The 57,671-nt window shown below is 54.1% G+C and carries 52 protein-coding genes and 2 pseudogenes (1 of these 54 running past the window's edge); 17 read left to right on the top strand and 37 right to left on the bottom strand.

Annotation, left to right across the window (positions count from 1 at the left end; genetic code table 11):
• The 4 genes from BUA65_RS08995 to BUA65_RS08980 all read right to left on the bottom strand — a co-directional run.
• Positions 1-2,555: the 5' portion of an Ig-like domain-containing protein gene (locus tag BUA65_RS08995; RefSeq protein WP_242656283.1), read on the bottom strand. Its footprint begins 2,071 nt before the window's first position; the window shows 2,555 of its 4,626 coding nt (coding positions 1-2,555); its start codon is at positions 2,553-2,555; the stop codon falls past the left edge of the window.
• A gap of 389 nt (positions 2,556-2,944) precedes the next feature.
• Positions 2,945-6,901, bottom strand: coding sequence for an Ig-like domain-containing protein (locus tag BUA65_RS08990; RefSeq protein ID WP_084062212.1), 3,957 nt, complete (start codon positions 6,899-6,901; stop codon positions 2,945-2,947).
• Positions 6,902-6,938: 37 nt separating this feature from the next.
• The gene (locus tag BUA65_RS08985; protein ID WP_072869036.1) at positions 6,939-8,834 is read right to left on the bottom strand and encodes an S-layer homology domain-containing protein; all 1,896 of its coding nucleotides are present in this window, start codon (positions 8,832-8,834) and stop codon (positions 6,939-6,941) included.
• 105 nt (positions 8,835-8,939) lie between these two features.
• On the bottom strand, positions 8,940-9,182 hold the full coding sequence (locus BUA65_RS08980) for a helix-turn-helix domain-containing protein (RefSeq protein WP_242656280.1): 243 nt from the start codon (positions 9,180-9,182) through the stop codon (positions 8,940-8,942).
• Between the two features lie 302 nt (positions 9,183-9,484).
• Between BUA65_RS08980 and BUA65_RS08975 the strand changes: the two genes are divergently transcribed.
• The gene (locus BUA65_RS08975; protein WP_072869034.1) at positions 9,485-9,913 is read left to right on the top strand and encodes a helix-turn-helix domain-containing protein; all 429 of its coding nucleotides are present in this window, start codon (positions 9,485-9,487) and stop codon (positions 9,911-9,913) included.
• Positions 9,914-10,384: 471 nt separating this feature from the next.
• A complete protein-coding gene (locus BUA65_RS08970; RefSeq protein WP_072869033.1) occupies positions 10,385-10,915 on the top strand; it encodes a hypothetical protein in 531 nt (176 codons plus the stop codon).
• A 6-nt stretch (positions 10,916-10,921) separates the two neighbouring features.
• On the opposite strand, the gene hflX is transcribed toward BUA65_RS08970, so the two are convergent.
• The 7 genes from hflX to BUA65_RS08935 form a co-directional block, all read right to left on the bottom strand.
• Positions 10,922-12,205, bottom strand: coding sequence for a GTPase HflX (hflX, locus tag BUA65_RS08965; RefSeq protein WP_072869053.1), 1,284 nt, complete (start codon positions 12,203-12,205; stop codon positions 10,922-10,924).
• A 67-nt stretch (positions 12,206-12,272) separates the two neighbouring features.
• Positions 12,273-12,521, bottom strand: a complete 249-nt coding sequence (locus BUA65_RS08960; RefSeq protein WP_072869031.1) for a hypothetical protein — start codon at positions 12,519-12,521, stop codon at positions 12,273-12,275.
• Between the two features lie 22 nt (positions 12,522-12,543).
• Entirely contained in the window at positions 12,544-13,548 is a 1,005-nt protein-coding gene (gene amrS / locus BUA65_RS08955; RefSeq protein ID WP_072869029.1) for an AmmeMemoRadiSam system radical SAM enzyme, read from the bottom strand.
• A 24-nt stretch (positions 13,549-13,572) separates the two neighbouring features.
• Positions 13,573-14,976 (bottom strand): AmmeMemoRadiSam system protein A, encoded by a 1,404-nt coding sequence (gene amrA / locus BUA65_RS08950; protein ID WP_072869027.1) that lies wholly within the window; start codon positions 14,974-14,976, stop codon positions 13,573-13,575.
• Between the two features lies 1 nt (position 14,977).
• A complete protein-coding gene (locus BUA65_RS08945) occupies positions 14,978-15,454 on the bottom strand; it encodes a ribonuclease toxin HepT-like protein (protein ID WP_072869026.1) in 477 nt (158 codons plus the stop codon).
• On the bottom strand, positions 15,436-15,777 hold the full coding sequence (locus BUA65_RS08940) for a nucleotidyltransferase family protein (protein WP_131821481.1): 342 nt from the start codon (positions 15,775-15,777) through the stop codon (positions 15,436-15,438). Before BUA65_RS08940 ends, BUA65_RS08945 begins: the two co-directional genes overlap by 19 nt.
• Before the next feature lie 31 nt (positions 15,778-15,808).
• Positions 15,809-16,513 carry a LysE family transporter gene (locus BUA65_RS08935; protein WP_341349615.1) on the bottom strand — a complete coding sequence of 235 codons (705 nt, stop codon included), beginning with the start codon at positions 16,511-16,513 and terminating at the stop codon, positions 15,809-15,811.
• Between the two features lie 388 nt (positions 16,514-16,901).
• Here BUA65_RS08935 and BUA65_RS08930 point away from each other — a divergent pair, with 388 nt between their 5' ends.
• From BUA65_RS08930 to BUA65_RS08895, 8 genes are all read left to right on the top strand, one after another.
• Complete coding sequence (locus tag BUA65_RS08930) at positions 16,902-19,325, top strand: 3-hydroxyacyl-CoA dehydrogenase/enoyl-CoA hydratase family protein (RefSeq protein ID WP_072869020.1); 2,424 nt, start codon at positions 16,902-16,904, stop codon at positions 19,323-19,325.
• 59 nt (positions 19,326-19,384) lie between these two features.
• On the top strand, positions 19,385-20,560 hold the full coding sequence (locus BUA65_RS08925; protein ID WP_072869019.1) for an acetyl-CoA C-acyltransferase: 1,176 nt from the start codon (positions 19,385-19,387) through the stop codon (positions 20,558-20,560).
• Between the two features lie 28 nt (positions 20,561-20,588).
• The gene (locus tag BUA65_RS08920) at positions 20,589-22,343 is read left to right on the top strand and encodes an acyl-CoA dehydrogenase FadE (protein ID WP_072869017.1); all 1,755 of its coding nucleotides are present in this window, start codon (positions 20,589-20,591) and stop codon (positions 22,341-22,343) included.
• Positions 22,344-22,373: 30 nt separating this feature from the next.
• A complete protein-coding gene (gene fadR, locus BUA65_RS08915; protein ID WP_072869016.1) occupies positions 22,374-22,967 on the top strand; it encodes a fatty acid metabolism transcriptional regulator FadR in 594 nt (197 codons plus the stop codon).
• Positions 22,968-23,299: 332 nt separating this feature from the next.
• Positions 23,300-23,614 carry an autorepressor SdpR family transcription factor gene (locus BUA65_RS08910; protein WP_278246274.1) on the top strand — a complete coding sequence of 105 codons (315 nt, stop codon included), beginning with the start codon at positions 23,300-23,302 and terminating at the stop codon, positions 23,612-23,614.
• Positions 23,604-24,275 (top strand): SdpI family protein, encoded by a 672-nt coding sequence (locus BUA65_RS08905; protein ID WP_072869014.1) that lies wholly within the window; start codon positions 23,604-23,606, stop codon positions 24,273-24,275. Before BUA65_RS08910 ends, BUA65_RS08905 begins: the two co-directional genes overlap by 11 nt.
• A 153-nt stretch (positions 24,276-24,428) precedes the next feature.
• Positions 24,429-24,692: a hypothetical protein gene (locus BUA65_RS08900; protein ID WP_072869013.1), complete on the top strand. Its 264-nt coding sequence runs from the start codon at positions 24,429-24,431 to the stop codon at positions 24,690-24,692.
• A gap of 127 nt (positions 24,693-24,819) precedes the next feature.
• Positions 24,820-25,197, top strand: coding sequence for a hypothetical protein (locus BUA65_RS08895; RefSeq protein WP_072869011.1), 378 nt, complete (start codon positions 24,820-24,822; stop codon positions 25,195-25,197).
• A 379-nt stretch (positions 25,198-25,576) separates the two neighbouring features.
• Here BUA65_RS08895 and BUA65_RS08890 read toward each other — a convergent pair whose 3' ends face one another.
• From BUA65_RS08890 to BUA65_RS18240, 3 genes are all read right to left on the bottom strand, one after another.
• A complete protein-coding gene (locus BUA65_RS08890; protein ID WP_072869010.1) occupies positions 25,577-26,203 on the bottom strand; it encodes a flavodoxin family protein in 627 nt (208 codons plus the stop codon).
• 398 nt (positions 26,204-26,601) lie between these two features.
• The gene (locus BUA65_RS08885; protein WP_072869008.1) at positions 26,602-26,790 is read right to left on the bottom strand and encodes a hypothetical protein; all 189 of its coding nucleotides are present in this window, start codon (positions 26,788-26,790) and stop codon (positions 26,602-26,604) included.
• Positions 26,756-26,911, bottom strand: a complete 156-nt coding sequence (locus BUA65_RS18240; protein ID WP_165613222.1) for a hypothetical protein — start codon at positions 26,909-26,911, stop codon at positions 26,756-26,758. Before BUA65_RS18240 ends, BUA65_RS08885 begins: the two co-directional genes overlap by 35 nt.
• A 283-nt stretch (positions 26,912-27,194) precedes the next feature.
• On the opposite strand from BUA65_RS18240, the gene BUA65_RS08880 reads away from it, so the two are divergent.
• Entirely contained in the window at positions 27,195-28,940 is a 1,746-nt protein-coding gene (locus tag BUA65_RS08880) for a sigma 54-interacting transcriptional regulator (RefSeq protein WP_242656279.1), read from the top strand.
• A 105-nt stretch (positions 28,941-29,045) separates the two neighbouring features.
• Here BUA65_RS08880 and BUA65_RS08875 read toward each other — a convergent pair whose 3' ends face one another.
• The 8 genes from BUA65_RS08875 to BUA65_RS08840 all read right to left on the bottom strand — a co-directional run bounded on the left by BUA65_RS08875 (position 29,046) and on the right by BUA65_RS08840 (position 38,730).
• A complete protein-coding gene (locus tag BUA65_RS08875; protein WP_131821480.1) occupies positions 29,046-30,431 on the bottom strand; it encodes a permease family protein in 1,386 nt (461 codons plus the stop codon).
• A 158-nt stretch (positions 30,432-30,589) separates the two neighbouring features.
• Positions 30,590-30,874, bottom strand: a complete 285-nt coding sequence (locus BUA65_RS08870; protein ID WP_072869007.1) for a ferredoxin family protein — start codon at positions 30,872-30,874, stop codon at positions 30,590-30,592.
• Positions 30,871-32,166: an FAD-dependent oxidoreductase gene (locus BUA65_RS08865; protein WP_072869005.1), complete on the bottom strand. Its 1,296-nt coding sequence runs from the start codon at positions 32,164-32,166 to the stop codon at positions 30,871-30,873. Before BUA65_RS08865 ends, BUA65_RS08870 begins: the two co-directional genes overlap by 4 nt.
• 34 nt (positions 32,167-32,200) lie before the next feature.
• Positions 32,201-33,154, bottom strand: coding sequence for an electron transfer flavoprotein subunit alpha/FixB family protein (locus BUA65_RS08860; protein ID WP_072869004.1), 954 nt, complete (start codon positions 33,152-33,154; stop codon positions 32,201-32,203).
• A 28-nt stretch (positions 33,155-33,182) separates the two neighbouring features.
• Complete coding sequence (locus BUA65_RS08855) at positions 33,183-33,950, bottom strand: electron transfer flavoprotein subunit beta/FixA family protein (protein ID WP_072869002.1); 768 nt, start codon at positions 33,948-33,950, stop codon at positions 33,183-33,185.
• 243 nt (positions 33,951-34,193) lie between these two features.
• Entirely contained in the window at positions 34,194-35,333 is a 1,140-nt protein-coding gene (locus BUA65_RS08850) for an acyl-CoA dehydrogenase (protein WP_072869001.1), read from the bottom strand.
• A 26-nt stretch (positions 35,334-35,359) separates the two neighbouring features.
• Entirely contained in the window at positions 35,360-36,823 is a 1,464-nt protein-coding gene (locus BUA65_RS08845; RefSeq protein ID WP_072868999.1) for a 4-hydroxyphenylacetate 3-hydroxylase N-terminal domain-containing protein, read from the bottom strand.
• 419 nt (positions 36,824-37,242) lie between these two features.
• Positions 37,243-38,730 (bottom strand): phenylacetate--CoA ligase family protein, encoded by a 1,488-nt coding sequence (locus BUA65_RS08840; protein ID WP_341349614.1) that lies wholly within the window; start codon positions 38,728-38,730, stop codon positions 37,243-37,245.
• A gap of 766 nt (positions 38,731-39,496) precedes the next feature.
• Between BUA65_RS08840 and BUA65_RS08835 the strand changes: the two genes are divergently transcribed.
• The 3 genes from BUA65_RS08835 to BUA65_RS08825 are packed head-to-tail and all read left to right on the top strand — an operon-like array spanning position 39,497 to position 42,468.
• The gene (locus BUA65_RS08835) at positions 39,497-40,291 is read left to right on the top strand and encodes an electron transfer flavoprotein subunit beta/FixA family protein (protein ID WP_072868996.1); all 795 of its coding nucleotides are present in this window, start codon (positions 39,497-39,499) and stop codon (positions 40,289-40,291) included.
• Positions 40,292-40,295: 4 nt separating this feature from the next.
• Positions 40,296-41,306 carry an electron transfer flavoprotein subunit alpha/FixB family protein gene (locus BUA65_RS08830; RefSeq protein ID WP_072868994.1) on the top strand — a complete coding sequence of 337 codons (1,011 nt, stop codon included), beginning with the start codon at positions 40,296-40,298 and terminating at the stop codon, positions 41,304-41,306.
• 16 nt (positions 41,307-41,322) lie between these two features.
• A complete protein-coding gene (locus tag BUA65_RS08825) occupies positions 41,323-42,468 on the top strand; it encodes an acyl-CoA dehydrogenase family protein (RefSeq protein WP_072868993.1) in 1,146 nt (381 codons plus the stop codon).
• Between the two features lie 305 nt (positions 42,469-42,773).
• Here the strand turns inward: BUA65_RS08825 and BUA65_RS08820 are convergent, their stop codons facing one another.
• From BUA65_RS08820 to BUA65_RS08765, 13 genes and pseudogenes are all read right to left on the bottom strand, one after another.
• Positions 42,774-43,274, bottom strand: coding sequence for a gamma-glutamyl-gamma-aminobutyrate hydrolase family protein (locus BUA65_RS08820; RefSeq protein WP_242656281.1), 501 nt, complete (start codon positions 43,272-43,274; stop codon positions 42,774-42,776).
• 43 nt (positions 43,275-43,317) lie between these two features.
• Positions 43,318-43,716, bottom strand: a pseudogene (locus BUA65_RS19325) (ATP-binding cassette domain-containing protein); the annotation flags it as partial.
• Between the two features lie 94 nt (positions 43,717-43,810).
• The gene (locus tag BUA65_RS08810) at positions 43,811-44,530 is read right to left on the bottom strand and encodes an ABC transporter permease (protein ID WP_072868991.1); all 720 of its coding nucleotides are present in this window, start codon (positions 44,528-44,530) and stop codon (positions 43,811-43,813) included.
• 26 nt (positions 44,531-44,556) lie between these two features.
• Positions 44,557-45,456, bottom strand: a complete 900-nt coding sequence (locus BUA65_RS08805; RefSeq protein WP_072868990.1) for an ABC transporter permease — start codon at positions 45,454-45,456, stop codon at positions 44,557-44,559.
• A 148-nt stretch (positions 45,457-45,604) separates the two neighbouring features.
• Positions 45,605-46,162, bottom strand: a pseudogene (locus BUA65_RS08800) (ABC transporter substrate-binding protein); the annotation flags it as partial.
• On the bottom strand, positions 46,050-46,421 hold the full coding sequence (locus BUA65_RS08795; protein ID WP_072868987.1) for a DUF4387 domain-containing protein: 372 nt from the start codon (positions 46,419-46,421) through the stop codon (positions 46,050-46,052). The pseudogene BUA65_RS08800 and the gene BUA65_RS08795, both read right to left, overlap by 113 nt.
• A 130-nt stretch (positions 46,422-46,551) precedes the next feature.
• Entirely contained in the window at positions 46,552-47,298 is a 747-nt protein-coding gene (locus BUA65_RS08790) for an acyclic terpene utilization AtuA family protein (protein ID WP_242656278.1), read from the bottom strand.
• Between the two features lie 446 nt (positions 47,299-47,744).
• Positions 47,745-47,948, bottom strand: a complete 204-nt coding sequence (locus BUA65_RS18235; protein WP_165613221.1) for a hypothetical protein — start codon at positions 47,946-47,948, stop codon at positions 47,745-47,747.
• Positions 47,936-48,721: a thermonuclease family protein gene (locus tag BUA65_RS08785; protein ID WP_242656277.1), complete on the bottom strand. Its 786-nt coding sequence runs from the start codon at positions 48,719-48,721 to the stop codon at positions 47,936-47,938. Before BUA65_RS08785 ends, BUA65_RS18235 begins: the two co-directional genes overlap by 13 nt.
• Positions 48,722-48,824: 103 nt before the next feature.
• Complete coding sequence (locus BUA65_RS08780; RefSeq protein WP_072868984.1) at positions 48,825-49,109, bottom strand: CehA/McbA family metallohydrolase domain-containing protein; 285 nt, start codon at positions 49,107-49,109, stop codon at positions 48,825-48,827.
• Between the two features lie 36 nt (positions 49,110-49,145).
• On the bottom strand, positions 49,146-50,510 hold the full coding sequence (rlmD, locus tag BUA65_RS08775; RefSeq protein ID WP_084062206.1) for a 23S rRNA (uracil(1939)-C(5))-methyltransferase RlmD: 1,365 nt from the start codon (positions 50,508-50,510) through the stop codon (positions 49,146-49,148).
• A gap of 31 nt (positions 50,511-50,541) precedes the next feature.
• On the bottom strand, positions 50,542-51,033 hold the full coding sequence (locus BUA65_RS08770) for a 2-thiouracil desulfurase family protein (protein WP_072868980.1): 492 nt from the start codon (positions 51,031-51,033) through the stop codon (positions 50,542-50,544).
• 228 nt (positions 51,034-51,261) lie between these two features.
• The gene (locus tag BUA65_RS08765; protein WP_084062205.1) at positions 51,262-51,993 is read right to left on the bottom strand and encodes a polysaccharide deacetylase family protein; all 732 of its coding nucleotides are present in this window, start codon (positions 51,991-51,993) and stop codon (positions 51,262-51,264) included.
• 230 nt (positions 51,994-52,223) lie between these two features.
• Between BUA65_RS08765 and BUA65_RS08760 the strand changes: the two genes are divergently transcribed.
• Complete coding sequence (locus BUA65_RS08760; RefSeq protein WP_072868978.1) at positions 52,224-53,258, top strand: lysylphosphatidylglycerol synthase transmembrane domain-containing protein; 1,035 nt, start codon at positions 52,224-52,226, stop codon at positions 53,256-53,258.
• Positions 53,255-54,934: a phosphatidylglycerol lysyltransferase domain-containing protein gene (locus BUA65_RS08755; RefSeq protein ID WP_072868976.1), complete on the top strand. Its 1,680-nt coding sequence runs from the start codon at positions 53,255-53,257 to the stop codon at positions 54,932-54,934. The genes BUA65_RS08760 and BUA65_RS08755 overlap by 4 nt, the downstream gene beginning before the upstream one ends.
• Here BUA65_RS08755 and BUA65_RS08750 read toward each other — a convergent pair.
• The gene (locus tag BUA65_RS08750; RefSeq protein ID WP_072868975.1) at positions 54,895-55,209 is read right to left on the bottom strand and encodes a hypothetical protein; all 315 of its coding nucleotides are present in this window, start codon (positions 55,207-55,209) and stop codon (positions 54,895-54,897) included. The two genes, BUA65_RS08755 and BUA65_RS08750, sit on opposite strands and share 40 nt — an antisense overlap.
• Positions 55,210-55,368: 159 nt before the next feature.
• Complete coding sequence (locus BUA65_RS08745; RefSeq protein WP_072868973.1) at positions 55,369-55,935, bottom strand: DUF1638 domain-containing protein; 567 nt, start codon at positions 55,933-55,935, stop codon at positions 55,369-55,371.
• Between the two features lie 353 nt (positions 55,936-56,288).
• Here BUA65_RS08745 and BUA65_RS08740 point away from each other — a divergent pair, with 353 nt between their 5' ends.
• Positions 56,289-57,320, top strand: a complete 1,032-nt coding sequence (locus tag BUA65_RS08740; RefSeq protein WP_278246273.1) for an RNA-guided endonuclease InsQ/TnpB family protein — start codon at positions 56,289-56,291, stop codon at positions 57,318-57,320.
• The last annotated feature ends 351 nt before the right edge of the window (positions 57,321-57,671 follow it).

The raw sequence follows: 57,671 nt of genomic DNA, 5'->3' as shown, positions 1-57,671 counted from the left end.
TTGAGAACCGCGCCCAGGTCGGCCAGGGTCTTGTTAGTCGCACCCTTCAGGGTTACGTCGGCAAAGTTGGCGAAGGCGGAGACGTCAATGGCCCTGTCAAACACCAGGGTGAGCTGGTTGGCAAGCTCGTCGTAGGTAGCGGAAAGCAACCGGACGTATACCGCGGAGGTGGCTACGACAGAGCCTGCGGCGTTGTCATTGCCGGCCAGGTCCTTGAAGGCGCCGGCCTGGACGGTTACCGTCAGGTCTTCCAGTGCCGCAACCTGGGACTTCAGCTCTGCAGTCAGTTCCAGCACGATACTTTCGGAGTAAACACTGCTTGACACGGTCGCCGTAGCCAGGCTGATGCCGCCGATGCTGATCTTACTCTGATCCACGTAAGCGTCGACCGCCTGGACTGTCTCGTTAGCAGTAAGTATAAGCCGCCCGTTGGTGCCGGCATCCAGGTCGAGGGAAGCGCTGGCCAGGACCGGTGCCTGGGTGTCGGCGCCAATTCCGCCGGTGAAGTCTTTATAGCTATTGACCGCAACGTAGTTCCCTACGACATCCTTCACTCTGGTAGCAACGACAGACGTTACCGGGTTTACAAACAGCCGGTACTGGACGGCGTCCAGGGTGCCCATATTCTCAACGCCCAGTGTGTTGGTGGTTGCTGTACTTAAGGTGATCAGCACCGTCTTGCCGTCGGCCTGCAGGACGGCATAGTCAGCATTACCACTGTTACCCAAGGTCAATTGTTCACCGGTGGTAACGTTACGCAGCACGTAGTTACTGATGGTTTCGGCGTTATTCTCGTCGACCGCCTCGCTGAAGACCACGACAAGCTGGTTGCCGTTGACGTTCTCAACGGAGACGATCTCCGGGGCCTTCTTGTCCACCAGGGTCACGCTGACCTGCTCGGCTGCGTTGCCGGCCTTGTCAGTGACGTCAATGGTCAGGGTCTGATTGGCGCCCTGCACTTCGTTCAGCAACACGGAGTAAGTGTTGGCCGCTTCTTCGGCGGTGACAGCCAGGGTCTGGCCGGCCTGGGCCACGGTGATGTCCTCGGCTGAAACGTTGGCGTCTTCAACAGTGAAGGTGAGCTTCTGCTGGTCGGCAGTCACGTCCACGGTGGCCGCGGCGACGGTGATGACCGGAGCAGTCAAGTCAATGGTGAACCTCACGGTCTTGGTGGCTTCGTTGCCGACTGCGTCAGTGGCAGTGACTACCAGCTCGTGGGCGCCCTCAGCGGCGATCTCGGAGCCGTCGTACTCGGCGCCATCCAGGGTCATGGTCACGGTGGCATTCTCGTCGTCGGTGGTGACAACCGGGGTCACCCCAGCGTTGTAGAACGCGTTATTAGACACGCCTTCCACAGTGATAGCCGGAGCCGTGGTATCGAGTGTAACATTGATGCTGACCGGAGTTGCAGCGTTGCCAGCAGCGTCGGTTGCCTCAACGGTGATGATATTCGCGCCTTCAGTCAGAGTCACAACAGTGCTGAAGGTCAGGTCTTCGTTCACTGTCACTTCTTCGCCGTTCACCTTAACAGTAGCAGCCTCGCTCACGCGGCCGGATACGGTGAACTCTGCTTTGTTAACTGTAGCGTCAGTTTGATCCAAGGTGATTACCGGAACTTCGGTATCAGGAGCTTCAGCGACAATTACGTCCACAGAAGCTTTAAGGCCATTTGGGTTGGTTAAGTTTTCTGGCAATACCAGGGTCCCCTCAAAGGTGTATGTCCCAGCGGTATTCCCGTCGTAACTGGAGGTATCCCAGTTGACGTCAATCATCTGGGTAGAGTTGTCGCTCAGGGTTACTTCTACTTGAGCCGGCAGCTCAAGACTGTCAACGGGTGTACCGTACTCAACGTTTATAGCGTTAATAGCACTCACCGATACAACTTCCAGCTTCGGCGAAGCCCACTTGACCCTGTTGTTCACGCCCGCTTTGAGCTGGAAGCCGGCTCCGAACTCCAGGGTGATCTCCTGGTCGTAGGCGGCGTTCTGGATGGTCACGGTGTAGGTGTTCGGTATGCCTTCCTTGGCCACTACCGTGCTGCGCGGGTTGATGGCGGCCTGCAAAGCTTCGGCGGTGGTGCCTTCGGCCACGATTTCCACTACGCCAAGGGTATCAGTGGGCGTAATGGAGCTGATCTCCACCACTGCCGGCTGCTGAATGTCCCCGATTTCCGGCTGGCCGTTTTCATTCAACCGCAGCTCTTTGTTGACTGCGGGCTTTTCGGTCTGGTAGGCGGGGTCATTGACGATGTCGGCGAAGCGCTTGCCCGCACTGAAGCCTTTCTGATAGTCCAGAACTTTCTGGTCGTCGGTTTCCACAACAACGGCCGCGCCGGTTTCTATCGCATTGCCCACATGCTGCACGACACCATTGTACAGGGCTTTGTTACCCTGCATGGCATCCTTACGGGCTTGGGCATAGTCTACCTTTACCATATCGCTGCCGCTCCCGAAGTAGATGTACTGCGGAACGCCGGCGGCAAAAGCCACACTGGTGAACAGGAACACCAGCGCCATGGCAAGGGTGATTACCCGAAGATGTTTAACGCGTGGCATCAAGTTGCATAACCTCCTTAGATTTCCTTAATGTTTTTCCCAAGAACCATCATCATCGCTATTCACTTGAAGGTTGCAAAACACCATCAGCTCATTCCATCACCCCTTCGCAATGATTTGCCACGATTATTCAGTTATTCAGTTAATGTACAGAGATTACGGTGCTGTTCCGCACACCCGCGTACTACGGGTAACATACACACGGTTTGCTTGGAGCCGGCTCTGCCTCTCTGCGGTTTGCCAGCTGGTTCTTCCACCTTACTGCCGGCCGGTTTCGCTGGCGTCCTCAAGAGAAGAGCCGGCATCCACGCTTCACCGTGTGTTATTACTGGCGTTTCACTAAATCACACATACTGGTCAACGCAGTTCTTTAGTTGTTAGATGTAGGATTACAATTTCTGCACAAAAACCGTCTTTTCGTCGGTGCCGGCAGAGGTGGTGACCACAACTTTAACGCTATCTCCCTCTTTCAGACCGTTCAGAACGCCTTCCCATTTGTCACCTTTATTCTGCAGGGCCTGGCCGTTGGCGGTGACAGAAGTAGCGGTAACGCCATCATTCAGAAACACCCAGACGTAGGTCACGCCTAAGAAATCCACATTGGCGCGTATTTCCTTGATGGCATTCACAGTACCGGGAGGAGGGGTCTCCTGCATTTTGATCTCAATCTTGCCAACCAGGTCTTCCTTTTTGGTACCATTGGGCACTTCCGCACGCCACATGTTTGGTGCATTCTGCTGCTTGCTTGCGGCCCTGCCCAAAATGGTCACGGCAGTTACCTTATCCACGTACTCCGGCTTGATGGTGATGGTGGCGTAGGTCTTATCAATTATCTCGGCGTAGTTGACCACTGGCTCACCCTCCATCTGCTCCGGCCACGCTGTCACAGGTGCGGTCACAGTCACCTTGAACGTCGCAGTGCCATCAGAGTAACCATCTTTCTTAGCCGTCACGGTGATGGTAACTTCGCCGGCGGCCACGCCGGTCACGGTCAGCTTGTTGCCGTTCACAGCGACGGTAGCCTTAGAAGTGTCGCTGGAAGAGGCGATCACAACGGCGTCAGCCGGAGTTGTGGTGACAGTCACGTCAACGGTCTTGCCGGCTTCAACAGTTTGATCGGTAATGGAGCTGATCTCCACCACGGGCGGCTGCGGTGCAGCACCACTGATGTACGCTTCAACAGTCTGATACTTCGAGTTAGTGATTGCCGGTACCTTGCCTTTCTTGCTGCCGTCCAGGCCGATGCCGTTAACGCCGTAGCCCTTGTCGAATTTCAGTTCAAACTGGTTAACGCCATCGTTGTTATCAAAAAGCAGTTCTTCTGTAGTTGCAGGATTACCGTCGTCAATGGCCTTCAGCGTGGTGGGAACGGTAAGCACGTTCTTGAAGCCAACGCCTTTGCCGTCCTTGTCGCCGTCAATGTCGTCGCCGGCCACGATGAAGTCGGCAGGCAGCTGGATGGTTACCAATTGTCCTCTCCAGACGCCCATGTCCGCGTCCATGGATACGCTGTTGCCCTTGGCGTCTTTGCCGTCGCCGTAGAAGTTGTTATAGTTTTCATTGTTCGGGTCGTTGTTTTGCCTGTACAGTACTACCGGCTGAGAGGTAATGTTGGCATCCTGGGTTACCTGCTTGCCGTTGATGTCATAGGTTTCTGCCCTGATGGCTCTAATTTCCATCTGCCGGCTGTACAGGATGTAGATGTAGTCGTGTCCATCCCCCTTCTTGTCATCATCAGCGTAGGCCCAGATGATGTACGGGTCGACGGTGTTGTCACCAAGCGGTACTGGCGGCTGGTCAGCCTTGATGGTGAACGGGAATTCCCTGGTTTTCATAGTGTTACCAACGTCGTCGGAAATCTGGCGCACTACCAATTTCCAGTCGCCTGCTTCCAGCTGCATTTTGGGCCTGACGTTGAATTTCACGTCATGCTCATCCACCGGCGTGCCGTAAATTTCGCCTTCGACCTTGGTGCCTGCGGATACCGTACCTTCGGATACCTTGACGTATTCAAAGGTGGGCACTGGTACGCCGTCGCCAAGCTCTTGCTCAACGCTCGGAGTCCTGGCCGGAGCTATGAAGTCGCCCCGTACATTGTCGTACAGCTGTACCGGCTCGGTCATGGTGATGGTTGCAGCACCGGTCACGGGGTCAGCAAAGATGCATTCCTTAACGTCCGGCGACTCGGTGTCTTCCGGGATGGTTACGGAAGCGCTCAACGCTTTGCTATCACTTGACACCAGGTTACCGTACACGTCATACAGGTTACCCTTCAGGCTGACCTTAAACACCTTGTTGTGGTAGGCAACGTTGCCGCCGTTGTCTTTAAGGATCTGGGTCCAGTCACGGGTCAGTTCCAGTATGAACTGGTCATCCTGCAACGGTACAACACGGTAATCGGATTCGCGCAAGTTTTCAATTACTGTGCCGCCCTGTTCCAGCAACTGGACGTTCAGCTGGCCGGCTGCTGAGAGGTCTACTTTCCTGGTGGCGTTTTCATCTGTGTAGATGGGCTCGTTTACTGTGATGACGAATTGCTCCGGAGATTCCTTGGTTAAACCGATACCGGGTTGAACCTCCGGTTTTTTGTACTCGAATACGAAGTCCTGCGTAGTTATCTTGTTATTGTCGCTCAGGTCGGTCAGCCCTGCCCAGTCGGCGATGGACTTGGCCTGCAGCAGGTTCTGGCCGTCTACCAGGTACAGCTTAACTGCCGTGTTGGTCAGGGTGATAAATACGGTGTTTCTTTCTTTGCCCTTTTGCACGGCGGAGTAATCGTCGGCCAGGGGTTCTTCGGTCGGGATGTCCAGCACCCTGATTTCTTTAACGTCGTTGGCAGTCAGCTTGTGACCGTTGAGCACCCAGTTCTCGGGGTTCTCGGCAGTCAGTCTGTTGACCGGTTCGGAAAATACGGCCATCAGAGTGTTTGCCGGCAGGAACGATGCGTCGTTGTTGAATGCCTTGACTCCATAGGCTGTAGGTGCGAACTTGTCGATCAGCATGAATTTGTTGTTGGCAACGTCGGTGTCTTCAGCCAGGCGCACCGTGGCAGCAGATGGTTCGATTGCATAATAGTTGTATGCGTTGTCTTCCATGACTTGCCGCTGCAGAGCGTCAAGGGTATAACCGTTTGCGTTATACGCGGGCAGGTTCAGCAACGCTGTAAACACGTAGGATGCGCTGACGGAAGAGTCCCTTCTCAGCAGCACTACGTTGGCAATATCAACGATGTCAATCTTTTGATTCCTGGGGTTGTAAATTTTAACTTGGTTTTTGATGGCTTCTTTTACTGCGTCAACGTCGCTGTTGGCTACGCCGCCGATATAGATGTCGACGCGGTCAGCCATGTCAGCGGACTTAATGCTGTCTACGATGTAAGTCCTGATGGTGGTTTCACCGCCACCGCCAGTAGGATTATAAGCTTTATATGTTAACTGTATAGGGTCAGTTTCTAAACCTACAATGTCCTGTACTTCTGTAGACTTAATTCTTACTTTAATTTCGTCGGTGACATCAGTATTGCTGTTCCGCAAGGTTACCTGGAACCGGGCTTTACCTTTGTCAAACGCGCACTCGGCTTGGGCTGACGAAAGACCAAGCTTAGACACAAACACAGCAGTACCCGCAAAGTCGGTATCTACTTGGCCATCGGGACCGTATATGGTTGCTTCAACGTACATTTGTGTTCTGCCGTCGGCCAATAGCTTGCCTGCTTCAGAGTCTGCCAGCAGGTCGTCTTTGTTGGTTATGACCAGTGAGTAGACGCTTTTAAAGTTAACTGTCGCGGTGTATTCTTTGCCCTGATATGTGAAGGTTACCTGGTTCTCTCCGGGTACCAGCGGAGAGGGTGTAAAGTCAGTAATTTCAACGGTTTGGCCGTTGCTGAAGGTGACCTTAATTTTACTAGCGTTAATAGCACTCACCGAGACAACTTCCAGCGACTCCTGGCCGACCGGTTTCGGAACCGCCTGGCCATTCTCTTCAACTACATTGTGTGTGGGCTGAAGCGGCTGCCCCTGGGGTTCCTTACCACTCAGCACTGCCTGCACGGTATCGGCATATTTCCCGCCATACTTGAAAGTAGAATCGAAATCAACTTTTACACCCGAGCTGTCATCAATCACGATTTTATTTCCATTCGTAAAGGCCCAGCTGAAGCTATTCCTGAAGTGATTCGCCAGAGCCTGGGAAGTGCCGAGTTTCGTGTAGTCATAGTTATAGACCATGTTGTTCTGGGCCGTAACCTGAACAGCCAGTGGGGCTGCATAGGCAGCACTGGAAAGCACCAGCGAGAGCACCATCAGCACTGCCAGTACTGACCAGATTTTCCTCATCGATCTGGACATTAATTCTAACCTCCCAAACTGGAATTCACTTTAAAGATTACACCCCAAGGTCGACGACGGTGAACTGCCTGGTTTCGGATCCGTCCGGCCCGCTGGCCACCACATCAACCACGTCGCCAGCCTTCACGCCTTCCAGGGTGGCAGTCCATACGCCATTGCTCTGGATGTAGGTTGCCTCCACACTGCCAACCCTGACCGAGGTTACGTTTTTGCCCGGCAAAATATAAATGTAAGCGTTGGTACCGAAAGTAGCGCTGTAAGTAATGTTCGATTTTGCCGTATCAATCAGCTGAGCTTCACCGGGCTGAGGCGGAGGTGTCGCCTGCTTACGGGTGACGGTGATGTTCAGTTCAGACTCAGCCAATGTTCCGCCCAGAACGGTTCTCCACTCGGCGGGATTGGCCTGCTGCTGAACCGCCGGTTGCCCGTTGACGGCGACTCCGTCAATTGCGTTTACCAGGTCGGGCTTGATAAACACCTTCACCGCCGTATTGCCTGCCAGATAAGACACGACAACATCAGCGACTTCTTCCGGCAGGGAAGGTGCCGCAGCCGTATTAACTTCTACCGTCAGGTCATCCACCGTAAAGCTTCCGGACAGAACCACACGCCACTCCAGGGGGTTGGCCTGCTGTTTTTGCGCCGCCTGTCCGTTCACCGTTACAGATGAAACCGTTCCGGCAAAATCAGCCTTGATATACACCTTCACCGCCGTATTTCCGGCCAGGGAGGAACATACCACATTTTCGACTTCCTTCGGCCACTTGCTGACCGTCACCACACAGGTGGCCGTCTTGCCGCCGTCTTCGGTTTTAACGGTGATGGTGGCCGTACCTGCCGCCACAGCGGTAACCTTACCTGTGTTATCCACCGTGGCCACGGCGGGGTTGCTGCTGGTCCAGGTAACATTTTTGTTGGTAGCGTTGCCCGGTGACACGGTGGCCGTCAGCTGGACACTTTCACCGACGGTCATGGTCAGGCTGGTTTTATCCAGGCTCACGCCGGTAACGGGTATGGTGGTCGACCCACCGCCGCCACTGCCGCTGCTACCGCTGGTACGCACTACGGCCACTTCACAGGTATCCTTAAAATTGCCGTCCGCGGTGGTGACAGTGATGGTAGCCTTGCCTTCAGCCACGCCTTTAACGTTGCCCTGGTCATCCACGGTGGCGATCTTCTCGTCGCTGGTGGACCAGGTCACTTTCTTGTTGGTGGCGTTGTCCGGGATAACGGCGGCTCTCAGCTGCACCGTGGAGCCCACGCTGAGGCTCAGCGTATTCTTATCCAGCTTTACCCCGGTAACCTTCACTTCTTCCTCCGGCGGTTGCGGAGTTTCTCCGGTGATGGCCCGGTCAAGAACCACAACGGTTTCCGCCCGGGTGATGGACATGGCCGGCCCAAAGGTGCCGTCGGAGTAGCCGCCCATCAGGCCTCTGGCCACCACAGCGGCCACGCTGCCCCGGGCCCAACTGCCGATTCGACCGGCGTCTTTAAATTTGCCCAGTACGCTTGCCTCGCCGCTCTCCAGGTTCAAAAGACGGCTGATGATGGAAGCGGCCTCCTGGCGGGTGATGGGCTGGTTCGGCCGGAAGGTCCCGTCTTCATAGCCGCCCACATAGCCGGCGCTCACGGCCGCGGCAACCTCACGGTAAAACCAGTCACCGGGCCTGACATCTTTGAATTTGATTGTTGCGCCGGTATTCTGCTTGTTCATGGCCCTGTTTACCAGGGCAACGAATTCGGCTCTGGTCACGGCTTTATTCGGCCGGAAGGTGCCGTCCTGGTAGCCGCCCACCAGACCCTTATCCGCCCATTTTTCCACCTGTTTCTGCGCCCAGTGGCCGTTCAGATCGGAAAAACCGGCATAGGCCGCACCGGCCAGGGCCAGAAGCAGGCAGAACACCAGGGTTACTGCCAGCAATTTCGACTTCATCGCGCGCTATTACCACCTTTCCCTTAATGCAGCCCTTCGACAGCGCTTCCTGCTCGCGTCTTCCACCGGGACATCAGCCCTGATAAACAAAACTCCCCACCTTAATTACTGCTGTTCCCCCGGGTCAGGTTCCTCCAATCGCGATTCGTGATTATCCCGGCCAAAAAAAAGCTCGTCCACGGTCACGCCGAAGAAGTCGGCCAGCTTCTTCTCCACCTCCTTGCGGGGGTGGCGGTGGCCGCCTTCGATCATGGCGTAGGAGCTCTGGCTGATGCCCACGGCTTCGGCTACCTGCCGCTGGCTGAGGCCCATCTTGAGCCTCAACTGGTACATCTTTTCATTTCTCACCCCGCTCACCCTTCGGCTGGTCTTGGAAAGCTAAAAACCCCTCCCTTCCTGCCAGACTGCGGCGCCGGCCGGCCCGCTTCAGCCCCGCGGCGCCGGCCGGCTGCTGGCACCCTCTGACTATTAGTATAATCACAATTCGCGATTGATGTCAAGGGTCCACCGGTTAAAATTTGCGCCGAACGTAAATAATTAGTAGAAGGTTTTTGCTTCTTATCACATTATGCGCTTTAACGGAAAATCCGTTTTTTATTTTCTTTTCCTATTTCACAAAACGTGTTAAATTACGATCGGGGTGAACCAACATGCCTTCCCTCGGCGAAAGGCTGGCCTACTTGCGCAATCAGAGGGGATTGTCCCAAGCGGAACTGGCCCGCCTGTTACATATGGGGCAGAGCACCATTGCCATGTACGAGAAAAACAGGCGCTCGCCGGACAACCAGTCTCTCAAACGGCTGGCTGATTTCTTCGGCGTTTCGACGGATTACCTGCTGGGACGCACCGACCGGCCTTACGGAACCGGCGGGGAGGGTGCACCCGGGAATGCGCCCCATGACGCGGATCTATACGCAGTTGCGGCCGATCCCCTGTTTGCCGGCCTGCTCAGGCAGGTACCGGACCTGACGGAGGAAGAAAAACAGTCCCTGGTTGAGCACTGGGAGTGGGCCCTGCGCTTTATAAAGAAGGAGAGGGAGCGGCGCAGGAAAAGGGAGGAAGGGAACCGGAAGGGATGACAGGGCCTCTACCGGGCGGGACGGCAAAACCTCCCCGGACCAGGTTGAAGGCCGCACCGCCCGGTACAAAGGAAAGAGTAAATATTCAGTAGAACCGTTATGACAAGGATGAGGCGCTGTCCGGAGCGAACGACTTGCGAAGCGCCGGTAACAGCACCCGGCAACCCAGCACTCACCGGCAAAAATGCTCATTCCAAGGCAGATGCAAAAGGTAGTAGAAAATTTAACCTCCGCCGTAGAGCTTATTCAGTGAGTGCTGGGCGGCCCGAAGCAAGCCGCGGTGCGCATCTTACGCGAAGCACTGGAGTGAGCGAGGACAGCGCCTCATCCAACGAGGAGTAATGATTTTTTTATCTTCCCCAACCTTTCGACAAGACCCGACACAACCGGGGTTTATAATAAAATGAGAAATAGTTCAAAGGATACGCTGGTGTCTGCAAGAATCGTTTCTGCCGAGCGGAGGCGGTAGCCTTGAATTCAGCCGTCCAGCTGGCCCTGGCCCTGATCAAAAAGTACCGTCTCGAAGGGCCACCGGGTGTTTACCAGCTGTACAGGATAGCCAGGAGCGAAGGGATCATCCTGACCCGCTTCCCGTTTAAAGGCCGGGTCAGGGGAAGATACGTGCGCACGGGGGACGGCATCGCGCTGCTCACGGTGAAAAAGGGGCTTTCCAGGCCGGAACTGAAGCACATGCTGGCCTACGGGCTGGGCCAGCACTGCCTTAATGTCACCAGCGGCATATACGTGGACGGGTTGACCGGGAGAGGGGAAGAAGAAAACGCCGCCGAAGATTTTGCCGCCCTCCTCCTGCTGCCCCCGGGAACGGGCAGTGTAGGGACGGACTTCCAGAAAATTCATGAAGTGGCAGATGCCTTTCACATACCCGCACCCCTGGTGCGCCGCCGGTTTAACCTGGAAGAGCGGCTGGCAAAGCACGAGCATGTGGTTCAGGAGTACGCCCCCTTCCCGGCAGGCGCCCGGCCGGCCGCCGGGAGACTTTAGGCATGATTATCCGGAAATTCTGCCGGGATTATCTTTCCCCAGCCGGGCCGCCGCCCGGGAAGCCCATACCGCACCCAGTTCCACTTCCAGGCGCACGCCCTCCGGGGTATATTCCCGCGACAATACCTCCCCTTTTTCGTAGAGCAGGTTGAGCACGTCTCCCCGCTGGTAGGGCACCAGGAATTCCCGCCGCACCCTTTGATCCTTCAAGACGTCCATGATGAGCCGGCGCAGCTCATCCAGGCCCCGGCCGGTAAGGGCGGAAACCGCCACCGCCGGCCTACCTGGGGGAACCAGCCATGGTTCTTCAGCAGTCAAACGGTCAACTTTATTAAAAACCAGAATGGTGGGCTTCTCCCCCGCCCCCAGGGAGGCCAGCACATCTTCCACCGCTTTAACCTGGTCCGGGTAATCCGGGTTGCTCACGTCCACCACGTGCAGCAGCAGGTCGGCTTCCGTCACTTCCTCCAGGGTAGCCCGGAAGGCGGCCACCAGGTGGTGGGGCAGGCGGCGGATAAAACCGACCGTGTCAGTAAGCAGCACCACCTCATTGTTGGGCAGCACCAGGCGCCGGGTGGTGGGGTCCAGGGTGGCAAACAATTTGTCTTCGGCCGGGACGCCCGCCCCCGTGAGGGCATTGAGGAGGGTGGACTTGCCGGCGTTGGTATACCCCACCAGGCTGACCAGGGTTACGGGCACGTCCTGCCGCCTGGTGCGCAGCAGGGTCCGGTGCCGCCGCACTTCGTCGAGCTCCCGGCGCAACTCGGTGATGCGTCTTTTTATGCGCCGCCGGTCGGTTTCCAGTTTCGTTTCGCCGGGGCCCCGGGTGCCAATGCCGCCCCCCAGCCGGGAAAGCTCAATCCCTTTCCCCGCCAGCCGGGGGTAGAGGTATTCCAGCTGGGCCAGTTCCACCTGCAGCTTGCCCTCCCGGGTACGGGCCCGCCGGGCAAAGATGTCCAGGATGAGCTGGGTGCGGTCGATGACCCGCACCCCCAGTTCCTCCTCCAGGTTGCGCACCTGGGCGGGGGAAAGCTCATGGTCGCAGATTACCAGTTCAACCCCCAGCTCCCGGCAGGCGGGAGCTATTTCATCGCGCACCTTGCCCCGCCCCAAAAAGGTGGCCGGGTCCGGCCGGCGGGCGCGCTGCACCACCCTGCCCACCACCCGGGCCCCGGCCGTGTCCGCCAGCCGGGCCAGTTCCTCGAGGGATTCCTCAACTTCACGTTCATCTTCATGGGGCAGTTGAAGGGATACGAGCAGCACTTTTTCGTAACCAGGTAATTTTTGCATACGCACCAAACCTTCAAAGACTTTTTGGAACAAAGAGCAACCCGTCCCGGAACTTTATCCGCATAATTTAAATTGTCGCCCCCCTGAATCCGGGCCTGGCTCGTAATTCCAGCACGATTCTTTCATTCCCGGTATGGTATACCAGTGTATCACCTTTACTTCTGACAAGTAAATTTGTCGCCTCTCGCGGGTCTTTAATACATCTTTCAACAGCAACTTCGTCTACAACCTCTCTATTATCTTCAATGTGTGACTTTAATATTTTGATCAAGACGTACTGGTTTGGGTATATTTCCTTTACTTCTTCCCATTTCATAATCAATCACCCACTTCCGTGGTTATTTCATTACCACCAACTTCACTTCCCTACCGCAGTAACGGCACCGGTTCCCTGCCAGTCCACGCACCTGTACCCTGTAGCCGGTGCGGCGGATGAGGGTTTCGCCGCAGGCCGGGCAGAGGGTGTCGCTGCCGCCCAGCTCCGGGGCGTTGCCGATGTAGACGTAGCGGAGCTTTTCCAGGGCTATCTCCCGGGCTTTTTGCAAAGTCTCCAGGGGCGTGGGCGGCAGATCAAACTTGTAATTGGGGAAATAGCGGGAAAAGTGCAGGGGTATATCCGGGTCGAGCCCGGCCACCCAGTCCACCAGGCGGCGGATCTCCTCTTCCGAGTCGTTTAAGCCGGGGACCAGCAGGGTGGTAAGCTCCACGTGGCAGTGCTCGTGGGCGATCTCCACCGCACGCAGCACCGGTTCCAGGTGGCCGGCGCACGTCCCGCGGTAATATTCATCGGTAAAGCCCTTCACATCAATATTCATAGCGTCGATGCAGGGCAGGATCTGCCGCAGGGGTTCTTCATTGACGTATCCGTTGGTAACCAGCACGTTCTTCAAACCCTCTTCCCGGGCCAGGCGGGCTGTATCGTAAACATACTCGTACCACATGAAAGGCTCGTTATAGGTATAGGCCAGGCCCACGTTGGGGTAGCCCCGGGCGATTTGCTCTTTGGCCGCTGCCACGGCCTGGGCCGGGCTCAAATAGAGGGTATGGGGGTCGGCGTGGGCAATCTGCCAGTTCTGGCAGAAGCCGCAGCGCAGGTTGCAGCCCACGCTGCCCAGGGAAAGAATATCGCTGCCCGGGTAGAAGTGGTAAAGGGGCTTTTTTTCAATCGGGTCCAGGGCGTAAGAGGAAACCCGGCCGTAATTGAGGGTATACAGGATGCCCTGCTGGTTTTTGCGCACCCGGCAAAAGCCGGTATGGCCGTCCCTGATGTTGCAGAGCCTGGGGCAGAGGCGGCAAAAAGTGCGGCCGTCATCCCCTTTTTCGTAAAAAAGCGCCTCCTGCACGCGCAATCCTCCCTTACCCCACCTTTAGTGATACCTTTTCACTTCAAAACGCAAGAGCTTTACCGGCTCATGGGGGCCGATCCCCGCCTTTTGGCGGGCAATGGCCACCTGCTGCTCGGCCGTATCGATGCCTTCCAGGTCGGGCAGGAGCAGCCCCTGCCGGCCGCCCGACTGGACAATGACGCCGTATTTTTTGGGATCCAGGCCGGCCATGCTCTCCACCGGCTCGGGCTCCTGGAGCACATCCACGGAAATCTCCAGCTCTGGCAGTTCATCCTCCGTTACCGGGTAAAACCGGGGGTCCCGCACGGCGGCGCTGATGGCGTTCATGGCCACCTCTTCCACAATATGCTTGTACTGGGGTGTGACGGTGCCGATGCACCCCCGCAGCTGCCCGTGCTTGTGGAGGGACACAAAGGCACCCGCCCGGCGGGCAAACTCCGGCGGGATGTCCGTTTCATCGTAAAGCCGGGACCGGCCGGCAAAGTAGTTTTCCAGGGAGCGCCGGGCCACCCGCACGAGAAAACTTTCATTACGTAGACGTTCTTCCCGGGCTTTTTGTTCCGCCGCGTTTAATTTTTCCCATATCCGCCTTTGGGGATCCGGTTCTCCGGGGACAAGGGAGGCCACCATGTAGCCCACGCCGAAAGGCCCTTCGTAGGAAAGAACCTCTCCCTTTACGACCAGCCCGTCAAAGGCGCCGAAGGCCATGATAATGGGCCGCAAGCCGCATTCCCCGGCCCGCTCCACCAGTTTGGCATCAAGGTTTAAAATTCCCTCGATGTCGGCAGCCGCCACCAGGCGGGCCATCTCCCGGTCAAACTCCTGCCCCCGGGGGTCGTAACCGGCCGGTGCATCGGGGGTCAGGCGGTGGGACAGATCGCCGCTGGCCAGGACGGCCACCTTTTTCCCCAGCTTTTCCGCCGCCCCGGCCAGGGCCATGCCGAAGGCGTAGAGCTGGCGGTAAGGCAAAAGTCCCATGGCCACAGGCACCAGGGGCAGGTCTACACCCGCCTCGCGCAGGAAGTAAAGGGGCACCATGGTACCGTGGTCCAGTTCCAGGTCCAGGCCGTAGCGCCGGGCCGTTTTTTCATCCACCTGCAGGACGGTTATCCCCAGTTCCCCGGCCCGGGCCGCTATTTCCCGCACCAAAGCCAGGTCGTTTTCCACCTTAAAGCACACCCGGCGGGCGCCGAACCGGCCCAGGTTACCCCGCACCTCTTGAGCCGCCAGGATGGCGATGCCGTCCCGGAAAACCGGACCGTGGGGGGAAATGAGCACCACCGTTTCAGCCCCGCTCTCCTTCACCCGACGGCCCAGTTCCAGCATGGCCTGCCGGGAAGAAATGACCCTCTCCGCCTCCGCTCCGCCCACCTCGGGAACCATGATTGGGGGGTGGGGACAGATGCCGCCAACCATCACGGGCATTTCAACCACCTCGCTTAACCGCAGATTCCACCAGGTGCAAAAAGCGCTTCACTTCTTTTTTGTAGCGTTCCTCCAGCTTTAAGGCATCTTCCAGCACTACGGCGAGCTTCCTGGGATCCAGTTCATAAGCATAGGCGTGCCGGAAAAAGTGGCGGAAGGCGCGCAGGTTATCCAGGAGCGTGGCCGTTTCCTCCGTAAGGAGGGCGGGTCTCACGCCCTTTATCTCCAGGACCATCCGCCGCAGGAGTTCGGCGTGATAGCGAGCTTTATCGGCCACCTCATTTTCAAAAGTCCTGGCGACAATTTTAAAGAGATCCTCAAAGGCGCAGTATAAGTTGTGCAGCTGATACCCCAGGCTTTCCAGGTACGCAACATCCTTTGAATGGCAGCGTTCCCTGATCTTAGCATATATTTTGGCGATAACTTCCACCTGTTTTTCCACTTCCGCGCGCAAAACGGCTAGCCTTCCCGCGTCCATAAGATCCCTTCCTTTTTAACTGTGGCGGCCAGATAGCTACCCGCCAGGTCCTCCAACCTCACCGCGTCCACGTCCACACCCAGGCGGGAAGAGAGAAAAGCCAGGGCGGAAAAGAAATCCTCTTCCGCCAGGCCCTCAAAAGCCACGTCTACGTCGGAAACCCCTTCCACAAAGCTGCCGGGCCTGGCCAGCGAACCAAAGATGTACGTCCGGGAAAAAGGAACCCGCCGCGAAAGCGCAGCCAGCGCTTCCTTTACCCGCTCCAGGAGCTCCTGCCTGGCCCGCTCGTCCTTCTCCCTGCGGCGCTTTACGGCCTCAGCCACCAAAAACAATATCCTCACCCAATTACAAAAATTATATCGCCATGCGCCCCGCAGCACCCATGTAGATGAAGGAAGCACCTAAAAAAACCAGAAAGGCGCCGCAGGACACCAGGATGCCTCGGTAAATGGACGGGGTTAAAAAACGCCGGCCACCGGCCACCGCCGCCGCCACCAGGCCGTACCAGGCCAGGTCCGATAAAATATGGCCGCCAAAGAAACTCACCAGTCCGGCGGTTCCCTGCTTCAAGGAGAGGACTATGTAACCCAACCCCACCGTGGCCCACCACAGCGTCCAGTAGGGGTTGGACAGGCTGACCAGAATTCCCGCCAGCACGGGGTGCATCCTCCCGGCAGGCAGGGGGTCGACCTTTTGAGAGCCGGGATTGGGACCGCACCCCGGCGGCGCCGGACCTGCCTGAACCGGCCGCCCGCAGCCCACGTTCAGCACCACCCGGCCCAACCAGGCATCCCGGGCCATGCCCCAGCCCAGGTAGATTAAAAAAACCCCCCCCACCACGGCAATGCTCCTGCCCACCATGGGGGCGGTGAGCAGGGAAGCCAGGCCCAGGGACAGGGCTATAACCAGCGTCCCCTCCAGCAGGGCATGGCCCAGCACAATCATGGGACCGGCCGCAAACCCCCGCCGGGCGCTTTCCCCAATGGTCACCGTAAGAAGAGGCCCGGGCATCATGGCACCGGAAAGTCCCACCACAAAAGCCGTTGAAAAAATGGCCATCAGTTCCAATAAAATCCCTCCCCGGGCAACATTTTCTGTATATGTGGAGGAAAATCCTGCCCGGGTACAAAATTATTTGCCCGGCACCCGTGTTGTACCCGGCAGACAAAATGATTGTAAAACTGTTACCGGCGTGTGCTGCGTCGCTCGCTCCGGACCCAGCACTCACTAGCATATCAGGTCTTCAAAAAACCTCGGGTATCAATTAAGCCGAAATACCAGGAGCTGAGTCGTATTCTGGTGAGTGCTGGGCCGCATCCCTTTCGTAACGGTTCTACTGAAAGTGTTCCCCTTTTCCCCTTTTTGTAAAAACCCCTTGACCGGCAAGAAAAAATAGAATATTCTTTATATGACTGAATGCTCACTCATTTCAAAAGGAGGCGAGGTTATGCGGCGCAGGATTAAGAAAGCTGCCGTGCTGGGCGCCGGCGTGATGGGCGCGGCCATAGCCGGGCACCTGGCCAACACAGGCATCCCCACTTACCTGCTCGATATTGTACCCCGGGAACTCACCCCGGAGGAAGCCAAACAGGGCCTGACCCTGGAACACCCCCGGGTACGCAACCGCCTGGCGACAAAGGCCATTGAACAACTGGTGAAGGCCAAACCGGCCCCCCTCTACCTGCCGGAAAACGCGGAGCTCATCACCCCGGGCAACCTGGAGGACCACCTGGACAGACTGGCCGAAGTGGACTGGATCATCGAAGTGGTGGTGGAACAGCTGGACATCAAGCAAAACCTCCTGGCCCGGGTGGAAAAATACCGCCGGCCGGGCACCATCGTCAGTTCCAATACCTCGGGCCTTTCCATCAACAAGATGGTGGAGGGCAGCCAGCTGGAATTCAGGCAGCACTTCCTGGGCACCCACTTCTTCAACCCTCCCCGCTACATGCGCCTTTTAGAGATTATCCCGGGCCGGGACACCCTGCCGGAAATCGTGGACTTCATGAAGGATTTCGGTGAACGGGTACTGGGCAAGGGCGTGGTAATCTGCAAGGACACCCCCAACTTTATTGCCAACCGCATTGGTGTCTACGGCATGTGCGCCACCATCCGGGCCATGCTGGACATCGGCCTCACGGTGGAGGAGGTGGACGCCCTCACCGGCCGGGCCCTGCTGCGGCCGAAAAGCGCCTCCTTCCGCACCCTGGACATGGTCGGGCTGGACGTGCTGGCCCACGTGGCCCAGAACATGTATGAGGCCGTGGACGACCCGGCGGAAAAGAAAACCTTTACCGTTCCCGACTTCTTAAAGGAAATGGTGGCCAGGGGCTGGCTGGGGGATAAAACGGGCCAGGGCTTTTACAAAAAAGTGAAGGGTCCCGCTGGAAGCGAAATCCACGTCCTGGATTACAGGACCCTGGAGTATCGCCCCAGGCAAAAGGCCCAATTCCCCTCCCTGGAAATGGCCAAGACCGCCGGCAGCCCCGATAAACAGCTCCAGGCGCTGCTTATCGGCAAAGACAAGGGGGCGCAATTTGCCTGGCGCGTTACGAAGGAAGTGCTGGTGTACGCAGCCAACAAGCTGCCCGAAATTGCCGGCGACATCCAATCCGTGGACGAAGCCATGAAATGGGGCTTCAACTGGGATCTGGGCCCCTTTGAGCTATGGGACGCCATCGGCGTGCCGCGCATAGTGGAAAGGCTAAGGGCCGAAGGGGAACCCGTGCCGCCCGTGGTGGAGGAGCTTCTGGCAGCGGGCCGGACCTCTTTCTATGAAAAGAAGGAAGGCATCCGTTACATCTTCGACTGGCGCACCGGGGAAAGCAGGCAGGAGTACATCCCGGAAGGGGTCATTTTCCTCGCCCCCCTGAAGGAGCAAAACCGGGTAGTCAAGTCCAATTCCGGCGCCAGTTTAATCGATATCGGCGACGGTGTGCTCTGTTTGGAATTTCATTCCAAGTCCAATGCCATTGGCGGTGACATTCTCCAAATGATTAACTATGCCGTAAAAGAAGTGGAACAAAACTACGAGGGCCTGGTCATCGGCAATTACGGGCGCCACTTCTCCGTGGGCGCCAACCTGATGCTCATTTTAATGGAAGCGGAAGACGAGGAATGGGACGAACTGGACCTGATGATCCGGGAGTTTCAACGGGCCACCATGAATTTGAAGTTCTGTTCCAAACCGGTGGTGGCCGCACCCCACAACATGGCCCTGGGCGGGGGCTGCGAGGTCTGCCTGCACTGCCACCGGGTCAACGCCCACGCGGAAACCTACATGGGCCTGGTGGAAGTGGGCGTGGGCCTGCTGCCCGCGGGCGGTGGGTGCAAGGAAATGGTCCTGCGGGCCATGGAATGGCAGACCCCCGAAACCCAGATCAAGGTGGGAGGCATTAACATGGTCCAGCCTCTGATTAACCGGACCTTTGAAACCATTGCCATGGCCAAAGTATCCACCAGCGGCCCGGAGGCCGTCAAACTGGGTTACCTGCGCCCCACCGACCGCATTACCACCAACCGGGACCGGGTCATCGGCGATGCCAAAAACCTGGTGCTGGAAATGGCCCGCCAGGGCTTCCGCCCGCCCCGCCCGGCCACCATCCCGGCCGTGGGCACCGCCGGCTACGCCGCCCTGGAGCTGGCCATCGAGACCCTGTGCTGGGGCAACCAGATCAGTAAGCACGATGCTAAAATCGCCAAAAAAGTCGCTTACGTTCTTACCGGCGGCGGCGTGACCCCCGGCACCCCCATTACGGAACAGGATCTTTTAGACCTGGAAAGGGAGGCCTTCCTGAGCCTTTTAGGCGAACCCAAAACCATCGAACGGATCCGCCACATGCTGGCTACCAACAAGCCGCTGCGTAATTAAAGCATGCGAAAGACGGCCACCTTTAGCCAATCTGTACTAAGAACGGAGGGATCTCGGAAATGCAGGAAGCCGTAATTGTCAGCGCCGTGCGTACGGCGGTGGGCAAGGCCCCCCGGGGTAAATTGAGGAACACCCGCCCCGAGGACATGGCCGAAGCGGTGCTGAAAGAAGCCCTGGCCCGGGTACCCGGACTGGATCCGGCGGAGATAGACGACGTGATTTTCGGCTGTGCCTTTCCTGAGGCCGAGCAGGGCATGAACGTCACCCGCAACATAGTCCTGAAGGCAGGACTGCCGGACAGCGTTCCGGGAGTAACCGTAAACCGCTATTGCTCCTCCGGCCTGGAAGCCATAGCCATCGCCGCCACCCGGATCATGGCCGGTTTCGCCGAAGTTTACGTGGCCGGGGGCGTGGAGAGCATGAGCCTTGTGCCCATGGGCGGTAATAAAATCATGCCCGACCCGGACCTGATGGAACGGATGCCCGAAGTCTACATGGGCATGGGCTACACCGCCGAAAATGTGGCCGAACTCTACCGGATCAGCCGGGAAGACCAGGATGCCTTTGCCCTGGCCAGTCATCAGAAGGCTGCCGCCGCTATAGCCGCGGGTAAGTTCAAGGATGAAATTGTCCCCCTGACTGTTACCGAGAGGGTCCGGCAGAACGGCAAACTGGTGGAGCACAGCTTTGTCTTCGATACCGACGAGGGCGTCCGGCCCGACACCAGCATGGAGGCCCTGGCCCGGTTAAGGCCCGCCTTTAAGGTGGGGGGAACGGTCACTGCGGGCAATTCCTCCCAGACCAGCGACGGGGCGGCCTGCGTGGTGCTGATGAGCGGGCGCAAGGCGGCGTCCCTGGGGTTAAAGCCCCTGGCCGTGTTCCGGGCCTATGCCGTGGGGGGCTGCCCGCCGGAAATCATGGGCATCGGACCCACCGTAGCCATTCCCAAGGCGCTTAAACTGGCCGGTCTTACCAGGGAACAAATAGATCTCTTCGAACTGAACGAAGCCTTTGCCTCCCAGGCCCTGGCCTGCATAAGGGTGCTGGAGCTGGACCCGGCCAGAATCAACGTAAACGGCGGTGCCATCGCCCTGGGCCATCCCCTGGGCTGCACCGGGGCCAAGCTGACCACCACCCTGCTCTATGAGATGCAGCGCCGGCAGGCCCGCTACGGCGTGGTAAGCATGTGCATCGGCGGGGGCATGGGCGCGGCGGGAGTGTTTGAAAGGGTGTAGCTAAAAAATATTTAAGGAGGTCATCCTCATGTTACAAAAGGGCGGTGCCTTTTTACTGGAAACCACCAACCCCCGGAACGTATTCACCCCGGAGGACCTGTCCGATGAACACCGGATGATCCGGGACACGGTGGCCGACTTTGCCGCCAACGAGCTGGCCCCCCGGGTGGAAGAACTGGAACACCAACCGGAAGGATTGATGCGGGAACTACTGGCCAGGGCGGGGGAACTGGGCCTCCTGTCCGCCGACATACCCGAGGAGTACGGCGGCTCCGACCTGGGCAAGATTGCCTCCATCATCATCACCGAGAACATTGTGGCCGGCGGCTCCTTTGCCCTGGCCCACGGCGCCCACACCGGCATCGGCTCCCTGCCCATCGTTTTCTTCGGCAATGAGGAGCAAAAACAGCGCTACCTCCCCAAACTGGCCACCGGGGAAATGATTGCCGCCTACGCCCTCACGGAACCCAACGCCGGTTCCGACGCCCTTGCCGCCCGGACCAGGGCGGTACTGTCCCCCGACGGCAAATATTACCTTTTGAACGGGGAGAAAATGTTTATTACCAACGCCGGCATTGCCGACGTCTACGTAACCTACGCCAAGGTGGACGGGGAAAAATTCACCGCCTTCATCGTGGACCGCAACACCCCCGGGTTCAGCCTGGGAGCCGAAGAAAAGAAGATGGGTATCAAGGGTTCCTCCACCCGCAGCCTCATTTTTGAAGACGCCCGGGTGCCGGTGGAAAACCTGCTGGGCGAAATCGGCAGGGGCCACGTGATTGCCTTCAACATCCTCAACATCGGCCGGTTGAAGCTGGGCGCGGGGTGCACAGGTTCGGCCAAACTGGCCATAGAGCTGGCCGCAAAATACGCCCTGCAGCGGGAGCAGTTCAAACAGCCCATCGCCAAATTCGGCATGATCCAGCACAAGCTGGCCCAGATGGCCGCCCGGACTTATGCCTCCGAGAGCATGATTTACCGCATCACCGGCATGATTGAAGAATCCCTGGCCGGCAAGACCGCCGGTGCCGAAGTGGCCGCGGCCATTGAGGAGTACGCCATTGAATGCTCCATAGCCAAGGTGTTTGCCTCGGAAGTACTCGATTACGTGGTGGATGAGATGGTGCAGATCTACGGCGGCTACGGCTACATCCAGGACTACCCCGCCGAGCGCTTCTACCGGGATTCCCGGATTAACCGCATCTTTGAGGGTACCAACGAAATCAACCGGCTGATCATCCCGGCCACCCTGATCCGCCGGGCCATGAAGGGACAGCTGGCCCTCCTGCCGGCGGCCAAAGCCCTGGCCGGGGAAATTCTCAACCTGCGGGCCGCCGCCCCGGAGGATGACGGGAAGCCCCTGGCTGCTGAACGGGCCATGGTGGCCATGGCCAAAAAGCTCTTCCTGCTGGTGGGCGGCCAGGCGGTGGAAAAATACATGGATAAGCTGGCCAAAGAGCAGGAAATCATCGGCATCCTGGCCGACCTGGCCATCCAGATTTATGCCATGGAAAGCGCCATCCTGCGGGCGCTGAAAGCCTGGGAAGCAGATCCCCAGGGCGCCCAAACTAAACTCATCCTGGCCCAAACCTATGTCCAGGATTCCTTCCCTCTGCTGGAAAAGTGGGCCCGGGAGGCCATGTGCTTCCTGTTCGAAGGTGATATGCGGCAGACCCAACTCTCCATCGTCAAGCGGATGTGCAAACACCAGCCGGTGGACCTGATCGGCCTGCGCCGGCAGATTGCCGACCGGGTACTCACAGCGGAAAAATATGTGGTATAATATTCCCCAGCACGGGAAAGGAGTTTACACGTGGCCAGGAGAAGCGGCGACAAGTACAGGGCTATTATTGAAGCGGCGGTAAAGGTAATTGCCGAAAACGGCTACCACAACGCCCAGGTTTCCAAAATCGCCCGGGAGGCGGGGGTAGCCGACGGCACCATCTACCTTTACTTCCACAACAAGGAAGATGTGCTCATTTCCCTGTTCAAGGTGAAGATGGGCGAGTTTATTGCGGCGGCAAAGCAGGAACTGCAGGCCTGTACCGGAGCCGCGGAGCAACTGGCCCGCCTGATCCAGTTGCACTTCACCAGGCTGGAGGCCGACCGCCACCTGGCCACGGTAATGCAAATACAACTGCGGCAGTCGGACCCCACCATTCGCCAGGGCATAACCGAACCCCTGAGGGCTTATTCCCGGCTCATCGAGGGGATTGTTTCCCGCGGCATCGAAACCGGGGAGTTCCGGGCCGACCTGGACGTGCGCCTGGCCCGGCAGATGATCTTCGGAACCATGGACGAGGTGGCCACCTGCTGGGTGATGTCCCACCGGCACTACAGCCTGGTGGCCCTGGCGCCGGAGGTTTACCGGCTGCTTTTCCGGGCCCTGGCGGCAAAGGACGGCTGACCCTAAAAAAAAAACGGCTTTAAGGGCTTGTCCTTCTGGCAGGCCCTTTCGCATAGTTTGTCATTGGCCGCAATTATTCAAGAGTAAGCTTGTTTTAAGACATGGTCGTTCCAAAACCTTTCGAGCCTGCCATACCGCAGGCCTGTTTTATGGGCAAAAACTGGCTTGAAGCCCCGGCATCAACAAAAGTAAACCTGTAGTTTCCGGGCCTGCTACATCATAACTATTTAGACATGTATAGAATACCATTATCAACTTGACAGGGAAATAAACTAATTATATAATGAGCTTAATTTGATATCATTCGAAATGTCCGGAAGGACGTGACTACCATGGGACTGAGCATGGTCTTCAAGGCACTGGGAGACGACACGCGGCGGGAAATCCTCCGCCTCCTGGCCCGGGGAGACATGACCGCCGGCGAGATTGCCCGCGCCTTTTCCCTTTCCCGGCCCACCATCTCCCACCACCTGAATATCCTCAAAGAGGCCGGCCTGGTAGCAGATGAGAAGAGGGGACAATTTGTCGTCTATTCGCTAAACACTACCGTTTTCCAGGATGTTACCGGCTGGGTATTTGAGATGTTAAGTTCCCTTACCGGCCGGGACCGCCACAAAGGAAGGGAGGAGTTGGACAATGGAAAATAATTACCGTGTCGACCGTAAGATGGTGGTCGGTGATTGGCCGGCCCTGGCCGTGCTGCTGGTGATGTTTATTGCCGGCGCGGCAACCTACCCGTACCTCCCGGAGCTGGTACCGGCACACTGGAACCTGCGGGGGGAGGTAGACTCCTATTTCTCCCGATTCTGGGGGGCCTTCGCCCTGCCCCTGCTTACCGGGGGAATTTATCTGAGCATGCTCTTCGCCCCTTACATTGATCCCAAACGAAACAATTACCTCCGTTTCCCGGAAGCTTACCGGGCGGTGCGCCTGGGGCTGGTCTTCTTTTTTGCCACGCTCCACGCCATGATCCTGGCCGTAGCCCTGGGAGGGCCGGCGGATCTGGTCAGCCGGCTTACCCCCCTGGCCCTGGGTGTTTTTTTGGTCATCACCGGGAACTATCTAACCCGGGTACGGTTCAATTACTTTTTCGGCATCCGTACACCCTGGACCCTGGCCAGCGAAGAAGTCTGGCGGCGCACCCACCGTTTCGCGGGCCCGGTTTTTGTCCTGGCCGGGCTGGTGGCCGTGGTGGCGGCCTTCCTGCCTGCCCCCACCAACTTTGTGCTGGGTGTGGGGGCGATCATTGGCGCCGCGGCAATAAGCGCGATATATTCCTATGTAACTTACCGGCGGGTGCAGGGATAGGTATTATCCTACTTATTTCTACAATATAATATTTAAATCGTTTAAATTTGAGGCAGGAATAATCCCTGCTCATGGCCAATTTATGTTTTATAAGAACCAGGCGAAACAGGCGGTACTACCTATTTATTTTGTACATGTTTAAGGAGAATTCCCATGGCCGCAAACGTAGTTAAAACCCCATTTCTGGTCAACGACCTGGTCGTCTACTTTGTTTCCCCGCGGGTAGCCCATGTAGTTGAAGTGGATTGCCGGATTGAACTAACCACCACACCCGACAGCTGTACATGCTGCACTTTTCGTTTTCGCTCCCGCCTTGACCCGGACTATCGCTGCCGGCACATAGAAGCAGTACGGCAGGTACTAAAGCAGGCCCGCCGCGCCGACCCCGGCTCCGAACAGGTTATTTGCGGGCACTAAATTGGAAATAATAATCTGGTGAAGCAGGAATTCCGGGGAGCAAAAACTTTTTTAACCCAAATGTGGACAACCCGGCCTGTCCTGAAAACCGGAACATAAAGAAACATAAAGAGCAGGTGTGTGTAAGATGCCGGCCAAAATCTACCCCTTCCCCAGCACGGAAGACCAGCAAGTGATCCAAACCGCCATCCACGTTTTTCTCACCAGCCAGACCGGACGCGCCCGGGACACCATGCTGAAAACCATCCGGGCGGTGCTGGACCGCTACCGTATCACCAAGTTCTCTTTTCCCGACTACGTGGTGGAGGCCACCCGTACGCCGGGTTACTCGGTGGTGCGGGCGCGCAAATATGTCACGGGCACGGTCTGCCCCCAGTGCGGCGAAAAACTGTACGGCCTCTCCAGCAGGGTGCGCATATTAAGCGTCCAGGAGCGCCGGAACTGCCACCTGGTCACTTACGGCTGCCGCTGCGGGAAAGTTTTTGCCAAGCAGGAACAATGCTAGCGAGGTTCAAGAGGAAAGCATTCCCCGGTTTTACGGGGGATGCTTTTTTACTTTAAAAAGCCCTTGTTGGTAACATTTGTCTGCAAAAAAACATAATATAATAACAAAAAAAGGGGGGAACAATACATGCCGGATGTTGAAACCAAGCGTTTCAATCCCATCGTCGAGTTGATTCTTGGTATAATCATAGCCTTCCTGGGCGTGCTGGTATTCATTGCCGGGATACTGGTGATCATTTTCTAAAAGGACCCAACCGTCCTTCGTGCAAGTCATTCTTTTGACCGGTCAGCCGAAAGGATGACCGGTTTTTTCTTCTCTACCCGAAGGGCCTGGCGCACCACCGTCGCGCGCGACGTTCCAGGTTGTTTCCAAGCCTTTCTTAAGCCCGGCCAAGACGTTTAATCATCTCTACCATATTGCGCCCCAAACGGCGGCATTCCTCTAGGGCCAGCAAATCCTCGTGCACGCCCCGTTTCCAGGAAATCTTGCCTTCCTCCAAGTTGTTAAACATGGTTCCCATGGCCCCACCGTTGCAGATACCGCTTTCCTGGTCGCGGGTATCGACCAGAATAAGCCCCTGGGCAACCAGGAAGCGCTCTATAATGGCCAGGGCGTGTTCCTGCCCCCCGTTCCGCAGGCCGGCGTGGGTAACCGCTCCCCCCACCTTGCCGTGAAGCAGGTTCCTGGCCATGTGCATCCAGCGGGTACGGTCGATAAAATTTTTCATCAGGCCGGTCACATTAGACCAGTATACCGGGGAACCGAGTACAATCCCGTCGGCCGCCAGCATTTTCTCGGCCAGCACGCCCATGTCATCGTCTTTGATGGAACATTCCGTTTTGCCCAGGCAACGGTTGCAGGCCAGACAGGGCTTGATGTTGTAATCGGTAAGTTCCACCAGTTCCGTCTCCGCGCCGGCCCTGGCGGCTTCGTCCAGAACCGCTTGCAACATGACGGCAGTGTTCTTTCCCTTACGGTGGCTGCCATTAATCGCCAGGATATTCATATAAAATCCTCCCTTTTTCATGTTTGCAATATTTTGTATAATATTTTGTAACCACTTCAAAAAGCACAGTTTATTAGTCTTTTTGAAAAATTTATTTTGTGTTTTTTAATTGATACGTTCGCCCTTAATGCCTATAAATCCTGCCGCTACATAACAACCAGCTGGACAGGCTTTTACACATACGCAGTTCAACACCTATTTACGACTTGCAGGCATTGCAGGGCTCATCCGGCATCTAGGACTCTTACTGGATGGCAAACCTCACCCGGCTGTCCGGAGCTGTCTGCCGGCCATATTCGCAGTCAGGGCGGTGGAATTTCTTGCCGTGGGCACTACCGATGTAATACCTCCTTAACCTCCAGGCCCCACAGACCCCGTTTCTTTTTCCGGGCTTCCCGCTACAGCTGCACGAAACTGCCCTGGTAGTTGTGCTCGTCCCTTAGCCGTTCAAAAATGCGCCTGGCCGTGTGGTGCTGTTTGGGTGGGCGCTGTTGATCTTCCTCCAGCCACTGGTGTATGATGGAGAGGAATAGGCCAATGACCGCATTGGGCTCATCTTTGGTTAAATCGGTATGTCGGTTCGGCATCGGCCAGTGCCCGCCGGACGGTTTTGCGGGCCACCTTCAACATCCGGCTACTAGCCCGAATGGATAGGCCTTCCTTGAAGTACAACTCAATTATGTGATCTTTGGTGTCCACCTTGATCATTCTCCTTTCAACCTCCCGTACGCCATAGAGAATGTTGCTAACCATATCGTACAGGATTTTTGGTCGGGGTGGAAAAACGGCAAAGCATCCACAGGGTTGACTGCGAACCGACTTATCAGTAAGCGTGCTTCTAAAAACCGGAGACTGTAAAAATCTTTATTAGGTCGTTGCCCTGTTAACCATAGAAAAGATAGATTATTCAGATTATTCAATTACTAGGAATAAAAGCCGCTTTCTAACTCAAAATGCCGGAGCACCGGAAGATCAAGGAGGTAAGGAAAAGTTGTTAGTCCGGGACATAATGGACCTCTCTCTTGAGGCGCTACCTATTGTAAAACTGGCTGATGGTGAGCATTATCTTAATGAAGCTGCGGAAAATTTTGTTGAAGGGGGATTCATTTTAGTTGTTGATGAGAAGGGGTGTTTGTTAGGTAAAATTAATAGGTACAACCTTGATCAAGGAACTCCAGCTCATAAATTGCGTTCGCTAATTGAGCCGGTTAAAGATACCATCTTATTTAACGAAAACGCTTTCGAGTTGGTCTCCTACTTTAAGGAAGGTAACAAAGGGGTCGTCTATGTAATTGATCAGGAGAAGAAGTTGATTGGCGCCGTATCTTGGAAAAATAGGGCCGTACACATGCTCTCTAGGATAAAAGATTATGCTCCTTTTTTTCCAAATATCTTTGATGCCATGTACGAAGCAATCATCATTATTGATTACACCGGTACGATAATTTATGTAAACCATGCCTATACAAACATTGTGGGTGTTCCGGCGGGTAAAATACTAGGGAAGAAGATGGAAGATATAGAACCTACTTCGATGTGTTTAAAGGTTTTAAAGGGCCACCCTCCCGTTCTTAATCAAAAGATTCTAATTGAGTCTATTGGTGTCCAAGTGCTGGCAAACATTACCCCCTTTTACGTAAACGGAAAGCTTCAAGGAGTAATATCCGTGTTTAGAAATATATACGAAACGATAAATTTAAGTGACGAACTCAAGAAAATGCGTGATATAGCTCAGTACTTGCACAATGAGCTAAAATCAAAAGATAAACTACCCCGCGCGTTTAATGCCCTCGTGGGAAATAATCGTTATTTTCGGGAAGCGCTGGTTCTAGCTGCCACCGTTGCCCCAACTGACGCGGTAGTAATGATCCGGGGGGAAAGCGGGGTAGGAAAAGAACTCTTGGCGGAGGCCATCCACAAAAGTAGTTCTCGAAAAAATTACCCGTTTATCAAGGTAAATTGCGCCGCCATTCCGGAATCATTGCTGGAAAGTGAACTTTTCGGTTATGAGGAAGGCGCTTTCACCGGGGCAAAAAAAGGGGGAAAGCCCGGTAAGTTTGAACTAGCCCAGAAAGGCACTATCTTTTTAGATGAAGTAGGAGATATGAGTCCGGCCATGCAAGCCAAACTTTTGCGGGTTATACAGGAAAAGGAGATCGAAAAGATAGGTGGTAAAAAGACGGTACATGTTGATGTGCGCATAATCTCCGCCACAAATAAAGATCTAGAAACCATGGTTGTAAAAAAGCAGTTTAGAGAGGATTTGTATTATAGGCTCAACGTAATCCCAATCTTTTTACCGCCTTTAAAAAGGCGTAAAGATGATATTCCCTTGCTTGTCGACTATTTTTTGAAGCTTTATTGTAAAAAGCACAATAAAGGTAAAATGATTGTATCGTCTGAGGTTATGAACATTTTTCTTAAACATGAGTGGCCAGGAAACATCCGGGAGTTAAAAAATGTAATTGAGCATGCCGTAATCCTTTGTTCCAGCGACATGATTACGACAAAACATCTTCCCTGGTACCTTAAAAACGCCCAGGCGGATGACATTAAGTTACCAGAATGGCAAAAAGAAACACTTCCTGAACTGGTCGAAAAATTGGAGAAAGATGTCATTACCAGAGTGTTAAAAAAATATGGAAATAAGAGTAGCGCCATAAAAGCGCTGGGCATTAGTCGAAGAACCTTTTACTTAAAACTAAAAAAATACCAAATTGATATAAGCAATATATGAAATAAAAATTGCGGGAGGACGGGGCGGTTAGCCCTCTCCTTTCCCGCCAGTGAACGTACCATACCTTATTCGCCTTAAGAAACATCACTAAACTTTCCAGGACCGCTAATCCATATTCACTTCTGAAGTTTTAGCTGGTGAAATTACTTTTCTAAACCACGGATATTCCAGCAGCAAGTAAAGAACTAAACCAGTCCCCAGCCCCCAGGCCGCTCCCTTCATTGCCAAAACGCAGCCCATGATACCGGCTATTCCACGTTGGATATTGTTTTCGATCATTTCCATGGCCAGGTAAGCACACAAATAACCTTGCAGCAGTAAGGTCAGCGACAAGCCGATGGCGAGGCCCGGCTTAAAGAGGGAGACGAGGGGGCCAATTAATAAAGCAATGCTCATTCCCCAAAAAATCGAGGTTGCGCCTCCCCAATAGCTGTCTTCCTGCTGGCGCGTACTGTTAATGTAGCGGTTTACTACCAGTGCCTGGCCCCCTGTCCACTGGGGTCCGGCCAGAGGGAGGTAGGGGAATAAGAGTCCTTCGATGGTGTTGCGAATTCCGGTAATAATGTTGGTCCGGTTAGGTTCAAAAATTATCTTTTCGTCTTTACGTTTTTCATCGCAGGTTTTGATTAAACTGGCAGCGACCAGTATGTCACCAAAAGCTATGATATAGGCGGCCAAAGCGAGAGGTAGGGCCAGTATGAACGTTTTAAAGGAGGGGAAGCCAATGTTAAATGGGGAAAGGGTTTTGACCATATCTCCAATGAACAGAGGGGTAATGGACCAGCTAATTGTAGGCATTTTTACTTCCCCGATAATAAGCCCCAGCACATAAGAAATAGCAAAGGGGATAGCGATACCATATTGAGCAACAAACCGGAATAAACCGTAACGCGCTCTGAGATACTCTGTATTTGACGAGAAAAGCATAAAGAAGGAAACTGCCGTACCAAAAAGAATACTGACCGGAAACTGTGAAATACGGCCACCTGCTTTGAATTCACCTACCACCGAGGCGATTGCCGCCCCTAACAAAATACCTGCTTTGACACTGTTCGGGATGGCGCCGACAACTCTTCCGGCAATACCGGTAATCCCAAAAAATAAGAACAGAAAAGCAACAGAGAGTTGCAGGGCAACCATGGCCTGCAGTCTTTCTGGACCGGGCGTAAAACTGGTCAAAAAAGCAATGTATAATGGTATACCCGGAGTTATCCAACCTGCGACTACGGGGTCGCCAAAATGGGTATGCAGCAGGTACATGAAATTATTTATGATCACCATGGTCAAAGCAATTTCAAAGGGTATGCCGAGCGTTTGGGTCATTGCCGCGATGATGCCCATTGGTACTACACAAAGCATAGCCCCCTGGATAGCGTCAGGCCATTCCCAGCGGTAATGCACGAAAGGGATACGAAATTTTAACTTGCCCAGAATGTATGGTTGTTCCGCGTTAGGGTCGCTTGGTCGCATCCTGCCAACATAGATAGACATGTTATTTTTCCCCCTCTTTTGAATTTTGTTTAGACATGTTATTTTTCCCTCTTTTAAGAATATTCGCTTTTTTCAGTAGATCCTTGAAATTTACCTTTCTTGCATATACCACCACCTCTCACTATTTTGACTATGTTCAACTCACTCCTTTTACACATTTAACCGTACCTGAAATGAATCCCAAACCCTCCGCGCGGGAAGTTCCATTCGATTGCCCCCTTGTTTGGACAAACAACTCGACAGGTACCACATTCCAGGCAGCCAGCATAGTCAAAACTAAGCTCGCCCTCTTTTATGGTGTAAAGACCAGCCGGGCAGGCGGTTGTACACGGTTTATCCGCGCAGCGATTGCATATTTGTTTGTTTATTACAATGTGCGCGTGCTCGTCATCGACGAGGTATTTGTTTTTTCCCAGAAGTTGTTCTATTGTATGGCGCTTCATAACGACCGCATCCCCTTCCACCCATCCATGGCAAGCTTGGCCAGGCTTAAACCGCTCATCTTGATCTCGTTCATGGCCGTACCAAACAAACGCCTTGGCTGCCCGCCGTCAACGGTAAACATCTTCGTCAGCAGGTTTGCGGCCAGCGCCGGATATTTGCCATAAAGGCGTTCGTTTTCCAGGAAGTGTGGTGCCTTCCGGTAGATTTCCAGATGTTGCATGACAAACGACTGTTTTAAATACCTCTCGTAAGCAAGCAGGGCGCTTTTAGAAAAATCGTTACTCTTTTTCGCTTCGATGACGGCTTTGGCGGCAGCTTCCCCCGACGCGATGGCAAAGTCCATGCCGCGTACTAGAAAGCCCAGGTTCAAAACAAAGCCCGCCGCGTCGCCAACCACTAAAAACCCTTCGCCGATAAGCTGGGGTTTCATGTTGATCCCCGCTTCCGGTACCAGGTGGGCCGAGTATTCTTCAACTTCTCCATCTTCTATGATTGGCGCGATACTGGGGTGGTTTTTAAAATCTTCCAGCAGATCCACTAATCTTATGGTGTTATGGCGCAGTGCTGATATGTTGATCACCAGGCCAATAGAGATCGTATCTTTGTTTGTATATAGGAAACCTCCACCATGCAAGCCTTTTGTGCAATGGCCCACAAAGAGCTGGGCAACGCCGTAAGAATCAGTTACCTGAAAACGATCATTGATCTTTTCTTTGGAAAGCTTGATAATTTGCTTAATGCCGGTGGCTACCTGCTTTGGTTCCAGATCCTTTCTTAAGCCGGCTTTTTGGGCCATTAACGAGTTAACTCCGTCAGCGGCAATGATCACGTCAGCGTACATTTCATCTTCGCCGGCTTTTATGCCCACAACCTTGTTGTTTTCGATGATAAGATCGTCAACCTTAATGGATGTGGCCACTATGGCTCCTGCCTCTTCGGCTTTTGAGGCCAGCCAGCGATCAAACTCGGCCCTCAGCAAGGTGAAGGAGTGGTAGGGCTCCTTGGCCCAGTTATCATTCTGGCATATTACACTAACGCTTTTGTCTTCAGTTAGAAAGGTAATTATTTCTTTGGTGACGGCTCGCTCTACGGGAGCTTCTTCCCAAAAGCCAGGTATGATCCGGTTTAAAGCATGGCTGTACATCCTGCCCCCGAACATATTTTTACTGCCGGAGGTATCTCCTTTTTCAATGAGCAGGACGTCCAGGCCTTCCTTCGCCAGTACGTATGCAGCTGTACTCCCTGATGGACCTCCCCCGATCACTATTGCCGTGAACTTGTCGTCGGACAATGTTAACACCACCGCAATTTTTAATTTCAGCAGCTTACTTGTTAAGCGCAGCTTTTATTTCCGTCATTAGCTTGGGGACCACATCGTATAAGTTACCAACGATACCGTAGTCGGCAGCGTCAAATATGGGGGCATTTTCATCAGTGTTGACGGCCATGATAATTTTCGCATCTCTAATGCCGGTAACGTGTTGAACCTGACCGGATACCCCAAGACCAATGTAGAGATCGGGTTTTACCTTTTTGCCGGAGATGCCCATGTATCTTTCTTCAGGAAGCCAATGTAATTCTTCGGCAATCGGCCTCGTGCAACCTACCTCGCCTCCCAACAGTCTGGCAAGTTCTCTGGCAAGGCTGATATCCTCTTGTTTTTCAAATCCTCTACCCACGCTTACGATTATCTTTGCTTCCGTCAGGTCGATCTCTTCTTGTTCTTTCTTTCTTCTTTCCACGACTTTTACTTTTGTCTCAACATTCCCGGCAACTACCTTTATCTGCCCCCTTCTGTCCTCCCGGGGCTGAGCCTTCTCATAAGTACCGGGCGGAATGGCGGCCATTTGGGGCCTTGTCGTACAGATTACGGTCTGCACCGCCGCGCCGCCGAAGACCAGTCTTTCCATGACCAGGTTTCCCTTGTCGACACGCACGCTTATGCAACCTGTGGCTAGTCCTGTATTTAAACCAGCAGCGACTCTTGAGGCCAGTTCTGTTCCCCTTTGGGTAGCGCAGACTATGATGGCCTCCGGCATTTCTTTTTTTGCCTCAGCTACAATCAGCGGTACATAGGCTTCAAAAGGCAGTTCCCTGTTTAAGGCGGGCAGGACGAAGACTTCATCAGCGCCGCAGCTTATATAGTCATTAGCCAGTTCTTCGTTCCCAAAAGAAAATGCTACTAACTTTTCATTCAGCTCATTGGCAATTTCCAAACCCTTGCTGAGCAATTCTAAGGTGTAATTCGAATTTTCGGCAATTACCCAAACGCCAGGCATTTTTCCCTCTCCTTTTTGGTAAAGTCCTTTAGCTGATTACGCCTTCTTTGAGGAGCGCGTCCACAACCTTGCGGATGTCTTGGGGGTCATCGGTAAACTTAATTCTCTTTCTTTCCATGGTTGCAGCCAAAAGGCTAGTTGTCTTCAGGCAAGGCTCGTATTTGCCTTCTAAATCCTTGGCACTCAGGTTGACAACGGGCTTCTTCGCTGCTCCGAGCACCTGCTTTAAGGAAGGTATCCGCGGGGTGTTAATGGTTGGCATTACCGTTACCAGGGCGGGTAGCGGCATACTTACCACCTCAATCCCGTCCCTCATTTTTCTTTCCGCAATCAGCTCTTTATCTTTGATAATTATCTTTTCAACATAAGTAGCGCAAGGGATACCCAGCTTTTCGGCCAAGCGCGGCCCTACTTGTTGGGCGTATAAATCGCTCGAACCTTCGCCGCAAATGATTAGGTCGTACTCAAGGTTCTTGGTAATTACTTCCGCCAGGATCGCTGCCGTTTGCGCTGGCTCCAAGCTGTCAAAAGCAGGATCGCTTACAAACACAGCCTTTTCCGGCCCCCGGGAGAGCGCATCTTTGAGACTCTGTTTTGCTGTCGGCGGGCCAACGGTTACCGCCACAACACTACCCCCCAACTGCTCCTGGAGCCTCACCGCTTCTTCTATGGCGTTGCGGTCGTAGTCGCTAATCTTGTAGGCCACACGGCTGAGATCGAGCTCTCTTGATTTGCCGGAAACCTTGATATCTGCTTCATCTATTACCCACTTAAAGCAAACAATAATTTTTAGCATTTTTTCACCTCTACCAAACCTGTTTTCTAAAAAACTGGCAGTTTGCCTTTAGCATGAAACAGCACTCACTTCTCCATTGTTCTTTTACGTGAATTTCTTTTTAATAAAGAGGTGACAGCTGTAACTGCTTATAGACCTGCTGCATTTGTTTCTTCGAATGTTTCATGCTAAAGGCAAATTTAATTTGCGGTTTTACCTATCTTTTATCATACTGCCATTTTCGCTTTTGTTTCCTGCCTTGTGTTATCTGAGCAGGTTGTTTGCGATAACCATCCTTTGCACTTCGGATGTCCCTTCGTAAATTTCAGTAATCTTGGCGTCACGGTAGAGCCTCTCCACCTTGTGACCCTTGATATATCCGTATCCGCCGTGAATCTGGACGGCTCTGTTGGTATGTCTGGCCGCGCACTCGGCCGCAAACAGCTTCGCCATTGCCGCCTCCTTGTTGTACGGCAGCCCCTGGTCATAACACCAGGCAGCATGATAGGTAAGGAACCGGGCGGCCTGAATGTCGGTAGCCATATCAGCGATCATCCACTGGATGGCTTGGAAGGAAGCGATCGGCTTGCCGAACTGCACCCTCTCTTTGGAATATTTGATTGACTCATCCAGAGCGGCTTGGGCGATTCCCAGAGCTTGAGCAGCGATTCCAATTCTGCCGCCGTCTAAGGTGTGCATGGCAATTTTAAAGCCCTGGCCTTCCTGACCCAAGAGGTTTTCCTTGGGAATTCGGCAGTCTTTAAAGATGACCTCCGCGGTTAGCGAAGAACGGATGCCCATCTTGTTAAGGTGCTCACCTACCCGTAGGCCGGGAGCTTCCCTTGGAACGATAAAGGCGCTCATTCCTTTTGTGCCTTTTGATTTGTCGGTCATGGCAAACACGATAAAAATTTCGGCGATTGGCGAATTGGAAATGAACATTTTCGAACCATTGAGTACCCACTCATTCCCATCAAGCACAGCAGTAGTCTGTGCAGAACCTGCGTCAGTACCCGCACCGGGTTCGGTCAGACAGAATGAACCGAATTTTTCGCCCTTGCATAAAGGTACCAGGTACTTTTGCTTCTGTTCTTCAGTGCCGTACTTGAAAATTGGGAAAGCAGCCAGGGAGGTATGGCACTCTACAGTAAACCCTATGCCGGCGTCTGCTCTGGACAGTTCCTCGATGACGATCACATAGGTGAGATAGTCAGAGCCGGCCCCGCCGTATTCTTGCGGGTAAGGAATACCCATCCACTCTTGCTCGGCAATTTTCTTAAATACTTCCATTGGGAAGTGCTTGTTTTCGTCGCACTCATTAGCTATTGGATCGATGTATTTGGCGGCAAATTCACGCACGCTCTGCCTGATTATTTCCTGTTCTTCGGTCAATCTGAAATCCATAACCTCATCTCCTTTTCTGCTACTTTTTACTTTTTCTTTTCCGGTTCGGGCATTTCTTCGGTTATTCCGGCAAGCTTGCGAGCGTACTCGGCAAATTCCTCAAGCGGGATGTTGGCGCGGACCACGAGCTTGGCGCCATCCGGTGAACCGCCGCCGTGCATGCACCCGGGCACTCCGGCGCCGATAGTTAACCATTCAATTAACCTGGCAGCCCTTGCTCTAGTTTCCGCACTATACCTGGCTCCCGCTTTTACGTATTTCTGAACTAGATGCCCGTATTCGGGTGACATAAAATCTTTGTAGGACGGGAAACAGCCCGTCTCAACGATGCCGCCGCCAATGTCCTGGCATAGCCGTTTGGTTTCGTACGGAAGGGTGGCAACAAGCACTTTGTTAGTGTGGGCAAGCAGGGGGTCCGACACCCAAGCCCCGGCAGGGTGTTTTTTGCCTGCCGCCATGGCGCCAATGCCCAGGCCGTAGGTGGTTTCATTGTTAATGGCCATCTCGATAATTTTGTTCATGAAGGTACCGGCAGCAAGACCGTTGGCCCTGGCTATGAGGGCTGCTGCCCCGATCATTACGTCCCCCTGGCCGGCTACGCAAGCGCCGATGCAGGCCCGATAGTTGGCTGTGAAGTACTGGATGATCTTTCCGGTATACTTGAACTCTTTGCACATGAATACCCTGTCGTTGGGGATAAACACATCTTCAAAGATAAGATAGGCCTGGCTGATGCCTGTTTCGGGGATATCGAAATTATTTTCTAGCTCCCTCTCGTCGCTTGGGCGTCGGGTCTCAACGATCGTCAGGCCTTCGATATCCCTGGGGACAACACAGGCAACGGCAAAGTCTTTGTCCTCTTCTCTGTAGGCGCTTCCAGGGAGCAGGAAGATTTCGTTGGAGGCAGCTACACCGCAAATCATTGCCTTACATCCCCGGATGACGATACCGTCGTCTCTTATTTCCTTGATCCGTAGGTTGCTGTCCAAATCGGGCTGCTGGGAAGCCCGCAAGCTGCGGTCACCCTTGGCGTCGGTCAGGGCGCCGGCCACTACCAGACCATTTTCCTGGGCGTAAAGGATCCATTTTTTGAGTCGTTCTTGGTAGTTGGTCCCGTATTCTTTGTCCATTTCGTAGGTGACGTTCCACATTACGTTAAGGGCGTTCCAACCTACGCAGGTCCCGCCGGTGCAGGTGCCGGTTAAGTGGTACATCATTCTCTTAAACTTGGAGTTGTACATTATGTCCTCCAAGCTCTCCATCAATGAGGTGAACCGGTGGATTTTCTCGCCGGTGAAGGAAGATACGGTAGTGGCAATTTCCGCGTATTTTGGATCGTAAGCGGCGTCAAAAGCCCTGGCATGGCTTTCCACTGTGCGCCGTGTTGCCGGGTCGGTGGTTACGTCGGAAATCAGTTTACCGAATTTGTAAACGTTGGGTCTCATTGCTTTTAAAGATTTGATATAGTCTTCCCTGGTTTTCAGTGCCACTTTGATTGCCTCCTTAATTATGATAGAATTGAAGCCTGATGTCGACCTTATTGCTCCTTATTAATTTAATAATGACCATCAAAAACTTCCCCTACGATACTGTGGCTCAGTTTGCTGGTCTAACCTGGAACCAAAACCAGTCGGCAGATTTTGAAGAGGTCGACACCAGGCGCGATTTCTATTAAGGCAACACCTCCTACAGGGAAAAGCGAAAACACGCCCTTTCGGTTACATATGGGATCTTCTGACCAGTTCTTGCACCCATATTAGCTACCGAAGGTAAATATGCTCGACCTTCTTGAAAAACTTCTTCACTTTTCCTGCATTAATTATGGTTAATTTTCCGTCTTTCATTTCCACGTTTAAGCCGCTGGCGGTTATGTTTGCAGCAAAGACAACTTTCTTTGCGCTTTTAACTTTTAATTGCTCTCTTTTCGCAAGTCGAGCACGCGTTTGGCTTTGTGGGTGGCTCTGGGGAGAGTTCCCGGCTCCAATATTTTAATCTCCGGGCGAATACCCAAAATACTTTGGCATTCTTTTTGTATTCTTTGAGCCAGTTGAGTGGTATCCCCTTGGATGTGGGGAGCATGTTCAACTTCTACGGTAAGTTTTGCCATGTGCTTTTCTTCTGTCACAACAAGCCTGTACTCGCCGGTTAGATCTTCGTTTTTCCGGACAATCATTTCAATGTCACTAGGAAATACGTTTACACCCCTGATGATTAACATATCGTCAAGACGACCGTGGATGCCGTGCAATCGCAAGTGCGTTCTGCCGCAGGAGCAGATTTCCGTAGTATATGAAACGATATCGCCGGTGCGGAATCTGACCAAGGGCCTAGCCTTCTTTTTTAAAGATGTTAAGACGAGCTCTCCGCGCTCCCCTTCAGGAACCTCTTCTCCCGTGTCAGGATTGATAACTTCTACCAAAATATGGTCCTCCGCCCAATGCAGCCCTTCTCTCTTTTCGCACATCCCGGCGCAGGCTCCAAAAATATCTGATAGTCCGTAATAATCGTATACCTTCGCACCCCATATGGCTTCAATTCCTTCTCTGGTTTCCGGTATCGAACCTCCCGGCTCGCCGGCAACAAAAATTTTTTTCAGGTTAAAATCTTTTTTAGGATCGTATCCCATCTGTTGGGCCGTTTCGCCTAAGTACCAGGCGTAAGAAGGCGTGGTCCAGGTTATGGTCGGCTTCCATTGTTTGAAGATAGCTAGGAGACGTTCGGAAGGGATGGTTCCTGCCCAGATGCACAAGGCGCCTACCTTTTGCGCTCCGATTACATCGGGGCCACCGACGAAAAGAGTGAAGTTAAGTGCGTGACAGTAGCGATCGGTGGGGCGCATCCCCGAGGACCAGAAAAGGCGCGCCTCAAAATCTTGAAAATCCTCGAAGTCCTGGGCGGTAAAGGGAGAAGCGGTAGGCACCCCGGTCGATCCGCTGGAAACAGATATATAAACAATTTCTTCCTCGGGAACGCAAACCAGGTCTCCAAAATCGGGAGCCGCCACCTGCCTTTCCCTTAAAACTTTTTTATCGATGGTGGGGAACTTCTTTATGTCTTCAAGGCTTTTTACATCGTCCGGTTTAACGCCTGCTTCGTCAAAAATTTTTTTATAGTAGGGTGACTTGTTATAGCACAACTCCAGGGTCTTTTTTAAAAGATCGAGCTGATACGCCTTTAGCTTATCCCTAGGCATAGTTTCAATCTCAGGATCCCAGTAAGGTTTATAAGTGCTCATTAAAACCCCCCCCATGAAATTATAAAATGAACGAAGTTTATGCCCTTTACCCGAATCTAAATAATAATAACCACCCCCAATATTTCTTGGAAGCTTTAGAAACTTGCGAATATTCGTTATTGCAAAAGACATGCCAAGATATAAACCAAAGGTGTTTTTCAAGACTATTCCAGCTGTCATTCCACCAACATTCCAATTCGAGCATCCCTGTAATGCTCTAAAGAGAGCTTGACCAATAAAATAACCTCCTGGTAAAAAAGTTGGTACAAACCAAAAATCTACCGGAGGTCATGAAATGACGAAACGCACCAAAAACCTGAAATAAATTCGTTCTCTCCACACCCTTATCGTCAGTTAGAAGTCACCCAAAAGACCCAGTGGGCACGGATGCTTAATGGGTTAACGGAGAAGATTTATCTCAGTTAAGTTTAGAAATTATACATTACCAATTGTTCATATGTATACTTAATATACAAGTTACTAAAATTTAAACGAAAACTTACCTTAAAAGGGTACCATAATCATTTTGCATAAAAAGGACGGATGTGATTCCGGGCTGATAACTGAAGATAAAAATAGGCGTAAGTATAAAAAGTATACAAATCTTTTATACCTATAAATTTTAGCTACTGTATTTTTTTCTGGCATTCATTTTGCTTCGCTTTACATGTTAAAAAATATTATCGGGGAAGTACGGCCAGGCTAGCCGGGCTGATCGAATGATTGTCCTTGCTCCGGCGTCCCGGGATGCAAAACGACAGGAGCTCACTTGACGGGGCTAGGCCGGTGATCAGGGCTAATTTAAACCTGGAGGAGTTGGTTGAAAACGCGCGCAAGCTGGCCGGAATCGAAGAAGAGAGAACCGGCGAAGAAATATAAGAAATATAAGTGATGTCCCGAGAAGAAAAAAGCGTAAAGGTGGTGCCAGATGAAACCTTTGCACATAATTGTTTGCGTAAAACCCGTCCCCGACTTTCGTTCGCCAGTTGAATTCGATCAAAAAACTAAGACAGTGAAACGAGGCAATGTTGCTACCGTAATCAACCCTTTAGATAAAAATGCGCTGGAAGCGGCCCTGCAATTAAAGGAAAGCTTTGGAGGGAAGGTAACGGCTTTGTCCATGGCCCCCCCATTTGCGGAAAGTGTTTTAAGAGAAGTGCTGGCGTTCGGGGCGGATGAAGCGTTTTTGTTGTCCGACCCGGCTTTTGCCGGCAGCGATACGTTGGCTACGGCGTACGTTTTAGCTCAAGGAGTCAAAAAGATCAGAGATTTTGATTTGGTCATTACCGGAGCAGCCAGCACAGACGGCAACACCGCTCAAGTAGGGCCCCAGGTGGCCGAACATTTAGGGCTCCCCCACGCGAGTTTTGTAACCCAGGTAAAAAGGCATAGTGAACATAGTTTGGAATTAACTTTAAAAACTGAAGAAGGAACCATACTGGCGGAAATCGATTTGCCCGCTTTAATTACCGTTTCCCGGGAGATTAACGAGCCGCGCACCCTCGGATTGTTCGGGATTGCGGCGGCAGCCGCGAAGCCATTGCATATCCTCGGCAGTTCGGATCTGGAGGTAGACCCAGAGCGGGTGGGGGAAAAAGGGTCGCCGACAAGAATCGCCGATATTCGGGAAGTTTCTTTTGCGCGCAAGAGCGAGCTTCACGAAGGAACGCCGGAAGCTATCAGCCTTCTAGTTAAAAAATTCCGGGAATGGGGGGTAATTTAAGCCTATGGATAATCAAGGGCTAAAAGCAAGTTCGGACATCTGGGTATTTGCCGAGCAAAAGAATAAAAGGTTGGCTGGCGTAGTTTACGAGTTATTGGCTCCGGGCAGGCGGCTGTCCGACAAGCTTGGCGGGAGTCTGGCCTCTGTGCTTATTGGCTATGATGTTTCGGATTTGGCCGAGGAATTGCTGGCCTGCGGTGTAGATGTTGTCTATAAAGTAGACGCTCCCCCCCTGGCACATTACAACAGCTGGCTTTATCCACGCATTCTGGAAAAGTTAGTTAAAGAAAACCCCCCCAATTCCTTGCTTATTGGCGCTACCTACGCCGGGATGAGCCTAGCACCCGCCTTAGCAGCGCGCCTTGGCGTGGGGTGTTCCGCCCACTGCGTTAATTTAGATGTGGATGACCATGGCAACTTGCTGCAGTACGTGCCGGGATTCGGCGGAAGCCTCATGGCCATAATCATCAGCCCTTATAGCAGGCCCCAAATAGCCACCATCAAACAGGGGGTGTTTACCAAAACCGAAAGTAAACCAGGGATTAAAAAGGGGATGATTAGAGAAGTTGCCTTTGAATTTACCGGCCCGATTCCTGTGAAAGTGCTGGAAATAAAACAGGAAAAGCATGCGGGGATGCCCCTGGAAAAGGCAAAGGTGGTGGTTGCCGGAGGGGCCGGTGTCGGCAGCAAGGAAGGATGGGCAAAAATAGAGGAACTGGCTGCGCTAATGGGAGGGGCGGTTGGAGCGACGCGTCCGGCGGTTGATGAAGGATGGGCAAAAGAATCCCAAATGATCGGCCAGAGTGGGAAGACGGTCCGGCCGGAGCTCTACATAGGGGTCGGAATTTCCGGAGACATCCAGCATACCGTAGGCATTCAAGACGCGCAAAAAATCGTTGCAATAAATAATAATCCTAAGGCACCTATTTTTAAAATGGCTGATTACGGCATTGTCGGTGATTATAAGGAAATAGTGCCTTTATTAATCGAAGCAATTGCTCAAGAAAAAAATTAAATGAGGAGGTTGATTTATGGACTTTAGTTTTACCCAGGAACAGGAGCTTTTGCAAAAAGGTGTGCGTGAATTTGCGGAGAAGGTGGTCGCCCCGCGCGTGCAGGAAATGGAAGAGACAAAAAATGCGCCGGTAGATATTTATAAGGCGATGGGGCAAAATGGTTTTTTTGCCGTCGATATTCCTAAAAAATACGGCGGCTTAGAAATGGGCGCCCTGGCGCGGGTAATTATTTTGGAAGAGATTAGCCGGGTATCAGCGGCGGTCGGCATGGCCACTCAGGTTTTTTATCTGGGAATAGCGCCTTTTTTGGAAGCGGCGTCCGAAGAGCAAAAACAAAAATATCTCCCTTCATTAGCAAAGGGCGAAAAACTGGCTACGGTGGCAGTTACCGAGGCTTCGGGCGGTTCTGACCCAACGGGGATTGTGACGGAAGCGAAAAAGGAAGGGGATAATTATATCCTAAACGGGAGAAAGATTTTTATCACCAACTCTCACGAAGCGGATATAATCACTGTCGTTGCCCGCACCAGCCAGGATCCGTTGCAGTTTAGCGCCTTTATTGTGGAAAAGGGGATGCCCGGCTTTAAGCCCGGCCGCAAGGAAAACAAGATGGGATTCCACGGCTGCACGACCGGCGAACTGATTTTTGAAAACTGTATTGTTCCTGTGGAAAATTTAATCGGGAAGGAAGGCGATGGTTTAAAGATAGCCTTAAAAGCCATTAGCGAAACGGGACGCTGCGGGATGGCCGGGGTGGCTTTGGGCATTCTGGAAAGTTGCCTGGAGGAAGCGGTTAAGTTTGCCAACGAAAGAATTCTTGGCGGAAAGCCGATCAGCGTTCACCAAGCCATTCAAGCACGCATTGCCGATATTCGCATCGCCTTGGAAAGCAGCCGGCTGTTGACTTACCGGGCAGCCTGGTTGAAAGAAAAGGGAATGCGCTGCGACGTAGAGTTTGCCATTGCCAAGTATTATTCCACGGAGGCTGCCGTCCAGTGCGCTAAGAAGACCGTAGACATATACGGCGGGTACGGCGTTATGATGGAGTTTGCTGCCCAGCGGCTATACCGCGATGCCCAGTTACTGATCCCGTCGGCGGGGACTTCTGACATCCAGATGATTGTGATCGCCAGGGACAGCCTAAAAAAGGGGAAAAAATAGGGCTTCCCGAAGAGGCACTGGTTACGGGAGATAATAACTCCTCACAAGTTCTGATCAGATTGTATAAGGTTATTCCTTTGCGCCGGGATAAATCCGGCGTCTTTTATGTGGCGAATGATCTCCTGACGGGATGCCACGCAATGGGATAATTTCTCCTGACGCAACGCGTAGGCCACCACTAGGTAAGTGTCGGTACCCCCAAAAACGCAGGTCAACGCAATTTAGCGCCTAAAGCCCAGTATCTTGGAAAGCAAAGTAAAAACGGCTACCAGCGCCGTACCCCTAGCAGGATAGTTAAGTAAAAACTACTTCAACCTCTTCCGGAAGGCTTCCGCCCGTTCTACCAGGACCCGGAAAAAGTTCATATAGACGGAGGCGGCGGCCATTTTCTCCGGGTGGAACTGAACGCCTAGGACAAAGGAGTGTTTTTTGCTCTCGATGGCTTCGATCACGCCATCCTCCGCCCTAGCCGATACAACCATTCCCGGGCCTACCCTTTCCACCGCCTGAAGGTGTAGGCTGTTGACGGCCAGGCGCCGCTCCCCCACAATCCGGTGGACTAGCGTATCCGGCTCGATTTCCACCGCGTGGACCGGTGTGGCGGGCGAGCCTGTCTGGCGGTGCGGGTGCGGTTGGGGGATGCGCAGGCACAGGCTTCCGCCCGTCACCTCGTTGATCATCTGGTGGCCGCGGCAAATCCCTAAAACGGGCATGTCCCGGCGCAGGGCTTCGGCAATTAACTGGTAGTCGTAAGCATAGCGGGCCGGGTTTTGCTCCTTTAGGCCGAGCAGGACCGGTCTGGCCAACAAGTCCTCCAGCAGCGGCCGGACCCCGCCGGTAACAACCAGGCTCGCTACCGGCAATTTCCACCACCCGGCCCAGATACATCACGGCGATCCGGTTGCTAATGTGGTGCACCACATTGATGTCGTGAGCGATGAAAAGGTAGGTGAGCCGGAACTGTTCCTGCAAGTCCATCAGCAGGTTGATAATCTGCGCCTGCACCGACACGTCCAGAGCGGATACCGGCTCGTCGGCGACGATAAACCGGGGATGCATGGCCAGCGCCCGGGCAATTCCGATCCGCTGGCGCTGTCCGCCGCTGAACTGGTGCGGGTATTCCCGGATACGGCTTTCCGGGGAAGGGATCCCCACCTCCCGCATCAGCTCTAATACCCTTTCCCTCTCCCGGCCCCGGTACAGATCGTGAATTTTTAAAGATTCTGCAATCTGATTGCCGATAGAAACGTCACTCACCGCGTGCACCATGCCGTGCTTTGTCTTAAATTTTACGGTTAAACGCTTGATATCCAGCATACGCCGAGCACCTTCCCGTTAATTGTCAGGTAAATTCCACTCCAAAACCATACCCGAGGCGCAGCGTGCATAAAACCACCAGGGAACGGACCACGTTGGGCAAAATCTCCGCCAGGATAATCGCCGGACCGGACCGCCCCAGCATCCTGGCCGCCTCTACGTACTCCTTGGTCTTTTCGGAAATGACTTCGCCCCGGAATAGCCGGTAAAACTCAATCCAAGCTTTGATGCTTAAAGCAATAATCAAATTAGGTACGCCCGGCCCCAAAATGGCCATGGCGAAAATGGCGAAAAGAAGGCAGGGCACGGCCATTATCGGCGACCGGGAGACAATCCGGTCAAACCACCCCCGGTAATAACCGGCAATGCTCCCCAGCGCGCTCCCCACCAGGAGAGAAATCAACACGGAAAACAGCCCGACGTTGATGGAAACCCGCGACCCGTAAATGATCCGGTACAAAAGATCCTGCCCCAATTGGTCCGTTCCCAGGAGGTGATGGAGGGAGCCCCCGGTCACCCAGGCGGGAGGCATCAAGCGTGCCCGCAAATCCATTTCCGTAGGGGAATAAGGCGCCAGCACCGGGGCCAAAATCGCCACTACGAGGTATAGCAAAATGACGATCGCCCCGATCAGACCGGAAGGGTGAGCCGCCAGCTCCTGCAGGGTCTTTTTCCAGGGGGAAACGCTTGTCCCGCGGGATGCTGCGGGCAGCGGCGTGGTCGATAACTCCGGAGCTCCTTTCACTTTACAAAAACCCCCATTCATTGATGCTAGAGGGAGATCTTCGGGTTTAAATAGGTGTAAACGATGTCTACGAGCAGGTTGGCCAGAATAAAGGTGACCCCATAGAGCATTACGGCGCCCTGAATCACCGTGTAGTCCCGGGCGAAAATCGACTGGACAACCAGGCGCCCCAGGCCGGGCCAGCCAAAGACCGTTTCCACAATCATATTTCCGCCCAGCAATACGCCCATCTGCAGGCCCACCACGGTCACCGTGGGGATCAGTGCGTTCGGCAGGGCATGCTTGAAAATCACCGCGGTCTCTTTCAGCCCTTTCGAGCAAGCCAGTTGGACGTAATCGTGGCGTAGCACTTCCACCATGCTGGAGCGGCTGATCCGGGCCACGATCGCCAACAACTCCGCCCCCAGGGTAACCGCGGGCAGGATCAAATGGGTGAACGCACTGCGGAAAGCAGCCCAGTTACCCGTAAGAATACTGTCCAAAAGAAACAAACCGGTGATTTTCTGCAGCTCCAGTGTCGGGTCGAGGCGGTCCACCCAGGAATTTTGCTTGACCGCCGAGAAAATCCCCACTGGCAAACCGATCAGGATGGCAAATAAAAATGCTGCCAGAGCAAGTTCAATGGTGGCGGGAAAGGTCTCTACAAGCAGGTCGGTCACCTTTTTGCTCTGCGTGATGGAATAGCCAAGGTCGCCGTGAGCCGCCCCCCGGACAAAATCGGCAAACTGGACGGCAATCGGTTTGTCCAGGCCCAGCTGGCTACGCATCTGCTCGATTTGCTCCTGGGAAACGTTTCCCGCACTGCCCATCATGATGTCGACGGGGTCGCCCGGCATAATGCGGACCAGAAAAAATACAGCGATAATGGTCAAAACAAACAGCGGTATGCTTTCGAACAGGCGCTGGACAACTTTGGTGGTTTTCATCTGCTCACCCCCTCTTTGGACACCCTTTCCCTGGGCAGACTTCCCGCCCAGCCGCCCGGAAAACCCGCAAGCGGTGAGCTTTACCGCTTGCGGACCGGGGGTAACACACACTCTGCCGGGACATCGGATGAAAAAGGGCAGTTTCTTGCTACATGGTTTTATACCCGGCCTCTTTTAGCAATTGCTTGGCCTTTTCCGGATCGTAGGGGTAAGGCTTGATGCTATCATCGAAACCAAAGCCGCTGGGCAGAAAAGCCGTGCTCAGACGGTGGGCGTGCCCGCCGTATATGGCCGTCAGGATTTCGTCCCAGTTCACCGCGTAGTTCAAAGCTTGGCGAACTCTGTGATCGGTAATCTTCTGATTGTTTAATTCGATCATATAACAGCGGGTTCCTTGGGTAGTGACAATTTTTACATCTGGATCGTTCTTTAAATCTTTCGTCACGTCGACTGGAATATCCTCAGCAATCTGGATTTCACCGGCTTTCAGCGCCGCCACTCGGGTGGAAGGCTCCGGCAGCATCTTGAAGACCACTTTCTTCAGCTTGGCCGGACCTACCGGGGGCAGGTCAGGGGAGCCGCCGTAGTAACCGTCAAACCGCTCCAGGACGATCTGCGAATCCAGCTTTCCTTCCACAAACTTGAAGGGCCCGCAACCCACCGGCTTTTCTGCAAACTTTTGGTCGCCCACCGAAAATATCCCCGTTGCCGGGACTGCCGCTGGGCCTGGTGCGGTAAATGGTAAATTTAATGGCGCAGGCTGGATCAAAGGCAACAAAATCGGAAATCCTACTTTCGTCGATACCGTAAAGTTTGGCGATGTTTTCTTTGCTAATTACCCCGCTATTTTTTACCAGTTCGTAGTCTTCTTTTTCGCGGAAAATAATATCGAAGGTTATCTTATCCACACCGGCGTTTTTGCTGCGAATGGTCTTGGCCAAATCGACCAGTTTGACGGTTTTCATGGGAAAATCACTCCTTTTTTCCAAACAGTTTTACCGTAAAGACGAACCTGGTAACTTTTTTCTTCTCACTCCAATCCGAAAGAGGCGTTAACCCTCGGTCGGGGACTCCCTGCTTAACCTCGGCGCAATTTTAAACCCCGGCTTCCGTCAGATAGGTAGGAAAAAGTTCCATTGGATCATCCACCGGCACGGTATGGTTTACCGTCCACACATAAGCCGGGCTGGCCGGGAGAACCTCTTCAACGAGGAAAGCGGCGCTGCCAGCCGTACCTTTGACCTCCGGCAGGCGGGCGTAGAAGATCTGCCGGGTGCCGATCATGGTGATTTCTTCAGCCGTTTTTTTGTCTGGCGCCACCCCTTCCACCACAACGCACAACTCGTGGGAGCGGATTTCTTTAATGGGCTCCAGGTCGCCCATCACCCCGTTTTTGCCGAAAACGTGGTAATAAAGCCGGTAACCAGCATCGCCGAACCTTTCTTTTACCTGTTCCTTCGCCCATTGAATGACCTGATCGACATTCTGAATCGTATAGGGGTCCCGGATGCCAGCAATACCGATGTACCTTTCGCCCACCTTACCGGCACCCTCTAGTTTAACCCGGATTTCTTGCGCTGGAACAAATTTTGGTCCCGTAATGCGGGTAGTTTTCTCGTCGATCTGCTCGTATTTACAGTCGGTCATGTCCAGCATCCCGCCGGGCACAAACTCGTAAAAGGGGTTGGCCCGTTCGTACATCGCGTGTCCGGCAACGGAAGCCACCGTGCAGCGCTGCTCCGGGTGCATGGCGGTGACTTTGACATCTTCGTCCGTGATGGTCCCGATAACCGTTTCTTTTCCCCCGTAAGGCTCCGCGCAGAAGGAAGCGCACTCCAACACCTTCCCCAAGTAATAGGAAAGATTCTCGGGAAAGCCGGCGCGGGTAGCCGGGGCGGCAAAAAGTCCGGCTTCGTTTCCACCCCACGGTAAAAGCTCCCGGTTTTAATCGGCGCAAAACCAAGGTGTCCGTTGCGTAGCAAAGGATTAGTTCCTTCGATGAAAATTCTCGGCAGGCCATTTTGTTAATTTTGTCCTTATCAAGCTCCAAGAGATCCAAATGTTATACTAGAAAATAACACCAGAGACCAGACCCTGCCCGGCGGGCAACATCTTCGCCTTGCTGGCCCAACAAGTTCGCTGGAAGTGACCGCCATGCAACAGATATCCTATACATCAGTATAGCCGGAAGATACGACCGCCCGGGCAAAGGCTTTCCTATTCCCCCCAACCCGCTTCATGCCCCAACCCCCGTTGTCTGGTCAAGGTACCCCGCAAAAACACGGTTTTTACCGGGCAGCGTCATCGCGGCAAATTTCTGTGGCCGCATTTTCATTCGCTGTTACTACTGCAAATACTGCCGGATCACCACCTCGTACCTGCCTTCCTTCTGCCTGCCCCATTTCTAGTATCCGGTTGAAATAATTAACATATTGAGGAATCTTCCATGCTGGGGATGCTTGTTCAGCAACAAAACCTTTTAAGGCTTGCAAACATTGCAGGGCTCGTATCCCGCGTCCAGAGCCTTTTCCCTGGTGGCAAACCTCACCCGGTTGTCCGGAGCCGTCTGCCGGCCATATTCGCAATCAGGGCGGTGGAATTTCTTGCTGCGGGCGTTGCCGATGTAATAGGGTTCCTTATCCTTTACCTCCAGCCCCCACAGACCCCGTTTCTTTTCCCGGGCCTCCCGCTGCAACTGCACGAAAAGGTCCGCGTATTTCACATTGGGCGGAACCGTCATCACCTGGGCATAGCCTTTGAGCAGCAGTTCGGTGTTGAACATGTGGCTGCGAATTTCGTCTTCCGCCGGATCAACCCCGCCGGGAGGCTCAAGCCAGACATAGGCCAGGATGCGCCCGTAATGGTCCCTTTCCTGCACATCCCTTTCCAGCCAGATGCGCCGGCCGTCCAAACGGCTCCTGGTGTAGGCGGAGGCCTCTTTACCGTAGGGCTCCACCTCCCTGGTTGACTCGGGACTGTTCACGCCGATCAGGCGCACCGTTTCACTTTTGCCGTTCTGCAGGCGCACAATTACGGTGTCCCCGTCCACCACCCGAGTTACAGTTGCGGCCACCAGCCTGGCGGGCACCTTCTTTTCACCCGGCTCAACGGGCAAAGCATACTGGCTTTGGGCGGGTGGTTTTTGTCTTTTACCATCCGTATCCGGAATTTGGCCGTTATCCGGGGTGCACCCGGAACAACCGGCCGCCAGCAACATTAAGGTAACAAGCAAAACTGCCAGTATTCTAGATTTATGCCATTTCAAATCGCCATCACCTCTCTCAATAAAGTTGGATATCTTTATCCGCACTTTACCTGGCTGTATATCCCGGGATACCAGTGACCGTGCAATCTTTTTTACGGCGGGACTAACCATTCCCCAGGACGTAGATCGGGTTGCTGTAAATCCACGGTCTGCAAACTTTCTTAAAACCCCTGTATGTGTTTAATAATACTTCCGCCCGGTAGGCCCCGGGCCTATAAACAGTTATTACCATATCAGCGGCATTTGCGGCTCTGGCAATCACCCCACCCTCATGGATGAGACGCAACAAAGCCGGCCGGGGAGACAAAACATGCAAGGTTACACCCTCTACCAACTTCAATTCATCACCCATAATTGCCCGCACCAGTCCGTTGTCTGCAGAAAACACCGCACGCATTCCCTCTGCCCGGTCGTTCGCTATGGCCTAAGTACTGGTCAGCAAACAACAACACTCCACATGGTGGGTCTGGGGGAACATATCCACCGGCTGGACTTCCACCACCCGGTAGCCGTGCCCGGCCAGGAAGCCCAGGTCCCGGGCCAGGGTTCCCGGGTCGCAGGAAACGTAGACTACCCGCGGCACCGGGTAACGGGCGAGAGTTTCCAGAACGGACCGGTGGCATCCCCGCCGGGGAGGATCCAGGACCACCACATCGGGGCCGCTACCCCGGTCAAAGAGCCGGGGTAAGAGTCTTTCCACCGCTCCCCGGAGAAAGGAAACGTTGTTCAGGTTGTTGAGCCGGGCATTTTGCTGGGCATCGGCCACGGCCCGGGGGGACAGTTCCACTCCAAGCACCTCCCGGGCCTGCCGGGCCAGGAAAAGGGCAATGGTGCCCACGCCGCAGTAGGCGTCCACTACCCGCTCCATCCCGGTAAGACCGGCGTACTCGGTGACTTTTTCATACAAAACCCTGGTCTGCACCGGGTTGACCTGGTAAAAGGAAGTGGCGGAAAGGCGAAAGACAAGGCCGCCCAGGTAATCGGTTATGTGTCCCCTGCCATAGAGGGTCCTTGTCCGTCCAGTGTCAACCTCCCTGTCCGGAAGAACGGCTCTTTGCTGGACGACCGTGGTTACCCGGCCGGTGCCGGCCAGCTCGCCGGCCAGTTCCTCCTGCCGGGGCCAGTGGTCCTTGAAGGCAGCCAGCACCACCATGGTTTCTCCCGTCATCAGGGCTTTGCGCAAGGTGACATGAGAAAGAAGGGACTTGGAACCATCCAGGAGGCCCTCCCGGTACTTGTTCAATAGATTTTCAATTATAAGAGCCAGGTTATTCAGTTCCCCGTCCAGAATGTGACACAGGGCATCCCTTGCTATCCAGTGCCCCAGAGCGTGGGAACCGGAAGCATAAAGCCCCAGAACCAGCCTCCCTTCCCGGTGTACCACGTGAAACCTTACCTTGTTACGGTAGTGCCAGGGGTTGTCCATTCCCAGAATGGGCAAAACTTTTACCCCTGTTAACTTGCCGATGCGCTCCAGGCTGTCCCGTACCAGCTTGGTTTTGTACTGCAACTGGCAGTCGTAGGGCAGGTGCTGAACGTGACAGCCGCCGCAGCGGGCAAAAGAAGGGCAGCGGGGGCGACAGCGTGCAGGGCCGGGGACCAGCACTTCCTCCAGCCGGGCCTGCAGGTATTTTTTCTTCACCTCCACCACCGTTGCCCGCACCCGGTCGCCGGGCACGGCTAGGGGCACAAACACCACCCGCCCCTGCCAGCGACCCACTCCCTCACCTCTATGGCTTAGATCTTCCACCTCAAGTATGATTTGCTCTCCGGGTTGTATCTCAGGCATGGTCATCCTCCAGCTAAAATTCAACAATACGTTACATTTTTTCACCCAAACCGCCCCGTGCACCGGCTAACCCCTTTTTTACATCTTCCTCTGTAAATACTTGAAAACCAGATTTCACCAGCATTGCCGCAGTTACTCCATGACCCGCTTTTACTTGCCCGCTAAACGACCCGTCGTAAATTCGGCCATACCCGCAGGAAGGGCTCCGGGCCTTTAAAATGGCAGCCTGTATACCGTGTTTCCTGGCGATCTCCAGGGTAGCCCGGGCTCCCCGGATGAAGGCCCCGGTAACATCCTCCCCCTTACAGTTGATCACCCGCGCCTGCCCCTCCAGCACGTCCGCTCCCGTACCGCCCTGTATTTCCGACGCCGGACGCGGCACGGGCAACCCACCCAGACACTCCGGGCATACCGGTATGGCCCGGCCTTCCCTGACCAGCCTTTCCACAACTGCACAGGTCCGGGGCAATCCATCGTAGGAGCAGGAATGCCCGGCCAGACATGCGCTTACAAGATATTTCACGCATTCATCCCCCCTCTCTTATTTCCTCAGCAACCTGACTCAATGTCTGGGCGGCATACCCACGGTGGAAGTGGCCACCAGGCTCACCTCATTGAACAATGTGGAAATGATCCCTTCTCCCTCACCCCTCAAAATCCTTCATCAAACCGGCGGCAGCCGGCTTTTTTTTATCCACTGATCTGCCTTGCCGTTCTGATCGGGCCATTTACCGGTATGCTTTAATGAATTTCATGTGGGAATCTTCCCGCTTTTACCGTTTTCCAGAAGTTCCGTCAGCGTAACAAATTTATAGCCCCTGGCGGTAAGAACACGCAGGATCTCTTCCAGGGCCAGCACTGTTTGAGTGCGATCGCCGCCGTGATCATGCAGCAGGACAATGTCTCCATTTCCGGCGCCGGTTATTACACGCCGGGCAATTTCCCGTGCCCCGGGATCGGTATAATCCCGGGGATCCATTTCCGGCGTCCAGAGAACCACCCGGTAACCCCTGGCCATCACCGCCCGCAGCACCGCTGTATTATAAAAACCGAAGGGCGGCCGGAAATAAACCGGGCGGTAACCGGTGGCCTGGACAACCAGTTCTTCCGAACGTTTCAAATCCCTCAAGGTGGCATACAGAGGTTGGCCGGTCAGAAAGACGTGCCGGTAGCCGTGCAATCCGACTTCATGACCGGCTGCTATTTCCCGGCGCACAAGGTGGGGATACTGCCGTACGTGCAGTCCCAGCACAAAAAATGTGGCCCGGGCATTGTATTTATCCAAAACTGCCAGAACCCTGGCAGTATAGAGGGGGTCGGGACCATCATCAAAGGTTAGGGCAATTAACTTTTCGCTGGTTGTTACATGCCTGATCACCGCCAGCCCTTCATAGCTGACGATAACTTCCCTCTCTTTCATCACTGGGATCACCAGGAAAATGATAACCATTAACAATGGAAGAATCATTCTTGTTCTGGGCATTATATGTCACCCGCTGTGAAAATTTACGGTAATGCTATGGTATAAATGCTATTGTATATATGAGACGTTTTACTTAAACTAAAAAAGAGCTGGAAATTTAGCCAATACTTCAAGCCATTCACTTAAAAAGCCAGGCGGCCCCGGAGCAACTGGCGGGACTGCGCTGGTTTGGAGCACCGGGGCCTTTTAGCAGTTTGACTGAAATACTTACAGGCGGGGGGTTCAATCAGATGACCGGGCAGGCAGGGAATTTTTCACCATTGTTTTCCCCGCACAGGGTGGCTTTTGTGGCCATACTCTTTTTTGCAGCCGCTGCCGTGGCATTGCACCTGGGGCAGGCGGCAGAAATCCGGCGCACACTGCAACAGGGCAGGTGGTGGTGGATTGCTGCGGCCATCCTTTTGCAGGTGGTCTTCCTGATCAACCAGAGCGCCCTATACCATGCCGTATACCGGATGGTCAGGCTCCCGGTTGGCTTCGGCCGTCTTCTGGAACTGGTCATGTCTGCGGCTTTCGTTTCGGCCGTCGTTCCGGGGGGAACCATTTCCGGAACGGGCCTGATGGTTTACGATGCCGTAAGACGGGGGCTGGATGCCGCCCGGGCGGCGCTGGCCAATGTTATTTTCTTTATTTTCGACTACCTGGCTTTCCTGGTTATATTGCTGCTGGCCCTTTTTTATCTTTTCAGCCGGGGTAACCTTCAGTCCTATGAACTGGCGGCCACTGCCGTGCTGGCCGGCGGATTGGGCACCCTTCTTTTGCTCCTGCTCCTGCTTGCATGGATGCCGGCCCTCTTTGTAACCCTGGCCGGCCGCCTGGCCCGGACCGCCGGCCGGCTGTCCCGGAAACTGGAAGGACATGCCCAGCACTGGGAGGAAAAAGCAGGGGAAATCACCGGTCGGCTCTCGGACGCACTGCAGGCCATGATCAAAAACCGCCCGGCCCTTCTCCGGGCCGCAACCCATGCCCTGCTGGTGGAAGGGATAGGTTTAATGCAACTGCAGGCCCTTTTTCTGGCCTTCGGCCAGAGTCCCGGCGCGGGCCGTTTGATCACCGGCTACGCCGTAGGGGTGCTGTTCATGATCGTCTCCATCACCCCCCAGGGAGTGGGCCTGATGGAAGGAGCCATGACCGCAGCCTACACCTCGACGGGAATTCCCATGGAACAGGCAGTACTGGTCACTTTTATCTACCGGGCGTTGAGTTTATGGCTGCCCATGATTGGTGGTTTTATCTTTTTTAAACGGACGGTGAACCGGTGGTGAGCAACCGTTACCTGCACTTGCACTCTCTAGTCGCCATCCTGGTGGGTTTGACGGGCGTGGGCAATATTTTAACCGCCTGGCTCGTTCACCACCCGGGCCGTTTTATCTGGCTGAAGCACTACCTGCCCTGGATAGTCCTGCGGGGAAGCTGGCTGTCCAGCGTTATTGCCGGGACGGTACAATTGTTCCTCTCCTGGAACCTGGGACGGCGCAAACGGCAGGCCTGGCGCATCGCGGTAGCCATGTTTTCAATTTCCACTGCCGCCAACCTGCTGCGGGGTCTGCACTACGGCCAGGCGGCATTTAACCTGGGCATTTTATTGATGCTGCTGGCCTTAAAGCCCCACTTCACCGCCGCCAGCGATCCCCCTTCCGTGCGCCACGGCCTGGCCGTTTTTGCCGGTGTCACCCTGTTTACGTACTTGTACGGGTTATCCGGTTTTTACCTCCTGGACAGGTACTTTCACCAGCATTTCGACCTGGCCGAAGCCTCCAGGCAAACCATTGCCTACCTGGCCTGGCTGGCCACACCGGAACTGGAACACCCCAACCGCCTGGCCCGCTGGTTCCTGGATTCCCTGGCCATCATCCAGGTGGGCGGTTTGCTTTACGGGCTGTACATGGTGCTCCGCCCGGTGGTCTACCGGCGAACCGTGCTCATGCCGGAGAGGAAAAGGGCGGCCGGCATCGTGGAAAGGTACGGCCGCTCTTCCCTGGTACACCTGACCCTGCTGCCCGATAAGATTTACCATTTCAGCCGCTCGCAGAGGAGTTTTGTGGCCTATGCGCTGGTGGGCAATGTGGCCGTGGTGCTGGGGGACCCGGTGGGACCGGATGACGATATCCCCCATCTCATAGACGAATTTACCGCCTTTTGTGCGAACAATGACTGGCACCCGGCCTTTTACCAGGTTCTGCCCGACTACCTTCCCGTCTACCAGGCCTGCGGTTATAAATTTTTAAAAATCGGCGAAGAGGCGGTGGTGGACCTGCACACGTTCACCCTGGCCGGAAGCAGCCGGAAGAACTTGAGGCAGACGGTAAACCGCATGGTGCGCAAGGGTTATTCCACCGAACTTCTGCTGCCGCCGTTAAGGGAAGAAACTTTGAGGGAATTAAAAGAAGTTTCCGATCACTGGTTGAGGTTGCAAAAGGGCGGTGAAAAAAGGTTTTCCCTGGGCTGGTTTGACCCGGCCTATATCAGATCCTGCCCGGTGATGGTGGTCAGGGATTCCCGGGGCCGTGTGCAGGCCTTCGCCAATATCATTCCGGAATACAGGCGCAATGAAGGCACCATAGATCTCATGCGCCGGCGGGAAGGAGAAAGCGGCCTGATTGACCTGCTGTTCGTACGCCTGATGGAATATTTTAAGGAACAGGGGTACGACAGCTTCAACCTGGGGCTGTGCCCCCTGGCAGGAGTGGGCGACCATCCCGGCGCCAGCCTGCAGGAAAGGGCCGTGTACATCTTCTACCAGCATTTCAACCAGCTCTACGGTTTTAAAGGGCTGCGCCAGTTTAAAGAAAAATACGGCCCCCGCTGGGAACCGCGCTACCTGATTTACCCCCATCCCCTGCTCCTGCCCAAAATTGCCATGGCCGTGGTCACGGCCAACGCCGGGGGCAGCCTGTGGAGCTACGTGCGGGCCTGGCGGGAAAAACGCCGGCTGGTGTGAGCCGGACCGGCCTGGAAGCAAAACCGGAAAGAACCATGCTGGTTGGGCCGGTGTCTTCCCCCGGCCGGTGCCACGGGATACCGGGCAGGAGGGGACGGCCGGCCAATCCCCTGTTGTAAAGCGGCGGCTTCGGCAAGAACTTTAATCGGAATATTCTTCAAATTTCCCCTTTTGTTACCCGCAGCGTACTCCGAATGCAGGTAGAGATTTAAAAACACGACCAGAACCCTGCCCAGGGGTGTTCCGGCTTTGATTTCGTACAGCAGAAGGGCCATAAACTGGATTTGCCCGGCTAAATTTCGAAATGATCTTTAGGACAAATGTTTCATCACCGGCAGCTGGAGTTTTACCAGATTGTTTATCATTCATTTAGTGTCACACTTTCTCAACAGGCTTCCATGGCTTCAGCCAGCTTTTCCCAGTTCAGCTCTTTTTCATAATTTCCCCTCTCCCAAAAGCTTTTCCACTTCCCTGCGAAAATGTTCCAAATCTATGGGCAGTATTTCAACGGGCACCCGGGTATAATCAAAGAACTCCAGGATTTTCTCGTCGTCAACAGGGGTGATTCCGGTGTCCAGCAGCAGGACACGGTCACAATAACCGAAATTCTGCCGGGCGTCAATCTCGTCCCATTTCAAACCTTCTATAAATATCTTGCGCCAGTTCTCCAGCCAGCCGGCTGTCAGGTAAAAGTTGCGGCCCCCGGCATCCAGCTCGGCCAGCCGTTCTCCCAGTAGCATCTCAATGCAGTTTTTGGCCCGGATGACCCGACCGCCCCTCCTGGTCACCATCCGCTCCATTTCCGGGTGGCACTGGAGGCCAAATACAACGGCGACATTGCCTTCGTTCATGCCGTCCAGGGCCTGCACAAGGGCTTTTCCCAATTTGTCGAAGTCCACGTGGAGCCCCGCTTCCAAGTAATGAATTTCAACTTCTTTTCCTTGCAGGACGTGCTCCAATTCCTTTTCCAGAATGCCGCAGCACAAAATTTTTTGGGGCATACCATTCCCTCCTGAAGATTGTTCTTTATGATCAAAGCTTAACTTAATGTCCCTCAATCGTCTGTAAACTACTTAACAAGCCCCGCTACCCCGCGGAAAAATTACGAGATTTGGTAATTCCAGGAGCAGGGGTGCGGCAAGTTACGATTTAGCCCACAGCCGAAAAGCCAGCAAATTAAGCCCCACCGCATCGAACGGGCAGCAGGCTAATGAGAGAGAACCCGTATAAGACGCCGCCAAACAACCTGACCCCGAAGAGGAAGAATAAGTGCCGGTAGACCAGGCCCGAAGCCACGGCCAGCAGTTCCCCCCGCTGGTTCTGCTTCGCTCCCGTCAGGATTTCCCCATCCAGGATGAGGACGGCAAAGTCACTTTTATACTGCCTTCACTCCCAATCGGTGCAGGCTGTGGTGGAAACTTATTTCGAGTGCTGCGAGCGTACCAGGAAATTGCACGAACAAGGCAATACCCACTGGAGGTACCCTCACCGCCGGAAAAGGTTTTTCACGGTCATCTGGAAGGAAGCCGCCATTATCCATAAAGGGCGCATATTGAGACTTTCCAACGGTTGGGGCAAAGAGCCGTTGATTGTAAAACTCCCGAAAAGGCTTACCAACACCGCAATCCTGCAAGCGCAACTGGTCTGGCACCGTAATCAATACTGGCTGCACGTAACGGTGGAGAAACCGGCCCTGTTAAAAGTTCAGGGCGACGTTTGTGCGGCCATCGACCCGGGCGAAGTGCATGCCCTGACCATTACCGACGGCGATGATGCTTTAGTGATTAGCGGCAGGCTGCTTCGTTCGCTCAACCGGTTAAGGAACAAGGTGCTGCGACAGTTGCAACGAGCTATCTCCAGAACATCGAGCGGCTCCAGGAAGCGCAAGAAACTCCTGGCTAAAAAGTACCGGTTCCTCAACTGGATCGAGCGGCGGATAGAACATATCCTGCACAGCATTTCCGCACAGGCTGTCCGCTGGTGTCTGGAAAGGAACGTTAAAACGGTTTACACCGGCAACCCGGAAGGCGTTCGCGAAAGGGACTGCGGCAGACACCACAACCAGCGCATGGGCCAGTGGGCCTTCGGCAAGTTGCGCGATTTGCTGGAATACAAGCTCAAGCGTCACGGCATAGAGCTGGTAGCGGTGGATGAGCGCGGCACTTCCGGTACCTGCCCGGTATGCGGGGAGTACACCGGACAAACCGGGCGCGTATACCGGTGCGGCAATGCTTCCTGCGGGTTCACCGGGATTCACCGGGATGTGGTGGGAGCCAGCGGCATTTTGGACAAAGCTGTGAACGGAAATTTCACTAAAGGCCGTAAGCTGCCCGGGAAAGTGGAATACCTGCGGCCGCAGGTATTGGCGCCGAAAAGAGCCGCTTAAAGATACAGTCGCTAAACCCCAATTAAAACCATAACCCAGTAGCCCAACCTCTGGCAAATAACAGAAACTGCCAGGCCGTTGGGAACAACTTGCGTTTAGATTATCCAATAACAGTACCTAGCTGGTATCCATTGCCACCTCATCCTTTGTGTTACCAGCATTTCAGGCCAAAAAGGGCGGACTAACCCTCTACCGGTCATGCTGAAACTGTGACCGTACTGGCTGTGGGTAACTTCACCTTATCCTTTATCTTGGTGAGAGTTATGTTTACCCATCTTTTCAGATTCACGGCCAGGGCGGTAAGAAAGGCCTGGAGGCCGACCTTTCTGGTCCCCCAGTACCGGGCGCGGC

This window comes from Desulfofundulus thermosubterraneus DSM 16057 (assembly GCF_900142025.1).
Taxonomy (GTDB): domain Bacteria; phylum Bacillota; class Desulfotomaculia; order Desulfotomaculales; family Desulfovirgulaceae; genus Desulfofundulus; species Desulfofundulus thermosubterraneus.
The sequence above is the reverse complement of the archived record's forward strand: the minus strand, read 5'-3'. Positions and strand labels throughout refer to the sequence as shown.

What these genes read in the sequence shown, in the direction of transcription:
- BUA65_RS08990 (WP_084062212.1), bottom strand. Translation starts at nt 6,901, where the DNA reads ATGTCCAGATCGATGAGGAAAATCTGGTCAGTACTGGCAGTGCTGATG.
- BUA65_RS08985 (WP_072869036.1), bottom strand. Translation starts at nt 8,834, where the DNA reads ATGAAGTCGAAATTGCTGGCAGTAACCCTGGTGTTCTGCCTGCTTCTG.
- BUA65_RS08975 (WP_072869034.1), top strand. Translation starts at nt 9,485, where the DNA reads ATGCCTTCCCTCGGCGAAAGGCTGGCCTACTTGCGCAATCAGAGGGGA.
- hflX (WP_072869053.1), bottom strand. Translation starts at nt 12,205, where the DNA reads ATGCAAAAATTACCTGGTTACGAAAAAGTGCTGCTCGTATCCCTTCAA.
- BUA65_RS08960 (WP_072869031.1), bottom strand. Translation starts at nt 12,521, where the DNA reads ATGAAATGGGAAGAAGTAAAGGAAATATACCCAAACCAGTACGTCTTG.
- amrA (WP_072869027.1), bottom strand. Translation starts at nt 14,976, where the DNA reads ATGCCCGTGATGGTTGGCGGCATCTGTCCCCACCCCCCAATCATGGTT.
- BUA65_RS08945 (WP_072869026.1), bottom strand. Translation starts at nt 15,454, where the DNA reads ATGGACGCGGGAAGGCTAGCCGTTTTGCGCGCGGAAGTGGAAAAACAG.
- BUA65_RS08935 (WP_341349615.1), bottom strand. Translation starts at nt 16,513, where the DNA reads ATGGCCATTTTTTCAACGGCTTTTGTGGTGGGACTTTCCGGTGCCATG.
- BUA65_RS08930 (WP_072869020.1), top strand. Translation starts at nt 16,902, where the DNA reads ATGCGGCGCAGGATTAAGAAAGCTGCCGTGCTGGGCGCCGGCGTGATG.
- BUA65_RS08925 (WP_072869019.1), top strand. Translation starts at nt 19,385, where the DNA reads ATGCAGGAAGCCGTAATTGTCAGCGCCGTGCGTACGGCGGTGGGCAAG.
- BUA65_RS08920 (WP_072869017.1), top strand. Translation starts at nt 20,589, where the DNA reads ATGTTACAAAAGGGCGGTGCCTTTTTACTGGAAACCACCAACCCCCGG.
- BUA65_RS08910 (WP_278246274.1), top strand. Translation starts at nt 23,300, where the DNA reads ATGGGACTGAGCATGGTCTTCAAGGCACTGGGAGACGACACGCGGCGG.
- BUA65_RS08905 (WP_072869014.1), top strand. Translation starts at nt 23,604, where the DNA reads ATGGAAAATAATTACCGTGTCGACCGTAAGATGGTGGTCGGTGATTGG.
- BUA65_RS08900 (WP_072869013.1), top strand. Translation starts at nt 24,429, where the DNA reads ATGGCCGCAAACGTAGTTAAAACCCCATTTCTGGTCAACGACCTGGTC.
- BUA65_RS08895 (WP_072869011.1), top strand. Translation starts at nt 24,820, where the DNA reads ATGCCGGCCAAAATCTACCCCTTCCCCAGCACGGAAGACCAGCAAGTG.
- BUA65_RS08890 (WP_072869010.1), bottom strand. Translation starts at nt 26,203, where the DNA reads ATGAATATCCTGGCGATTAATGGCAGCCACCGTAAGGGAAAGAACACT.
- BUA65_RS08885 (WP_072869008.1), bottom strand. Translation starts at nt 26,790, where the DNA reads ATGCCGAACCGACATACCGATTTAACCAAAGATGAGCCCAATGCGGTC.
- BUA65_RS18240 (WP_165613222.1), bottom strand. Translation starts at nt 26,911, where the DNA reads ATGATCAAGGTGGACACCAAAGATCACATAATTGAGTTGTACTTCAAG.
- BUA65_RS08875 (WP_131821480.1), bottom strand. Translation starts at nt 30,431, where the DNA reads ATGTCTATCTATGTTGGCAGGATGCGACCAAGCGACCCTAACGCGGAA.
- BUA65_RS08870 (WP_072869007.1), bottom strand. Translation starts at nt 30,874, where the DNA reads ATGAAGCGCCATACAATAGAACAACTTCTGGGAAAAAACAAATACCTC.
- BUA65_RS08860 (WP_072869004.1), bottom strand. Translation starts at nt 33,154, where the DNA reads ATGCCTGGCGTTTGGGTAATTGCCGAAAATTCGAATTACACCTTAGAA.
- BUA65_RS08855 (WP_072869002.1), bottom strand. Translation starts at nt 33,950, where the DNA reads ATGCTAAAAATTATTGTTTGCTTTAAGTGGGTAATAGATGAAGCAGAT.
- BUA65_RS08850 (WP_072869001.1), bottom strand. Translation starts at nt 35,333, where the DNA reads ATGGATTTCAGATTGACCGAAGAACAGGAAATAATCAGGCAGAGCGTG.
- BUA65_RS08835 (WP_072868996.1), top strand. Translation starts at nt 39,497, where the DNA reads ATGAAACCTTTGCACATAATTGTTTGCGTAAAACCCGTCCCCGACTTT.
- BUA65_RS08830 (WP_072868994.1), top strand. Translation starts at nt 40,296, where the DNA reads ATGGATAATCAAGGGCTAAAAGCAAGTTCGGACATCTGGGTATTTGCC.
- BUA65_RS08825 (WP_072868993.1), top strand. Translation starts at nt 41,323, where the DNA reads ATGGACTTTAGTTTTACCCAGGAACAGGAGCTTTTGCAAAAAGGTGTG.
- BUA65_RS08805 (WP_072868990.1), bottom strand. Translation starts at nt 45,456, where the DNA reads ATGAAAACCACCAAAGTTGTCCAGCGCCTGTTCGAAAGCATACCGCTG.
- BUA65_RS08795 (WP_072868987.1), bottom strand. Translation starts at nt 46,421, where the DNA reads ATGAAAACCGTCAAACTGGTCGATTTGGCCAAGACCATTCGCAGCAAA.
- rlmD (WP_084062206.1), bottom strand. Translation starts at nt 50,510, where the DNA reads ATGCCTGAGATACAACCCGGAGAGCAAATCATACTTGAGGTGGAAGAT.
- BUA65_RS08765 (WP_084062205.1), bottom strand. Translation starts at nt 51,993, where the DNA reads ATGCCCAGAACAAGAATGATTCTTCCATTGTTAATGGTTATCATTTTC.
- BUA65_RS08760 (WP_072868978.1), top strand. Translation starts at nt 52,224, where the DNA reads ATGACCGGGCAGGCAGGGAATTTTTCACCATTGTTTTCCCCGCACAGG.
- BUA65_RS08750 (WP_072868975.1), bottom strand. Translation starts at nt 55,209, where the DNA reads ATGGCCCTTCTGCTGTACGAAATCAAAGCCGGAACACCCCTGGGCAGG.
- BUA65_RS08745 (WP_072868973.1), bottom strand. Translation starts at nt 55,935, where the DNA reads ATGCCCCAAAAAATTTTGTGCTGCGGCATTCTGGAAAAGGAATTGGAG.
- BUA65_RS08740 (WP_278246273.1), top strand. Translation starts at nt 56,289, where the DNA reads ATGAGGACGGCAAAGTCACTTTTATACTGCCTTCACTCCCAATCGGTG.